The sequence below is a fragment of the Massilia sp. P2_C2 genome, from assembly GCF_056404615.1.
Map to the genome: position 1 here is coordinate 1 of NZ_JBFUDR010000009.1, position 47,331 is coordinate 47,331.

The following is a 47,331-nucleotide window of genomic DNA, read 5'->3' on the forward strand; positions in this document are numbered from 1 at the left end:
GTTCAGCTCGCCAGTATCAGGCACTACCCGTTCCCAAGTCTGATCCCTGCCGCGCAACACTACGCGTACATTGCCACTGGTACCACGAATCCAACGGACTGCGGGCCGATCGGATTGAACAACCGTGCCAGCCGGAAGTAGTAAGCGCCGCACGCTGCGCGGTGCAGGTAACTTCCGGTCGCCCCACGCGAACAACGTGCGTCCCGCAGCACCGCAGGCGACGACCTGAGCTGCTTCGCGGAGCGTGCGTCGCTCGTCCTTGGAGCACATGATAACCAGCGACGCTCCCGGCTCCAGTCGGATGATGTCACCGTCCTCAAGGCCGGCGCCTACCCGCAAGTCAAGATAGGCGTTGCCATTGACCGGCTTGATCAATGCCTTGCCGGATATCGAGATAACTAGTCCAGCCGCTGATGCTTCGCTCGCCAACGCCAAGCTCGCCATCGCGGCCAACAAGCATTGCCAGATCCTCATCGTGCCTCCTTCAACAGTTGTTCGCGGGCCTTCGCAATCCAACGCGGATCGCTTACCTCATCCTGGGCAGCTGGTTGCGTGCATGCGGCCCACTGGGCCTCCGTCGCAGGCTCCGCTAGGCTGTCCGCGGCAAGCGCCAGCAAACACGCTGCACTTGGGGCACTTTTCCAGCCTAGGCGCTTCGCTAGCGCCATTGCTGTAGATCCGTCAAAACGAGCTAGGTGAGGCAGCTTCAGCATGAGGAAGGCCGCACCGCGATTAATGAGCATACGGTAGCGCACTATGTCGTCTTGCTCATGATCCTGCAGAGCCGGTTCCAATAACATCAGGGCAGCACCTGCGTCGTACTTCTGTACAAGGTACAAACGCGCCAGATTGTTGACGACGAAGTCTGGGGCCTCTGGCACGGCGATGGCGAGCCTATACTGGGCAATGGCGCCTTCAATGTCGGCCTGCCGTTCCAACCCCGAGCCAAGCTGGTATCGGTATTCCCAAGGATCGGGATCAAGCGAAACGGCGCGGCGCCAGCTATCCAGTGCATTGGCCAGCCGCCCAGCGTCGAAGTGCGTCTGGCCCTGCTTTCCGTATAATTTTGCGATGGCCGGTAATGACCCGCGCACTGCCAGCACGGCAACCAGGACGGTGCAGGTACCCAGGATAGCCAGTTGCTGCCACCGACCAATCGGCTGACCAAGCAGCGCAGCCAAGCGCTGGAACGCGCTACGTCCTTGCTCGATGAACGCTGCACCGCCCAGCATGGCAACCAATGCCTGGATCACAATCGCGACGATACTTGTCCAGTCCGGCGCTCCGGCAAGCCAACGKCCGATGGTGTTCGATGTGATCGTCAAGGCGAGACCCCAGCATGTCAATATGCCGAACTTGAGCCATGTGTCATGTGATCGAGCCACCCATCGGGCTGGCGTCCACCACCACTGTCCAAAGCGGCCCCCTCGTGTATCTCGCAAGGCCTCGAATGCAGGCAGCATGCTGGCCGGAGTACGTGCCAACGCTAGGCGCGCACGCCGATCCATCAGTACTATCGATGCCAGTAATCCCTCTGGAGCGTGGTCGGCGTCAAGGACGGTATCTAAATCATCCCGGGCCGATGCGAGCGCCCACGCAGCATGCGCCGTGGGTATTTGCTCTACGGCTGCCACGGAGGCCGAGTAGCGCCTAATGGCGGCTTGGAACGGGTCGACAGAACGCCTCAAGGCGGCCCCACATAAGTGAACGCTGCCCAGTAGAACGGATGGGGATATCGTGCAATAGATGCTCGCATTGCTTTGTGCAAGGCCTGGGCAGGCGCCGCACCTTCTGCAACCGCGCGGTAGAGTTCTCCCATGAAAAATTCCGTGGACGCGTCATCGACGCGCCACAGGCTCGACACGACAGCGCCGGCGCCCGCTTCCAGAAAAGCACTTGAGAGATTGTGGACTGTTTCGTCGCTGCCCACCGTGCCGATGCTGGTCTCGCACCCGCTCAACACGACCAGAGGTTGCCGGCGAAGGTGCTGGCGACGAATGTCGGCGATAGATAGGTTGCCATCGCCACCGCTTTGGCGCATCAGCAGAATGCGAGACAACAGCGGATGGCTCGTGTCCGCTACCGCATGCGCCGAGAGATGCACAATCGCTGCATCAGCGACCCTGCCATGGTAATCAGCAACGCTAGCGTTCTTGATCACGGTTGCGTTGGGAAGGCGCTGCGCAGCGGCTTCGACCTCCGCATCGGCGTAAAGCAGGGGATCGGCGCCGACTGGTGCGGCGGACGACAACAGGACCGCAGGACCAGCCACGCTGCGGCGCTTTTCGCCCAACATTTGAAGTGCCTGGCCGATGCCAAGCGCGGTCGTGATGATCCTTTCCTGCCCCATATAGACATGACCGTTGTGCAAAGCGGCGAATGGCAACAAATTCAGCTCTGCCGATGGCACTATGATCAGGTCTCGCTTTCCAACCAGCTCGCGTACTGGCGTGATCAGTTGCTCATGCAACCAGCCCAGTTCGGGCGGCACCGCGCCATCATCCCAGGCAAACTCTCGGAAGGTGGAGATCTTTCGCGCCAGCTCTGCCGGTTGCACGGCGAGACGCAAGACCCGCCTCGTATGACTGGTGATCGCGAATAGGATCCAGTCGTCTTCCGTCTTGTGATAGAACAGCAAGGCCCTCTGATCACCCAAGGCCGCCTGCAGTGTTGATAGTAACGCAGAGAACGGGGTTTCCATACCGGCGCCTTGACCAGTAGCCAGCTCGAAACTTGTCATGGCAAGGTCAAGTTCATGCATGGCTACAGCAACTGCCTGTTCGTTTTTTACTGTGGGCTCTTGCTCGCGCGTTTGCAAAGCCCTGAACACCTTGTCTCGCGCAGTTGCGAGTGCGGACGTGTCGGCGTCGGCGGGCCTGCGCAAATTCGTGTCGGCACGCTCGCTGACGTCAAAGCGCACGCTGGCGGCGCGTAGTTGTTCGGCTACCGCCAGTGCCAAATCGTCTTCACCAGTCGCCAGATAGTTATTTATTAAAGCATGGTAGATCGGTCGTATCCGGTCGTTCTCTTTCTCGCCTAGTGTCTGCGACTGCCTTACTGCACGATAGCGCCACAGTATTCTGACCGCTTCTTTCAGCAGCTGACGGGCCTGCTGACGTTGCCCCACCGCTTGGCGCAGTACGCCCAGCGAGCCGAGCGTGCGCGCATAGACAAGTGGCTCCGGTGCGTCCTTCAGTATCGCTACTGCTTGCACGAGCAGAGCGATCGCCTTATCGGCATCGTCACGGCGCCACGCCAAGTTCGCCATGGCACTCAACGTGATACCTTCGCCAACGCGGTCGTTGATCACGCGCCGACCTTTCAGCGCGTCATTGAAGGCACGTTCGGCGTCAGCCGGGCGTCCCTGCGCCATCATCAAAACGCCCAAACTGTTCAGCGCTTGGGCGAGTTCGTTGACCATGCGCATTTCACCAAAGAACAAGGCGGCCCGCTGTAAGGCCTGCTTGGCGTCGTCGATCTGGCCCAGCCGGTAATAGGACTGGGCAACCGCCATGTCTGCGCTAGCCATAAGACTCGCATCGGGAGCACTTTGCTGCAGAGCTTGCAATTCCGGATAGAGTGCCAGCACTTGACGGTGCTGGTTGACCCCCTGAAATGCCATCAACAGTGAGTAAGTGATCCAGGCTTCAGCTTCAGGCATCTGGTGCTCATGCGCCCAGGTCCGCATTGGCATCAGCAGGCGAATCGCGGCAGCGTGATTGCCGCGAGTGATTTCGAGGGCTGCCAGGTTATGTGATGCTTCAACGTACACTTGCATGGCGGCACGGCGGATAGGCGCAGGCGCTTCTGCCGGCACCGCCCCGGCATATTCGCGTGCAGATTCGTATCGCCCCGCCGCGAGATCGAGTGTCCCGACGGCTTCGGCCAGCAGCCCCTGTTTGATCGCAATACTACCCAACGTGGCGCGGCGTTGCTCCGGGCTAGCGATACCCGCTGCGATCCGGCTCGCTGTGGCTAGTTCCCGCCGACTGTCGTCCAGGAAGCCCTTGCGAAAAAAGGCATTGGCCAAGTTGGCGTGCGCCGTGGCCGCCTCGCTGGCATGACGCACTGGATCGGCAAGTTCAATTGCTGTGTGGAATGCGGCTATTGCAGCGTCTAAGTTGCCATGACTTCGAAACAGGATGGTGCCAGCGTAGTTTGCCACCCGCCCAGCGACCAGGGATTCTCCTGGCAATTTCAGCATTCCGAATGCGGTACACAAGTTGCGCAGCGATGCTGCGTATTCCCCGTGCTGTTCCGACACTGTGGCTTCCCCAATCAGCATATCGACACTGGTCCCAGCTGGAGCCGCTACAATGCCAGATATGCACCAAGTCGGCTGTTCAACTTGCAGGTTATTCGCTGCAGATGCCATGCAGGCCAGCGCAAAATGCACGCCAACAATGCACTTTCGAGCGGCACGGCCATAACCCGACATTTTGCCTCCGATTGGCGTCGCTATGTACCTGCCATTATAAGTTAAGCCTGAATCGCCACGACAATTGCAGACACTCCAGACCATCGATTGACGATCGCTGCGGCTCGTCAATGCACCATTCTCATCCCTGACTAGATTGGCGTTTTATCCGAACGACGCCAACGAAGGGATGCCATGATCACCAGGTACCACATCACGGCCGGTGCCACTACCACGGCCGGCGGCAAAGTCATGTCGGGCAGCGCATCCAGGAATATCAACGGCGCCAGGATCGCCTGCGCGGGCGATCCGGTATCGTGCCCGGGTTGCCACGCCACCGGCGTGATCGAACTGGACGGGCCGCGTCTCAGCGATCGGTTCGACGGCAGGCAGATGGCACTCAGCGACGACCTGTGCCGCTGCAAATGCAATCCGCCGCCCCGCCTCGTTGCCAATCAGGTCCTGCTCAAGCAGATCATCGACGTGGACTGGGTCGCGGCTTGACAGGCCTGCTCTCCTACCCTACGCTGCGCGGCACCAGGCTTACGGCCGCTACAGACAGACGAAGGGAGATGCATGCGCGCAGCAAGTTTTTGCAGGGTTTGGCTGCGGCCCGTCGCTGTCGCCGGCCTGCTGGCAACGGCGCTGGCGCCGGCACAGGCCGGCCAACTGGACGACATCGCCGCGCGCGGCGTGCTGCGGGTGGGCAGCACCGGTGACTACAAGCCCTTCAGCTACCTGCCGGCAGGTGGCGAGTTCATCGGCATGGATGTGGAGCTGGCGGGCGAGCTGGCGCAGGCGCTCGGCGTGCGGCTGCAACTGGTGCCGACCAGCTGGCCGACGCTGATGGCCGACCTGGGTGCGGACAAGTTCGATCTCGCACTGGGCGGCGTGTCGGTGACGGCCGAGCGGCAACGGCAGGCGCTGTTTTCGGTGCCCTATCTACACGATGGCAAGACACCCATCACACGCTGCGACAACATCGCCCGCTTCCAGACGCTGGCGCAGATCAACCGGCCGGAGGTGCGGCTGATCGTCAATCCGGGTGGCACCAACGAACGCTTCGCCCGCGCCCGGGCGCCGCGCGCGCAGCTGACCGTGTACCCGGACAATGTGACCATCTTCGGCCAGATCGTCAGCGGCGCGGCCGATCTGATGATCACAGACGCCATCGAAACCCGTTTGCRGCAGCGCCTGCATCCGCAGCTGTGCGCGGTGCATCCGGAGGCGCCGTTCGACAGGGTGGACAAGGCGATCCTGCTGCCGCGCGATGCGGCGCTGAAGGCGTTTGTCGACCACTGGCTGCAGCAGCGCCTGGACAACGGCGCCGTGCAAAAGAACCTGGATCGCTGGCTGGCATTCCCATGGGGGCTGGAGCCGTTGCGCCAGGCCATCGACCAACGCCTGCTGCTGGCGCCGGACGTGGCGCGCGCCAAGTGGAATGTGAAGGCCGCCATCGAAGACCTGCCGCGCGAAGAACAAGTCATCGCCGCCGCAGTGCGCCAGGGGGCCGCGCTGGGCCTGCCGGAGGCATGGATACGCAGCGTCTTCCGGGCGCAGATCGAAGCCTCCAAGACAGTGCAGCGCGCGCTGTACCGTCGCTGGCAGGCTGAGGGCGTCGGCCGCTTCGACGACGCGCCCGACCTCGCCAAAACCATCCGGCCCCAGCTGGACCGCCTCACCACCCAACTGCTTCGCGCCATGGCCGACAATCAGGCCGTGCTGCACGACAGCGACCGCAAGGCCGACGTCGCCATCGCCATGGGTGCGCTGCAGGCACGCGCCCTCAACGCGACCGCGGCCGAACAGGCAGTGGCGCCGTTCCTGTCTCCACGCTGACTGCCTCCTCGCATTGAAGCATGGCGCAAGTCCGATACCGACAACGGTCGAACTTGCGCCAGCCTGCGCCACCTCAAGCCGTGCACTTCTCCGCTTCGTACCATCGCCCATACCACGGCTCGAATCGAGCCCAATGAAGTTGGTCAAGTTCTAGCAGGATCTTCCGCCAAGCCATTACTCGCACATCAACGTCCGTGTGGTGCCCCATGCGCAACCGTTTCCTGTCGTTCCTGCTCGCATCACGCTGGGCCAGCGTCATCCTGGCGCTGATGTACCACGTCCGCTTCCTGCTGTTCGTCGACTACGAGGACGTCCACGCGAAAACGGGCCTGGCTAAGCTTTTCTACTTCCTGACCGGGCTCGGCCATGAATCGTTCGCCGTCTTCTTCGTCCTCGACGGCATCCTGACGGGCCTGCTGCTGCCGCGCCACCGGCCCGACGCCCTGCCCGKGCAGGCCACCGTGCTGCGGCAAATGATGGCGCCGTACCGCATCCTCGTACCGGGCCTGGCGCTCGGCGTCGTCCTCGATGCGACGGGCGCGGCGTTCTTCGACGAGGCCGGCCTGTACACCGACTTTCCCGCATTCAGCACGCTGACCCTGGACGGCGCGGCGCTGCTGGGCAATTTGTTCATGCTGCAGCCATTCGTCGTGTCCACGTTCGGCAGCAACGGCATGCTGTACCTGCTGTCTTACCTGTTCTGGTCGTTCATGCTGCTCGTCCTATGGCTGCGCCTGGCACTGCCCGGGCGTCTGCTGCTGCCGGCGGCCGTGGTCGCGCTCGCGCCGCACGCATTCCCGCTGTGGGGCGCGACGTGGCTCGCGGGTGTCCTGGTCGTCCACCTGGGCGCGACGCGCGACGCGCGCCCATCCCTCCCCTTCGCCCTCGCCGGTTTTGCCGTCAGCGTGCTGCTGTCCAGGCTCCTCGGCGCCGATACGCATGCGCTGCCGCCGCCGTTCGGCGCCTGGCTCATCCAGTGCAAATACCTGCTCGTCGGGACGAGCTTCGCGGCCGTCGCCTGGGCCCTGTATCCGGCCCGCGCGCAGCACGAGCGCCTGCGCGCGCGGGTGCTCGTGACGGTGGACACGCCCGCCGCGCAGGCCGCCGCGTTCACCTTCTTCTGCCACTTTCCCGTCATGATGCTGCTCATCGGCATGGCATCGACACTGCTCGACCAGCCCCTGATGCGCCAGCCGGTGCCGGCACGCTACGGCGGATTCGTCGTCCTCGTCGCGGCCTGCCTGGGCACGACGGTCCTCGTCGCCCGTGCCGCCGCCAGCGCCATCGATGCCGTGACAGGGCGCCGGCGCGGCCTTCCCGCGTGAAACTGTCGCGCTAACAGCACAGCCTGAAATCAACTCATTTGCCGGACGGTGCCCGCAGCCGCACCGCCAGGGCGGCGAGGCTGGCCACGACGACCAGGGCCACGATGCCGTTCCAGCCCCATGCGGCCAGCGCCTGGGCGCCGAGCGCGCCGCCCGTGGCCATGCCGACGAACATTGTCGTCATCAGGACCGCGTTCAGGCGGCTGCGGGCTTCCGGGGCGATGCCGTAGACGATGGTCTGGTGGGCGATCATGCTCGCCTGCACGCCCAGGTCGAAGCCGACGGTGGCCAGGGCCAGCAGCACCAGTTGCGCCTGCGTCGACAGGTGCGGCATGGCGAACATGGCGGCGAACGAGACGACCGTCAACGTGGCGGCCACGCGGGTCACCCATTGCGGACCGCGGCGGTCGGCCAGGCGGCCGGCGAACGGTGCGGCCAGGGCGCCGACGGCACCGGCCAGGCCGAACGAGCCGGCGGCGGCCGAACCGAGGTGGAACGGAGCGCCGTGCAGCATCACGGCCAGCGTGGACCAGAACGCCGAGAAGCCGACCGACAACAGGCCCTGGGCCAGCGCGGCATAGCGCAGCGCGCGGTGCTGTTTCCACAGCGCGGCCAGCGACGCCAGCAGGGCCGGATAGGCGACGGTGCTGGTCGGCTTGAACCCCGGCAGGCCGCGGGCCAGAATCGCCGTCGTGAACAGGGCGATGACGGCTGCACCGCCGAACACGGCACGCCAGCCGAGTGCTTCGGCGACGATGCCGCCCACGACGCGCGACAGCAGGATGCCCAGCAACAGCCCAGTCATGACGGTCCCGACGATGCGACCGCGGTGCTCGGCCGGGGCCAGGGTGGCGGCGGCCGGGACGATGTCCTGGGCGACCGTGGCCAGCAAGCCGACGGCGAGGCTCGCGCCCAGCAGCACGCCGAGACTGGTCGCGGCGGCAATGCCCAGCAGCGCGACGGCCAGCAGCAGCGATTTCACGACAATGATGGTGCGGCGGTCGAACCGGTCGCCCAGCGGCGCCAGGAACAGCAGGCCGAGGGCATAGCCGAACTGCGTCAGCGTGGGGATCCAGCCGACCGCTTCGTTACTGGCGTGCAGGTCGGCGGCCAGCACGCCCAGGGTCGGCTGGCTGTAATACAGGGCGGCGACGGACAGGCCGGTGCTTGCGGCGAGCAGGAAAACGAGAGGCGGGGTCAGCCTCGTCCCGATCGGTATGACGGTCGCAGTGGTGTGTGCGATGCTCATGTTGGCTCCTGCGGTGGGTTATGTTGCAGCGCATTATGGAGAAGCGCGACACGGCCGTGTAGCAGCAGCGGACGTCGAACTGCTATACTCCCGGCGTATGAGCACGGACTTTTCAACAATTAATCCCTCTTCGGATCGTATGATGCTGGTGGAGACCTTCGTACGCATCGTCGATGCCGGCAGCCTGTCGGCGGCGGCGCGCGCGCTCGCGACGACGCAGCCCACGATCAGCCGCCGTTTGAAAGCCCTGGAGAAATCGCTGGGCGTGCGCCTGCTGCAGCGTTCCACGCATGCGATGAAGCTGACGGACGACGGCATGCGTTGTTATACGCGGGCCAAGGAATTGATCGCGGGATGGCAGGAATTCGAGAGCGAGATCCGGGGCGCCGTGGATGAGCCGGTCGGCATGCTGCGCGTCGTCGCGCCGCACGCGTTCGGCCAGCAGCAGCTGGTGACGCCGCTGGCGGAATACCTGGCGCGCTATCCGCGCATGACGGTGGACTGGACCCTGCACGACCGCACGCCGGACTTCATCGGCGAGGGCATCGATTGCGCGATCCGCGTGGGCGAGATTCCGGATCCGTCCGTGGTGGCGATCCGGCTGGGGGACGTGCCGCGCATCGTCGTCGGGTCGCCCGCCCTGCTCGACGGCCGCGCGCCGCCGGCGCATCCGGACGACCTGGCGCGCATGCCGTGGATCTCCGTCAGCCATTTCTACCGCGACGAGGTGACGCTGATCCACGCGGGCAGCGGCGAGACGGTGCGGATCGACATCCGGCCGCGCCTGTACACGGACAACCTGTACGCGATGCGCAATGCCGTCGTGCTTGGGGTGGGCGCGGCAATCGGGTCGCGCTGGGCGCTGCGCGAAGAGCTGGACGCGGGCCGGCTCGTGCAGCTCGTGCCGGAGTGGCAGGCGGCGCCGCTGCCCGTGTGGCTGATCTACCCGCCCGCGCGCTTCTATCCGGCGCGGCTGCGCCGGTTCATCGACATCATGCGCGTGGCGGTGCCGCAGGCCTTCGGCGTCGTCGCGCCGAAAGACCGCTGACGCGGTAGGGTGGGCCCCCCTGTGCCCACGCGTGACGTTCGCGTTATGTTGGCGTTATGTTGGCGTTACGCGTGGGCACGGGGTGCCCACCCTACGCTTCGGCCACCTGCGCCTCGGCCAGCAAGGAGCGGATCTCGGGGATGCAGGAACCGCAATTGCCGCCCGCCTTCGTGCACGCCGTGACGGCGGACGCGTCGCACAGCTTGTTCTCGCGGATCGCGATCTCGATCGTCTTGCGGCCCACGCCGAAGCACGAGCACACGGTCGGTCCCGCGTCGAAGCCCTGCTCCCGTGCGCGGCCCGACAGCAGGCCGATGCGGTCGGCCGGCTCCAGCTGCTCCTTGCCGAACATGCTCGCCAGCCAGGCGCGCGCCGGCAGGTCGGCGCGCTGGGCGACGAACAGGCAGGCCTCGATGCGGCCGTCGACGAGGTGCACGGCGCGGTACATGCCGCCGTTCTTGTCTTCCACCTCGATCCAGTCGGCGTCGTCGTCGTGCACGTCCAGCAGGCCGCGCGCCCAATCGTGTGYGTTGGCGAACGGTTTGCGRCCGGCCAGCTCGTAGCGCACGAAGTCCTTGCCCTGCACGCGCGTCCAGTTGACGGCCTCGCGCAGCGGCAGTTCCGTGCGCGACAGGATGAACCCGTACCAGTTGACGCCGAACGGTTCGATGCGCACGGGCGTGTGCTTGAATTCCGGCTCGCCCGAGATCGGGTCGACGGCCGGGTTGACGACGGCGCCCACGCGCGCGTCGGACGCCGTCTGGCCGCTCCAGTGGATCGGCATGAACACGCTGCCGCGCGCGATGCCGCCGCCGTGCTGCACGCGGGCCACCACGGCGCCCCAGTCGCTCGTCACGCGCGCCAGTTCGCCCGCCTTCACGCCGCACAGCAGCGCATCCTGCGGGTGCATGTCGATGTACGGTTCCGGGATGTGCTCGGCCAGTTTCTGCGAGCGGCCCGTGCGCGTCATCGTATGCCACTGGTCGCGCACGCGGCCCGTGTTCAGCACGAGCGGATACTCGCCGCCCGGCAGGTTCGCGGGGGCGCGCGGCACCGTCGGCACGAAACGCGCGCGGCCGTCGCCATGCGCGAAGCGGCCGTCGCCGAACAGACGCGTCGTCGTTTCGCCGCGCGTGCGCACCGGCCACTGGACGGGGTCGAGCGCATCGAATTCGGCCTGCGTCAGGCCGGCCAGGCCGCCGATGTCGAACACGCGGCGGCGCTGGCCCGCTTCCCAGTCTTCCTTGCCGTTCTTGAACGCCGACAATCGCGCGTGCTCGTCGAAGATCTCGTGCGCGGACGTGAAATCGAAACCTTCGAAACCCATGCGGCGCGCAACGTCGCACATGATGTCCCAGTCGGCACGGGCACTGCCCGGCGCGGCCAGGAAGGCGCGCTGGCGCGAGATGCAGCGCTCGGAATTGGTGACGGTGCCATCCTTCTCGCCCCAGCCGAGGGCCGGCAGCAGCACGTGCGCCGCTTCGTTCGTGTCCGTGCCGAGCACGATGTCGGAGGCCACGACCAGCTCGCATTTTTCCAGCGCGCGCCTTGCCTGGTCGGCATCCGGCAGGCTCACGAGCGGGTTCGTCGCCATGATCCACACGGCTTTCACTTTGCCATCCTCGATGGCGCGGAACAGGTCGACGGCCTTCAGGCCCGGCTTGCCGGCGACGTGCGGCGAGCCCCAGAATTCCTGCAATGCCGCGCGCTGGGCCGCGTCGTCGAGGTCCATGTGCGCGGCCAGCATGTTCGCGAGGCCGCCCACTTCGCGTCCGCCCATCGCGTTCGGCTGGCCCGTCAGCGAGAACGGTCCCATGCCGGGGCGGCCGATGCGGCCCGTGACCAGGTGGCAGTTGATGATGGCATTGACCTTGTCGGCGCCCGCCGTCGACTGGTTCACGCCCATCGTGAACCCCGTGATGACTTTCTCGGTGTTCGCGAACATCTCGTAGAAGCGTTCCAGGTCGCCCGCGTCGACGCGGCAGGCCTTGGCCACCTCGGCCAGCGTACCCGCCTTGCGCGCGGCGTCCAGCGCGTCGGCCACGCCGGTCGTGTGCGCCTCGATGAACGCCTCGTCGGCAGCGTGTTCGGCCAGGTAACCGAGCAGGCCGTCGAACAGCCAGACGTCCGTGCCCGGCTTGACGGGCAAATGCAGGTCGGCGATGTCGCACGTGGCCGTGCGGCGCGGGTCGACGACGACGACCTTCAGTTCCGGACGCTCCTGCTTCGCGCGCGCGATGCGCTGGTACAGCGTCGGGTGGCACCATGCGGCGTTCGAACCGACGAGCACGACCATGTCGGCCTGCTCGAAGTCCTCGTAGCAGCCCGGCACGACGTCCTCGCCGAACGCGCGCTTGTGGCCGGCCACGGCCGACGACATGCACAGGCGCGAGTTGGTGTCGATGTTCGCACTGCCGACATAGCCCTTCATGAACTTGTTGGCAACGTAGTAATCCTCGGTCAGCAGCTGGCCGGAGACGTACAGCGCCACGGCGTCCGGACCGTGTTCCGCGATGACGCGGGCAAAGCCCTGCGCAACCTTGTCCAGCGCTTCATCCCAGGACGCTTCGCGCAGCCCGCCCCGCAGTCCACCTTCGTCCCGCAGCATCGGGGACAACAGGCGGCCGCGGTTGCCGAGCGTCTCGCCCAGCGCGGAACCCTTCACGCACAGGCGGCCCTTGCTGGCCGGGTGTGCCGCGTCGCCCGCGATCGCGAGCTGGCCGTCCTGCCCGACCTGGGCGTTGACGCCGCAGCCGACGCCGCAATACGGGCAGGTGGTACGAACGGTGGTGGGGATGACAGACAACTTCATGAAAACTCCTCGTCAGGCCGCTTGCGCTGCGACGTCATCGGAGTGCGCGCGGCCGAACAGCAACTGGTCGCGGATGGACGAGATGTCCGTCCGCTTTTGAATCAGGTCAAAATACCACGGTCCGTCGGCGACGTCACCGTACAACACGGCGCCCGTCAGACGGTTGCCCGCGACGACGAGGCGTTTGTAGATGCCGCCGCGGCGATCGCGCAACACCAGGTCTTCGCTGCCCTCGCCGCCGACGATGTCGCCGGCCGAGTACAGGTCCACGCCCGTCACCTTCAGCTTCGTCGCGGTGGCCTGCTGCACGTAGCGGCGGTGGCCCGCGCCCGCGAGGTGGGCGGCGGCGACGCGCGCCTGGTCCCAGATCGGCGCGACGAGGCCGAACGTGGCGCGGCGGTGCTGCACGCATTCGCCGACGGCGTACACGCGCGGGTCGTAGGTCTGCAGCGTGTCGTCGACGACGATCGCGCGTTCGCAGTGCAGGCCGGCGGCTTTCGCCAGTTCGACGTTCGGGCGCACGCCGGCGGCCATCACGACGAGGTCGGCGTCGACGGTTTCGTCACCCTCGAAGCGTACCGAGCGCACGCGCTCCTCGCCCTCGATGGCGACGGTCTGGCGGTTCAGCAGGATGCGCAGGCCGCGCCGTTCCAGGCTCGCGCGCAGCAGCTCGGCGGCGGGCGGATCGAGCTGCTGGTTCATCAGGCTGCCCATCACGTGCACGACGGCGACTTCCATGCCCTGGCGCAGCAGGCCATTGGCCGCTTCCAGGCCGAGCAGGCCGCCACCGATGACGACGGCCTTCCCGCCCGCACGCGCGGCAGCGAGCATCGTGTCGACGTCGCTGATGTCGCGGAAGCCGATCACGCCCGGCAGCTGGTGACCCGGCACCGGCACGATGAACGGCTTCGAGCCCGTCGCGATCAGCAGGCGATCGTACGGCACGGCGAGGCCGGAGGCGGCGTGCACGACGCGCTTCTTGCGGTCGATGCGCACGACCGGATCGCCCGCGTGGAGGGTAATACCGTTGGCGTCGTACCACTCAGGCGTGTTGAGCATGATGTCGTCGACGGTCTTCTCACCCGCGAGCACGGGCGAGAGCAGGATGCGGTTGTAATTCCCGTGCGGCTCGGCGCCGAACACGGTGATGCGGTACATGTCAGGCGCGAGCTTCAGCAGCTCCTCGACCGTGCGCATGCCCGCCATGCCGTTGCCGATGACGACCAGCCGCGGATGCGCATGTCGGGCGTTCATTTACGCCCCCACCCAGACCTTGCCGTCTTCGACGCGCACCGGATAGCTCGTCACCGAGTGGTGCGGCGCTTCCAGGCATTCGCCGGTCTGCAGGTCGAAGTGCTGCTTGTAGATCGGCGACGCGACGACGATGCGCTCACCCAGGCTGCCGACGATGCCGCGCGACAGCACGGCGGCGTCCGAGTTCGGATCGTAGTTATCGATGGCGTACACGCGCGGCGACTCGGCGCCCACGCGGAACACGGCCACCTGGCGCCCGTTCAGCAGGGCGGCCACGCCGGTGTCGGGAACGATCTGGTCGAGCGAGCAGACTGCATTCCACTGATTCAGTTGAAGGTCACGGTGCATGGTGTTCTCCTTTTCCAGACGATGGGTTAAGCGGCAACGATCGGGATCGTGCGGCGGCGTTCTTCCGGCGTGGCCGGACGGATCTGGCCGCGCTCCGGCATGAACACGACGTTGTCGTCCGTGCTCTCGGTGTTGACGAAGCTGCGGAAACGCTGGCGCACGGCCGGGTCTTCGACGGCGTTCTTCCACTCGTCGGCATACGTGTCGACCACGCGCTGCATGTCGGCTTCCAGTTCGGCGGCGATGCCCAGCTTGTCGTCGATGACGACCTGCTTCAGGTAGTCCAGGCCACCTTCCAGGTTCTCGCGCCACGTGCTGGTGCGCTGCAGGCGGTCGGCGGTGCGCACGTAGAACATCAGGAAGCGGTCGACCAGTTTCACGACGGTCGCTTCGTCAAGGTCCGACGCGATCAGCTCGGCGTGACGGGGTTTCATGCCGCCGTTGCCGCACACGTACAGGTTCCAGCCCTTCTCGGTGGCGATCAGGCCCACGTCCTTGCCCTGCGCCTCGGCGCATTCGCGGGTGCAGCCGGAGACGCCGAACTTGATCTTGTGCGGTGCGCGCAGGCCCTTGTAGCGGTTTTCCAGCGCGATGGCGAAGCCGACGGAATCGCCCACGCCGTAGCGGCACCACGTCGAGCCGACGCACGATTTCACGGTGCGCAGCGACTTGCCGTAGGCGTGGCCGGACTCGAAGCCGGCGGCGATCAGCTCTTCCCAGATCGCCGGCAGCTGGTCCACGCGGGCGCCGAACAGGTCGACGCGCTGGCCGCCCGTGATCTTGGTGTACAGGCCATACTTCTTCGCGACCGCGCCCACGGCGATCAGGCCGTCCGGCGTCACTTCACCGCCCGGCATGCGCGGCACGACGGAGTAGGTGCCGTCCTTCTGGATGTTGCCGAGGAAGTAATCGTTCGAATCCTGCAGGCTGGCGTGCTGGGGCTTCAGCACGAAGTCGTTCCACGTCGACGCCAGGATGTTGGCGGCGACCGGCTTGCAGATGTCGCAGCCCAGGCCCTTGCCGTGCTTGTGCAGCAGCTCGCCGAAGCTCTTGATGCCGCTCACGCGGATCAGGTGGTGCAGTTCCTGGCGCGAGTACGCGAAGTGCTCGCACACGTGGTTGTTGACGGCCATGCCGGCCTTCGCCATCTCGGCCTTCATGATCTGCGTGACGAGCGGCACGCAGCCGCCGCACGACGTGCCGGCGTTGGTGCACGACTTGATCGCGGCGATGTCGCAGGCGCCACCCGCGACGGCGTCGGCGATGGTGCCCTTGCTGACGGCATTGCACGAGCRGACCTGCGCGGATGCCGGCAGCGCCTCGACGCCGAGCGCCGGGCGGGCACCGCCTTCGGCCTGCGGCAGGATCAGGAATTCCGGCGCTTCCGGCAGTTCCATATCGTTCAGCATCATCTGCAGCAGGCTGCCGTATTCGGCCGCGWCGCCGATCAGCACGGCGCCCAGCAGCTTCTTGCCGTCGTCGGAGACGACGATCTTCTTGTAAACCTGCTTGCGCTCGTCGGTGAATTGGAAGCTGCGCGCGCCCGGGGTGTTGCCGTGGGCGTCGCCGATCGACGCGACGTCCACGCCCATCAGCTTCAGCTTCGTGCTCATGTCGGCGCCGGCGAACGCGGCTTCCTGGCCGATCAGCGCGCGGGCGACGATGCGCGCCATTTCATAGCCCGGTGCCACGAGGCCGAACGTCTGGCCGCCCCACGCGGCGCATTCGCCGATCGCGTAGATGTGCGGGTCCGAGGCCAGGCAGGTGGCGTCGATGGCGACGCCGCCGCGCGGGCCCATTTCCAGGCCGCAGGCCTTGGCCAGTTCGTCGCGCGGGCGGATGCCGGCCGAGAACACGATCATGTCGGCTTCGAGGAAGCTGCCGTCCGCGAATTCCATGCGGTGCGTGGCCGACTCGCCGTCGACGATGCGCAGCGTGTTCTTCTGCGTGTGCACGTTGACGCCCAGTTCTTCGATCTTGGTGCGCAGCACGCGGCCGCCGAGGTCGTCGACCTGCACGGCCATCAGGCGCGGTGCGAATTCGACGACGTGCGTGTCGAGGCTCATGTCGCGCAGGGCCTTGGCGCATTCGAGACCCAGCAGGCCGCCGCCGACGACGACGCCGGACTTCGAACGGGCGCCGCATTCCGTCATCTTTTCCAGGTCTTCGATGGTGCGGTAGACAAAGATGTCGTTGCGCTCCTTGCCCGGAACCGGCGGCACGAACGGGTACGAACCCGTCGCGAACACCAGTTTGTCGTACGAGAGAACTGCGCCATCGGCCAGCGTGACGGTTTTCGCATCACGGTCGACCGCCACGGCCTTCGCGTTCAGCTTCAGGTCGACCTGGCCGGCGTGCTTCTCGAAGAAGCCCGGCGCGACCAGCGACAGCTGCTCGGCCGTCGTACCCGAGAAGTACGAGGACAGGTGCACGCGGTCGTATGCCGGACGCGGTTCCTCGCACAGCACGGTGACCTGGAAGTGCGCAGTCGCTGCGGCTTCCGCGAACAGGGTTTCGAGGAACTTGTGGCCCACCATGCCGTGGCCGATGACGATCAGTTTCATGTTACGACTCCTATGCTGCAGTACTTGTTTCAGGCGGCGGCCGGCGCCGGCGTTTCGGGAACGGTCAGGCTGAAGCGCACGCCGATGGCACAGATGGCCGAGACGAGGACGGCGCCGCCGAGGATCAGGAGGGTCTGGCGCACGTCGCCGGTACCCTTCATCAGGAAGCCCGCCAGCACTGCGCCGACGTTGCCGCCTGCGCCGACGATGCCGGCCACGCCGCCCAGTGCCTTGCGGCTCACGAACGGGACCAGGGCATAGGTCGAACCGCAGGCCATGTGGGTGCACAGGCCGAAGGCCAGCATCGCGACGATGGCCATGGTCACGTTGGTGGTCTGCGAGAACCACAGCAGGCCCAGGCCTTCGCCCACCATCAGGATGAACAGCAGGTTGACGCGGGAATTCAGGTCGCCGCGGGCGGCGGCCTTGTCCGAGATCCAGCCGCCCAGGGCGCGGGCGAACAGGGCCAGCAGGCCGAAGCTGCCGGCGGCCATGCCGGCCGCTTTCAGCGACAGGCCGAAGTGGTCGACGTAGTAGGTGGCGGCGACGTTGTGGATGAACAGTTCGATACCGAAGCAGGCGCCGTAGGTGATGAACAGCAGCCAGGCGCGGTAGTTGCGGCAGGCTTCGAAGAAGCTGGCCCAGCCACCCTTGTTGCCGCTTTCGAACGCCACGCCAGCGGCGCGCAGTTCGGTGAAGTTACCTTCCGGGCAATCTTGCGTGAATTTGTAGTAGACGACGGACATGATCAGCATCAGCACGCCCGGCACGACCAGGGCGACGCGCCAGCCCATCGTCTCGTTCACGCCCAGCATGATCACGGCGCCCATCAGCAGCGGCATCGTGGCTTGCGCGACGCCGCCACCGCTATTGCCCCAGCCGGCCGATGCCGCATTGGCGGTGCCGACGACCTTCGGGCCGAACATGACGGAGGTGTGATACTGGGTGATCACGAAGCTGGCGCCGACGGCGCCGATGCCGAGGCGGAACAGCAGGAAGCTTTCATAGCTCTGGGCCATGGCCACGCCCAGCACGGGGATCGCGCCCAGCGCCAGCAGGCCGGTGTAGGCCTTGCGGGGGCCGAAGCGGTCGCACAGCGGGCCGATGATCAGGCGCACGATGATCGTGATGGCGACGGCCGCGATGTTGATGTCCGCGATCTGGCTCATCGACAGATGGAACTCGCCCTTAATCACCGGCATCAGCGGTGCGCAGGCGAACCAGGCGAAGAAGCAGACAAAAAATGCCACCCAGGTCAGGTGGAACGCACGCATCTGCGGCGTGTCGAAGGAAAATAGCTTGATGCTGTTTGCTTTCCCGGCCATGTTCTTATTCCCTTAAAAACGAAAAGGCGCCCGCTGCGTACCACAAGCGCGACGAGAATCGCGAGAGCAGTGCAGCGGACGCCGTTGTCCTGTTTGCCAATCTCCTCCGTTGGAGTCGGCCCTTATATTGGGGATCGCCGTTGATCCCTACCCTAGTCTTTGCAAGACCCGTGCCAGATCGTTTTACGGGGGAGAAACGTATTTACCGCACCCCTTGCGCTTCATTGCAGTGCACCACGCACGGAATGACGCACGAAAATGAAGCACGCATACGGCGCGGGGCGCACCGGCTACGCACCAACCATGGCCTGGCGGCGGATGGGGAAGGAAGAGATATAGGTGTCTGGGACGCTGCCGTCCCAGACCTTGCCGTCCATGAGCACGGAACGGCGCATCAGCGAGGATGGGGCGGGCACGCCGGCCAGCACGGCCGCTTCGCGGTACAGGCCCACGCGGTTCACGCGCGCGGCGATGGCGGCGTAGTCGACGTCGTCGCGCAGCAGGCCCCAGCGCCGGTGCTGGGTCATGAACCACATGGCGTCCGACAGATACGGGAAGCTGGCCTCGCCCTCGTCGAAAAAGCGCACGGGGTCGGGGTCGAGCCAGCGCCGCCCCAGGCCATTCTCGTACTCGCCGTGCAGGCGCGCGGCGATGGCGTGGCGGTCGCCGTGCACGTAGGCCGGACTGGAGAGCACTTCGGCCGCCGCCTCGCGGTGCTCGGCCGACTCGTCGAGCCAGCGCCCCGCTTCCAGCACGGCCGCAATGAGCGAACGGCAGGCGTGCGGATTGGCGTCGACGAAAGCGGCCGTCGCCCCCAGCGCCTTGCCGGGATGGTCGGGCCAGATGTCCTGGCTCGTCGCCACGGTGAAGCCGCAGCCATCGAGTACCGTGCGGGTGCTCCACGGCTCGCCGGCGCAAAAGCCGTCCATGTGCCCGGCCGCCAGGTTCACGGCCATCTGGCTGGGCGGGACGGTGACCACCTGGGCGTCGCGCAGCGGATCGATGCCGCCGGCCGCCAGCCAGTAATAGAGGAACATCGCGTGGTTCCCGGTCGGGAAAGTGTGCGCGAACGTGTAGCGGCGCGTGCCCTTGCGCATGGCGGCGGCCAGCAGCGCGAGATTCGTCACGCCCTGGCGCGCCAGCGCGCGCGACAGCGTGATGGACTGGCCGTTGCGCGACAAATTCATCAGCACGGCCATGCGCGTGGCGGCGCCGCCGATGCCGTTCTCGACACCGTACAGCATCCCGTACAGCACGTGCGCCACGTCGATCTCGCCCTGCAGCAGGCGGTCGCGCATGCCCGACCACGAGTGCTGGCGCGTGAGCTCCAGCTTGATGCCGTATTTGTCGTCCAGTCCCAGCACGGACGCCATCACGAGCGAAGCGCAATCCGTCAGCGGCATGAAGCCGGCCTTGATCACGGCCTTTTCCGGCCGGTCCGAACCGGCCACGAAAGCGTGTGCCATTCGTATCCTTTTTATTAACCGAGTAAGTCCTCGACGTCGAGGATGCGCTGGGCGACTTCCGCCAGCCTGAGTTTCTTGTTCATCGCCATGCTGCGCAGCCGCTGGTAGGCCTCTTCCTCCGTCAGCTTGTTGCGCGCCATGAGCACGCCCTTGGCCCGTTCGATCAGCTTGCGGTCGGCCAGCTGGCGGCGCGTGTCGGACAACTCGTCCAGCAGCTTCTGTTCGCGCCGGAAGCGCTTCAGGGCCACGTCCAGCACGGGTTTCACGCGCTCCGCGTGCAGCCCGGCCACGATGTACGCGGACACGCCGGCCTCGATGGCCGCGTCCATGCTGGACGGCGTGCCGTCGTCGGTGAACAGGACGATGGGACGCGGCTCGTCGCGCGTGGCGATCACGATGTGTTCGAGGACGTCGCGCGCATCCGATTCGCTGTCGATGATGATCATGTCCGGCTGGATCTGGGCGATCCGCTCGGGCAGGAAGATATCGGCCGGGAGCGACGCGACGATGTCGTAGCCGGATTCCAGCAGGCCGATGCGCAGCGCCGTGTTGCGCCGCGCCTGGGCGGCGAGCACGGTTTCGTCCGTGACATCTCCAGGGACGGTGGTGACGACGACGATGCGCAGGGTGCGCTGGGCATTGGACGGCTGTTTCATGTCTTCAGAATATGCAATTTTCGGGCCAAAGTGTACCTCAGTCAAAAGATATTCATCAGAGCAATAACGAGGGTGTGGACAGATTAAGTTGTCGCGCATTAAATATTCACAAATCCAATGGGAAGCATCACAAACTAAAAGTTCATTTATGACGCGAGTCTTCTTATACTGCATCGCAACACGACAGCTTTATCGGAGATGACGATGAATACCGCAACGATCACCCAGGCGCACGACAAGGCTCTGCGCCACCACCTCGCCGATGCGTTCGGCAAGCTCCGCGATTTTGCGATCGAACTGTACACGGCGCACGGCGGCTGGTTCGTGCATGACGCCGCCCAGCCGGCCAGCGGCGCCCTCGCCCGCAACAAGCAGAGCCTCACCCACATGATGATCATGGGCACCGGCTGCAAGAACCACGCACCGGCCCGGGCTGTTGACGTGCTGCGCGCAAAGAACTGAATAACCGAACAAACCAAATCAAAGGAAAAACAATCATGACTCCTATCGAATACGTCACCGTCGCCATCTCGGCCGTCGCCATCGTCGCCCGCATCGTGATCTTCGTGCGTAACCCGTCCGTCACCGCACCCAGCGAACCGTGGCTGGCCCAGGCGCCGACCGAACTGTGGATGGGCGAATACGCCCGACCGAAGACGGCCGCGTAAAACAACCTTTGTTGTAAAAATCGTCTCCACACGCCCGGCATTGGCCGGGCGTTGTTTTTGTACTTACGCACGCGCGCCACTCTTCAAGGCGAACCCGACCAGCATCATTGACGGCTGAGCTAGAATGTTTTTTTGCAATTTCTCACCAAGAAAGCATTCTTGTTCTTCATTTATCGATCCGACTGATGATGCGACCCTCTGCCCTTACCGTTCTCGCCGCGCTGCTGGCGCTACCCGCCGCCGCCTCGACACAAGTGACCCTCGACCAGGCCATGGCCAACCCCGACTGGATCGGCACCCCCGTGGAAGCGGCGTGGTGGAACTGGGATGGCAAACAGGTGTTCTATCAGCAGAAGCGCACCGGCTCGCCGCTGCGCGACACGTGGAGCGTGAACCCGGCCAGGGCCGGCCACGCGACGCAGGTGAGCGACGCCGACCTCGCGCAGCTCGACAGTCCGGAAACGGTGTACAACCGCACCCGCGCCCGCGCCGTCGTCGTGCGCAACGGCGATCTGTTCGAGCGCGACCTGAAGACCGGCACCCTCGTGCAGATCACGCGCGGCACCGGAACGCCGGTCCAGGCCGTGCAGTATTCGGCCGACGAGCGCAGCGTGCAGTTCCGCATCGGCGACGACTGGTTCGCCTGGGACCGCAGCACGCGGGTACAGGGCCCCGTCGCCCTGCTGCGCGCGGCGAAGGATCCGAACGCGCCGGAGCCCGACGCCCTGCGTGACATGCAGCTGCGCCTGTCCACGATCCTGAAGCGCCAGAAGGACGAGCGCGACGCCACCCGCGCCCAGGCGGAAGCACTGCGCCACGCCGACCCGACCCGCGCCCCGGCCCCGATCTACCTGGGCGACAAGCTCGCCATCGTGAGCAGCGCGCTGTCGCCGGACGGCCGCTGGCTGCTCGTCGTCACGGGTCCCAAGGATGCGGACAAGGGCCGCGTCGGCAAGATGCCGCGCTACGTGACCGAAAGCGGCTACGAGGAGTTCTCGGACGAGCGCACGCGCGTGGGCCGCAACACGCCGCGCGGCCACGGCCTCAAGCTCGTCAACCTCGCCACGCGCGACGTAAAGGACATCGCGCTGGACACCCTGCCCGGCATCGCGGTCGACCCGCTGGCGCAACTGCGCGCGGAGCGCAAGCTCGATCCGCTGAAAGGCAACCGCCACGTGATGATCGGCTTCCAGGGCGAGGCGATCACGTGGAGCCAGGATGGCGCCAACGCGGCCGTCATGTTCCGCGCGGTCGACAACAAGGACCGCTGGATCGCCACCGTCGACCTGTCGCACGCGGCCTTGACGCCCGTGCACCGCCTGACGGACGCGGCCTGGATCAACTACGACAACAATGAATTCGGCTGGCTGCCGGACAACACGACGCTGTGGTACCTGTCCGAGGAAACCGGTTATTCGCACCTGTACGTGCGCGACGGCGCGGGCCGCACGCGCGCGCTCACGCAGGGACAATGGGAAGCGTCGGACGTGGCCTGGTCCGCGGACGGCCGCAAGGCCTGGGTGCTGTGTAACCGCAAGACGCCGGGCACGTACGAAGTCTGCGCCGTGGCCGCGCAGGACGGCGCCACGCGCGAAGTCAGCAGCCTGGCCGGCGTGGATGATTTCCGCCTGTCGCCGGACCAGAAGAAGCTCCTCGTGCATTATTCCGGCCCCTACCTGCCGGCGCAGATCGCCACCCTGCCGTCGGCCGGCGGCGAGGCGGTGAAGCTGACCGACACGCGCACGCCGGAATTCAGGGCGCACGAGTGGATCCAGCCGCAGTTCGTGACGGTGCCGTCGACGCACGGCGGCGCGCCGGTCTGGGCCAAGCTGTACCGCCCGGCGCAGCTGGAGCCGGGGAAAAAATATCCGGTCGTGATGTTCGTGCACGGCGCCGGCTATCTGCAGAACRTCACGCAGCGCTACACGCCCTACTATCGCGAGCAGATGTTCCACAACCTGCTGGTGCAGAATGGCTACGTCGTCCTCGACATGGACTACCGCGCGTCGAAAGGCTATGGCGTCAAGTGGCGCACGGCGATCTACCGCCAGATGGGCCATCCGGAACTGGATGACTACCTGGACGGCGTGAACTGGATGGTCGCCAACCAGCAGGGCGATCCGGCGCACGTCGGCATCTACGGCGGCAGCTACGGCGGCTTCATGACCCTGATGGGCATGCTGCGCGCGCCCGAGGTGTTCCAGTCCGGCGCGGCGCTGCGCCCGGTGACCGACTGGACCTCCTACAACCACGAGTACACGGCCAATATCCTGAACACGCCGGACCTCGATCCGGACGCCTATAAAACCTCGTCGCCGATCGAGTATGCGCAGAACCTGAAGGGCCATCTGCTGATCGCGCACGGCATGGTGGACGACAACGTGTTCTTCCAGGACTCCGTGCGCATGGCCCAGCGCCTGATCGAGCTGAAGAAGGACCACTGGGAGCTGGCGCCGTATCCGCTGGAGCGGCATTCGTTCGTGCAGCCGGAGAGCTGGTATGACGAGTATCGGCGCATTTATCAGCTGTTCGAACGCACGTTGAAATAACGACGCGTGCGGTCTGCGAATGTCCGCGTGGGCACGTTCGCATCTCAGGCCAGCGGCCTGAGATGCCCCACCCTACACAATCGGATCAGCTGTAGGGTGGGCATTTGAGGCCGGGGGCCTCAAATGAAACGTGCCCACGCGTGACGTTTGCGATACGTTGGCGTTACGCACCCACCGTTCGCGTCATCGGGTTTTCGCACCGCTTTCGTACCACGCCCCCAACTGCGCCCTCTCCTCATCGGTCATATTGGTCATGTTCGCCAGCGGCATCGCCTTCAGCTGCACGGCCTGCTGGTAGATGCGCGGCGCGTTGCGGACGATGCCTTGGGCGTCGTCCAGCATCACGCCGGCCGGCGCGCTGGCAAAGCCCGGCTGCGTCGGGTGCGGCGCGTGGCATGACACGCAGCGCACCCGGATAATCGTCTCCACCCGCGAAAAGTCGACCACACCCGCGCCCGCGGCCGGGCGCGGCGGCGCCAGCGCCACCGCGAGCCCCAGCAGCAGCGCCACCCCGACCGCCGGATAGATCCACTCCACGCGTCCCTTGTGGCGCAGGTTGAAGAAATGGCGGATGAACACGCCGGCCGCCATGATCACGGCCAGCACGGCCCAGGCATGCGGGTGGCGGTAGGTCATCGCGAAGTGGTTGCTGATCATGATGAACAGCACCGGCAACGTGAAGTAGTTGTTGTGGACGCTGCGCTGCTTGCCGCGGATGCCGTAGACCGGGTCCGGCTTGCCGCCCGCGCGCATCGCCTCGACCATCCTGCGCTGGCCGGGGATGATCACCATGGCCACGTTCGCGACCATGATCGTGCCGATCATCGCACCCACGTGGATATACGCCGCGCGGCCGCCGAGGACGTGCGTGAGCCCCCACGCCGCGCCCACCAGCAGCGCGAAGACCACAACGCCGAACGCCAGGTCGTGCCGGCCCAGCTTTGATCCGCACAGCAGGTCGTACACGACCCACCCCGCGACGAGGCTGCCGAGTCCGACGCCGACGGCCTGCCACCCCGACAGGTCGGCCACGCTGCGGTCGACCATCATGGCCTGCGCGTTCAGCCAGTACACGATGACCAGCAGCGCGAAGCCCGACAGCCACGTCGAATGCGCTTCCCACTTGAACCAGTGCAGCTCCGCGGGCAGCTCGGCAGGTGCCACCAGGTATTTCTGCGGATTGTAGAAGCCGCCGCCGTGCACGGCCCACAGCTCGCCCGCCACGCCCTTCCGCGCGAGGTCGGAGCCGGGCGCCGGCGGGCGCAGCGAATTGTCCAGCCAGACGAAATAGAACGACGCGCCGATCCAGGCGATGCCGGTGATGACGTGCAGCCAGCGCACCAGCATGTTCATCCAGTCGAGTGCATACGGGACCAGGTATCCAAAGGCTTCCATTCAAGCTCCTACAAGCGTGACAGACAGGGAACACCAACCCCGCTGTTTATCCGACATGAAAAATATCGTATATTGAAAATCAGCAAACATATATAACGAGACGCCCATGTCCGCCCTTCCCCTGCACCTCGACCTGCACCTGATCCGCATCCTGTACCTGCTCCTGGTCGAAAAGAACGTCTCGCGCGTCGCCCTGAAGCTGAACCAGCCGCAGCCGTCGATTTCGGCCTCGCTGCGCAAGCTGCGCGAGCTGACGGGCGACCCGCTGCTCGTGCGCGGCGCGCGTGGCATGGTGCCGACGCAGCACGGCGAAAGCCTGCTCAAGCCGGCCAAGCGCATCCTCGACGAAACGGAGAGCCTGTTCGTGCGCAAGACGCCGTTCGTGCCGGAGCAGGCCGACCGCACGTTCCACATCGCCGCGCCCGACTATCTCGACACGCAATTCCTGCCGGGCGTCGTCGCGGCTATCCGGCGCGGGGCACCGAACAGCCGGGTGACGATCCACCACCAGGGGCCGGGCACGGACTACTTGCGCATGCTGTCGGACGGCGAGATGGACCTCGTGATCGCCAACTGGGACGAACCGCCGTCGCACCTGCACATCTCCAAGCTGTTCGAAGACCCGATCATCTGCACGATGCGCGCCGACAGCGCCTATGCCAGGCGCACGGCGTCCGACGCGATGACGGTCGAGGACTACCTGACCTTGCCCCACATCGCGCCGACCGCGATGCTGCCCGGCTACCACGGCGTGATCGACGCCTTCCTCGAACGCCAGGGCTTGCACCGCAAGGTGGCCGTGGAATCGCCCTATTTCGGCCTGATCCCGTACATGCTCACGCAGACGGACCTCGTGCTGACGACGGGCCGCCAGTTCATCCGCTTCTACGAAAAGACGCTGCCGCTGAAAAACTTCACGGTGCCGATCAAGTTCCCGCCGATGCGTTTCTATCAACTGTGGCACCAGCGCGTGCACCAGTCGCCCGAGCACAAATGGCTGCGCGACCAGGTGACGGCGGCGGCCAAGGTCGTCGTCAACCGGTAGGGTGGGCGGCCCTCCGCCCACGCGTGACGCCAACGGACCGCTTACGTCACGCGTGGGCACGGGGTGCCCACCCTACCTGGCCTGCATCGCCTTCTGCATCTGCGCCGTCATCTGCTGGAACTGCGCGGTCAGTTTCTGGCATGCATCCTTCTTCGCTTCGCACAGCACTTTCATTTCGAGGAAGGTGCCCTTGTCGTTCTTGCGGACCAGGCGTCGGACGACGGCCGGATAGGCCTCGTGGCCCTCCGGCACGAACGACCACACGGCGATCTCGGGTTGCGGCACCGTGACGACGGTCCAGCCGTCCGGATGGGTGACCTTGGCGCCGGGCAGCTTGGGTACGGCCTCGCGCGCGTCGGCGACACGGGTATAGCCGAGCGAACGCGCTTCACGCCTGGCTTGTGCCTGCGGGGTGAACTGGGCGTAGGCGCTGCCGGCCAGGGCGAAGGCGATCAGGGAAATGGCGAATCGTTTCATGGGTTTGTATCTGATTGACATGGCTACATCGTGACATGACCAGATCATCCCGGCAACACGATTTGCACCGCCCCGCCGGCGCCGATCCGTGCAAGAATGGCATGCGGCAAAAAATGTATGCGGCGCATGAACCTTGGGGCGGCCAGAAGGTATTCACCGCAAAACAGCGGAGAACGCATGCGTGGATAGGAAGATCGAAGCACAGGCGGCGGCCGGAACGGCCGAGGGCGACGCCATCCTGGTCGGCCGTGTGGCGGCCGGGGACCGGCACGCCTTCGAGATGCTGTACCGCGCGTATTTCCCGCGCCTGGCGCGCTTCCTGCAACGGATGACGCGCAGCGTGCCACTGATCGAGGAGATCGTCAATGACACGCTGCTGGTCGTCTGGCAGAAGGCCGCCACGTTCGACGGCAGCTGCAAGGTGTCGACCTGGGTGTTCGCGATCGCCTACCGCAAGGCCTGCAAGGCGTTGCACGCCCTCGACGAGCCGATCGAAGCCTCGGCCGACGAGTGCGTGGGCGACGATGCCGGCCGGCCCGACTGGCGCCTCGAGCAGCAGCGCCTCGCGCAGGCCGTCGACGCCGCCGTCGCCACCTTGCCGCTGGCGCAGCGGGCCGCGTTCCAGCTGACCTTCTATCACGATATGGGCTACGCAGAAATCGCAGAAATCATGGAATGTCCCGTCAACACCGTCAAGACGCGCCTGTTTCACGCGCGCCGCCGCCTGGCAACGCTGCTGGAAGACCAGCTGGAGGTCCGGCCATGAACCCCTACGTCGATTCGGCCGCCGACGACACGCGCCACCGCGAGGCCCAGGACGCCCTGCCCTGGCTCGCCAACGGCACCCTGGGCGGCACCGAACTGGAACGCGTGCAGACCCACGTGGAAACCTGCGCACTGTGCCGCGCCGACCTCGCGGTGTTGCGCACGGTGCATGCGGTCGGGCCGGGGACTGACCTCGACTGGGATCCGGAGCGCGCACTCGGACGCCTGCTGCCGCACCTCGACGCGCCGCTGCCGGCGCAGGATGCTCCTGAAGTGCAGACAGTACAGACAGTACAGACAGTGCAGGCCGTGCCCGCGCAGCCGGCACCCAGCCTGCTGCAACGCTGGCGCACGCGCCTGGCCGCCAACGACGGCACCTGGCTGCGCGCCGCCGTGGCCCTGCAGTTCTGCGCGATCGCCGTGCTGGCGGTACTGCTCGCGCGCCTGTCCACCCAGCCGGACACGGCAAACGACTACCACGTACTCGGCGCGGCCGGCGCGAACGGCGCGGCGCGCGTCGTGGTGACCTTCCAGCCCGACACGCCGGAACGCGAACTGCGCCGCATCGTGCGCGCCAGCGGCGCCCACATCGTCGGCGGTCCCACCGTCACGGATGCCTGGCTGGTCGGCGCGGACGGCCGGCTCGCGCCCGTGCTGGCGCGGCTGCGCGCGGAGCCGGCCGTGACGCTGGCCGAGCCGCTCAGTGCGGACGAACGACCGTGAACACACTGCTCATCCGTCTCCTCGCTCTGTTTACGGCGTGTTGCGCGCTCGCGCTGCCGCCCGCGCACGCGGAAGGCTCGACGCCGCAGGACGCGCGCACGACGGCGGCGCCGGCCGCACGCCAGGTACTCGTCATGCTGCGCATGCCGTCGCCGCACTTCCGTCCCGACGGCACGTATGGCGGCGGCTACACGGACGACGGCACCCGCGCCGCGCGGCGGCGCGTCGCGCGCGACCTTGCCGCCACCTACGGCCTGCGCGTCGTCGACGACTGGCCGATGCCCGCCATCGGCATCGACTGCTTCGTGATGGAAGATGCGAAGGCCGGCAGCGGCGGGCCGCTCGACCGGCTGCTGGCCGCGCTGGCGCACGATCCGCGCGTCGCCTGGGCCCAGCCCATCCAGGAATACCACGGCCTGGCCGACGCCGATCCGTTGTTGCCCGTGCAGCCGGCCACGCGCGTCTGGCAACTGGCCACGCTGCACCGCGCCAGCACGGGACGCGGCGTGACGGTGGCCGTCATCGACAGCGGCGTCGACGCGGACCACCCCGACCTCGCGGGCCAGGTCAAGCTGCGCCGCAACTTCGTCGACACGGTGCCGGACGCCGCGGAGGCCCACGGGACGGCCGTCGCCGGCATCATCGCCGCGCACGAAGGCAACGGCCTGGGCATCGCGGGCATCGCGCCGGACGCCCAATTGCTGGCCCTGCGCGCCTGCTGGGAGCCGGCCGGGTCGACCGCGCGCTGCAATACCTTCACGCTCGGCAAGGCGATCAATTTCGCGCTGATGAACGATGCGCGCATCATCAACATGAGCCTGGGCGGACCGCAGGACCGGCTGCTGCAGGCCCTGCTCGACGCGGCCCTCGCGCGCGGCGTGACGCTCGTCGGGGCAGCCGATCCCGCGCTGCCCGACGGCGGCTTTCCCGCCTCGCACCCGGGCGTGATCGCGGTCGCGTCCGACACGCAGCGCGTGGCGCCGCCCGGATCGCTGCGCGCGCCGGGTACGGACGTGCCCACGTCGCTGCCGGGCGCACGCTGGGGCATGGTGTCGGGCTCGTCGTATGCGGCGGCCCACGTGGCCGGGCTGGCCGCGCTGGTGCTCGAACTGCGTCCCGGCACGGCGCCGGCCCGGCTGCGGGCCGATCTCGACGGTGGCGCGCGCATCCTCCCTGCCGCGTTAGCGTCGGCGTCCGGACAAGCTGGTAGCATAGACGCCTGCGCGGCCATTGCACGTGCCGCGGGAGCCTGCGTTTGCCCATGTCCGCCATCCACCGCCACGACCGCCAGCCTTCCTTCCCCGCGCCCGCGTTGACGGGCGCGCGCGCATTCCGCCTCGCCACCCTCGCCGCCCTCGTGCTCGCGCGTGCGGCGTGGGCGCAGACCAGTGCCGACATCACCCTCGTGTCCGAATACTCGGTGCGCGGCGTCTCGCTCGGCCCCCAACCCGCGCTGCAGCTGCGCGTCGACCATGACGCCGAGGGCGGCTGGTATACCGGCGCCTTCGCCTCGCCCGTCACCTTGTACGGCCACCGGCAGGGCCAGCTGATCGTCTACGGCGGGCGGGCGCTGCCGTTGACGTCGGGCCTGTCCTGGGATGCCGGCATCAGCCGCACGGCGTTCCTGCGCAACCGCCATGACGACTACTTCGAGTTCTACGCCGGCCTGGCGCTGGAGCGCGCCAGCGCGCGCCTGTCGTATGCACCGACCTATTACAACGCGGGCCGCACGGCCTACCTCGACCTGAACGGCAGCATCCCGCTGGGCGGCACCCCGCTGAACGACGGGGTGAGCCTCGCGTTGCACGCCGGCGTGCTGCGCACGTTCGGCCACTATTACCGGGAGTCACGTGACCGCGCCGATCTGCGCGCCACACTCGCGTTCGACACAGGCGACTGGCGCCTGCAGGCCGGCTGGCAGACGCTCGTGAATGCGTCCGACACCGAGATACCGCGCGCCCGCGCCCTCGTCGCCAGCATCAGCCGCCGCTTCTAAAAATTCGGGGTCAGAGCACATTTCCTCGACAATTCGGGGTCAGAGCACTTTTTGGTGCAGGATCTCTAAAGCAAGGAAGCCCAAATAGCTGATGCCGTCCCATCACGCGCCTATCGATGTCTTGGGTTTGCGTCGAGGACTCGTGTCCGCCGAGACATTGATCAGAAATGTGCTCTGACCCCGAATTTATGCTCTGACCCCGAATTTCCTGACCCCGAATTTCAAAAAAAACGCGCTCCGATTGAACCTTGCACGCAGACGGGGGCATACACGGCTCCTATCTCGCGCACTCCAAAAGGAGCCATCATGAACCTGCAATCGCAAGCGGCCGTTCGCATGCTCAAGGCCGGACTGTCCAGTATCGTCCTCGGCGCCTTCCTGGCGTCGTGCGGCGGCGGTGACGACGACCATCCGATGGGGAACGGCGGCATGACCAGCACCTTTGCCACCAAGACCCTCGTCGCGGACCAGGGCACGGATGCGGCGAACCTCGACACGCATCTCGTCAACGCCTGGGGCATCGCGTTCAACCCGACCGCCTTCGTCTGGGTCGCCAACAACGGCACCTCGACGTCGACCCTTTACGACGGCAATGGCGTGCCGCAATCGCTCGTCGTCGCGATTCCGTCCGGCACGGCCGGCGCGGCCGCCCCGACCGGCATCGTGTACAACGGCAGTACCGACTTCAAGGTCACGCAGAACGGCGTCACCGGCGCCAGCCCCTTCATCTTCGTGGGCGAGGCGGGCACCGTGTCGGGCTGGTCGCCCACCGTCAACCGCAACAATGCCGTGATCGCCGTCGACATGGGCGGCAACGCCGTCTACAAGGGCCTCGCGATCGGCGCATATAACGGCGCCAATTACCTGTACGCAGCCGACTTCCACAACAACCGCGTCGACGTCTACGACGCCAACTGGCAGAAGGCAACCCTGCCCGGCACCTTCACCGATCCGAACTTGCCGACTGGCTATGCCCCATTCGGCATCCAGACCATCGGCGACCGCATCTACGTGGCCTATGCCCAGCGCGAGACCGGCGGCAACGATGAGGTCAAGGGGGCGGGCCTCGGCATCGTCGATGCGTACGACACGGCCGGGAACATGGTCAAGCGGCTGGTCACCGGCGGTAATCTGAACGCACCGTGGGGCCTGGCGATGGCACCGTCCAACTTCGGCGACTTCAGCAACGCCCTGCTCGTGGGTAACTTTGGCGACGGCAAGATCAACGCCTACAACCCGACCACGGGCGCCTTCATCGGCACGCTGCAGAAGGCCGACCACACGCCCATCGTCATCGACGGCCTGTGGGGCATCGCGTTCGGCAACGGCGTCAACAACCAGCCGACGAACACCCTGTTCTACACGGCCGGGCCGGGCGACGAAGCACACGGCGCCTATGGACGCATCGACATGCAATAAAGGCGTTCAGGACAGGAACGAGGCGAACATCGACACGGTCGCCGCCGCCATCACGCCGGTGCACAGCCAGCCCAGTGCACGCAGGCGCGGCGCGATCGTGAGTTCGCCCATGATGCGCGGACTCGATGCGACGAGCATCATGATCGCCATCACGGGCACGGCGATGACGCCGTTCAGCACGGCGCTCCAGTACAAGGCCTTGATGGGGTCGAGCGGCATGAAGTTGATGCCGACGCCGGCCAGCGTGGCGACGATGATGATCGCGTAGAACTTGCGGGCCGCCGGGAACTCGGCGCCCAGGCTGCTCTTCCAGTGGAACGTGCCGGCCATCGCGTATGCGGCGGAACCGGCCAGCACGGGGATCGCGAGCAGGCCCGTGCCGACGATGCCCAGCGCGAACAGGATGAACGCGAGCTCGCCGGCAACGGGCCTGAGCGCCGATGCCGCCTGCGCCGACGATTGCAGGTCATGCACGCCCTGCGCGTGCAGGGTGGCGGCCGTCGTCAGCATGATGAAAAAGGCGACGGCGTTCGACACGGCCATGCCGACCAGCGTGTCGAACCGGATGCGGCTGAACTGCACCTCGACCTGCTCGGGCGCGCGGCGCAGCGGCTGCGCGTCGTCGTCCGCGCGCAGCTCCTCGACTTCCTGCGCGGCCTGCCAGAAGAACAGGTAGGGGCTGATCGTCGTGCCGAACACGGCGACGATCGTCGTCAGGTAGTCCTTGTGCCACGCCATGTGCGGCCATACGGTGGACTTCAGCACCGTGCCCCACGGCACATGGATGACGAACACGGTGGCTACGTAGGCGAGCAGCACGAGCGTGAGCCATTTCAGCAGGTTCACGTAGCGCTGGTACGGGATGAACACTTGCAGCAGCACGGACAGCACGCCGAAGCCGACGGCATACCACAACGGGCGTCCGGGCACGACGAGGGCCATCGCATCGCCCATCGCCGCCACGTCGGCCGCGATGTTGATGATGTTCGCGACGAGCAGCAGGCCGACGATGACCCACACCACCAGGCGCGGCGCAAAGCGCTGCAGGTTGGTGGCAAGGCCGCGTCCCGTCACGCGGCCGATGTGGGCGCTGATGACCTGGATGGCGGCCATCAGCGGATACGTCAGCAGCAGGGTCCACAGCAGGTTGAACCCGAACTGGGCGCCGGCCTGCGAATAGGTGGCGATGCCGCTCGGGTCGTCGTCGGCGGCGCCGGTGATCAGGCCCGGACCCAGCTTGGCCAGCCAGGTCGAGGCTTCCGGCGACGGCGGCGCTGTCGATCCGTCGGCATCCTTCGTGTCCTCGGCTTTCATGAGGACCATCATGCACGCATGAGCGCCGGCGATATGTACGCGTGCGCACACTGTGCCGAGGCCGTTGCGCCGACCGATCGCATTCGTGGGCGACAGGGCTCGGCCGAGACAATTTACGCATTTTTCCTCATGGCAACATGCTATGCTGGCAATGGTCCCTTATACGACGAGGAATATGAAGTACATATCGGTTTTGTTACTGCTGATTGCGGATGTCGCTCATGCGGCAGGCGCTCCACACCCAAAAGATGCCGCGGCCTATGCCGCCTGCTCGGAGGCGACGGCGACGTCGCGCGAAGCAAAACGGCTCGAGGACCTTGCAGGAAGAGATGCAGTCATCGAGCTCGTGACCAAGAAGTGCGGATACCGGCCAGTCGTGAAACGCGGCGATGGAGGGCTGGAGCTCTCGGATGAAGATTGCAAAGATCTTTTCGATTGGCATAAGGACGGGCTTTGCAAGGTTGAAGACACCGTCGCGCTGGATTTGCAGACCAGAGAGATGGACCCGCGAGTTTTTAATCGGGAAAAATTTTCGGATTACTGTACGCGCCATCGGACAGCCGGAGCGCTCAATAACTACGAAGCATTCAAGAAGAAGGTCTGTGTGGTTCCGGGAGCCGGGAAATAATCAATCCCTGACAACCTCCGACACTTTTTTGGGTGGCGATCATGCGTTGATTTGACGCGGGCGCCAATTGCATCATGGCGCCCGCGTCAAAGAGTGCGATTATTCCTGTTTATCGCCTCTCCGCCGCGATCCACTTCTCCACCTGCGCCTGCAGGATAGTCAACGGCAAGGTACCGTCGCCCAGCACTACCTCGTGGAAGCGCGCGTAGCTGAACTTCGGCCCCAGTTCGCGCTGCGCCCGCGCGCGCAGGTCGAGGATCTTCAGCGCGCCCACCTTGTACGCCAGCGCCTGCCCCGGCCACACCATGTAGCGCTCGACCTGGTTCGTTGCGCGCGCCTCGCTGTAGCCGAGGTTGTCCATCATGTACGCGACCGCCTTCTCGCGCGACCAGCCCTGGGCATGCATGCCGGTGTCGACGACGAGGCGCACGGCGCGCAGCAATTCGTCGTTCAGGTGGCCGTAGTATGCGGCCGGGTCGTCGTACAGGCCGAATTCGCGGCCCAGCGTCTCGCAGTACAGCGCCCAGCCCTCCGTGTACGCGGCGGCGCTCGGATGCTCCGTGAAAAACTTGCGGAAGTCCGGCAGCGGCAATTCCTTCAGCAGCGCCGCGTGCAGGTGGTGGCCCGGCACGCCCTCGTGCAGGAACAGGCTCGTCATGCCGACCGTGCTGTAATCCTTCGGGTCGTTGACGACGGCCCAGAACACGCCCGGATGCGAACCGTCGGCGGCGACGGGCGTGTAGTGGTCGGACGCCGTGGCGCGGGTCAGTTCCGGCTCCAGCTGGATGTCCAGCTTTGCCTTCGGCAGCAGGCTGAAATACTGCGGCAGCTTCGCCTCCACCGTGCCATAGATCGCGCGGTAGCGGTCCAGCACCTCGCGGTCGCTCGTGAACGGCTTGAAGCGCGGCTGGGCGGCGACCCATTGCGGGAACGTCTTGAACTGGCCGTCATAACCCAGCTTGGGCGCCAGGGTGGCCATCTGCTGCTGGATGCGCACCACTTCCTTCTCGCCCAATGCATGGATTTCCGCAGGCGCCAGGTCGAGGTTCGTGTTGTTGCGGATGCGCGCCTGGTACCACGCGGCGCCATCCGGCAGCGCGCCATAGCCGGCCGTCTCCCGGCCGGCAGGCAGGTAATCCTTCTCGAGGTAGGTGTTCAGGCGCGCGAGCGCGGCGTCGATCTGTTGCGCGGCCTGGCGATAACCGGCCGTCAGGCTCGTGCGATCCTGGTCGGAGAAGCCGGCCGGCAGGTTCCTGATGGGCGTATAGAAGATGCCTGCTTCCGGATTGCCCGCCGCCAGCTGGCGGAACTGCGGCAGCATCTTCGCGGTGATCGCCTTCGGCTGCACGACACCCTTTTTAACGCCCTCCTTCATGTTGGCGATGGCCTGGTCTATCCACGCCGGCAGCTGTTCCAGCCGGGCGAGATAGGCGCGGTACTGCGCGGGCGTCGCCAGCGGCTGCGAACCCGTGCCGCTCGCGTAATTGGCGAGCGTGCTCGGGATATTGTCGAAGTGGTTCAGCGGCAGCAGGTGCTCGGGGAAGCGTTCGAGGTCCAGCTGGCTGCGGATCTCGAATTCGAGGATGGCGTAGTTCAGCCGCGCCTTGTCGGACAGGCGCGCGCCGGCGAGCCGGTGCAACTCGTCCAGCAACTTGTGGTTCGCGGCGAAGTAACGGGCGCGTACCCTGGGCGAGATGGCCATGCCGATCTGGTCGTCGTAGCGGCTGTCGCCGTTGGCGGTGGCGTACAGCAGCGGGTCGAAGCGGGCGCGCGTATCGTAGAAGCGGGCGGCCAGGCGGTCGAGCTGGCGTTCGGCGGCGGAGGCGGATGGCGTGGGGGTTGCCGGGGGTGTGGCGGCCTGGGCGGACAGGATAGGTGCGCCGGCCGCCAACAGGGCCGCGAGGATGGCGGCGTTCAACGTGGAATTCATGGGTCTCCTTTGTGAGGTTGTTGCCCAAAAGGATACTACGAGTTGCCGGATCGACCATATCCCCATTTTGGCGCATTGCATGCACCTATACGGTGCTTCTGCACACTTGCGGGGCAATGCATGGCATATGTTCACTGGTAGTGCACGCTTTCACCAAATTGGAACGTTTATTGCTAAGAAGAAGTGCTTATCTGACCAACTTGCACTTTTTTGGAGTAGTAACGCATGGATGCATTCAAAAGCGGAGCCGACGCGCTCTTCATTCTGCTCGGCGGGATCATGATCCTGGCGATGCACGCCGGTTTCGCCTTTCTCGAATTGGGCACGGTCCGCCGCAAGAACCAGGTCAACGCCCTGGTCAAGATCCTGATCGACTTCGCGGTGTCGACGATTGCCTATTTCTTCGTCGGCTATGGCATCGCCTACGGCATCCACTTCCTGGGCGCCACCGACACGCTCGTCGCGAAGAACGGCTACGAGCTGGTGAAATTCTTCTTCCTGCTGACGTTCGCCGCCGCGATCCCCGCCATCATTTCGGGCGGCATCGCCGAGCGCGCCAAATTCCACCCGCAGATGGCCGCCACCGCCCTGCTCGTGGGCCTCGTCTACCCGTTGTTCGAAGGCATCGCCTGGAATAACCGTTTCGGTGTGCAGGACTGGCTCGCATCCGCCTTCGGCACGCCGTTCCACGACTTCGCCGGCTCCGTCGTCGTGCACGCCGTGGGCGGCTGGGCCGCGCTGCCGGCCGTCCTGCTGCTGGGCGCGCGCCGCGGCCGCTACACCAGGGATGGCCGCATCTCGGCGCATCCGCCGTCGAACATTCCGTTCCTCGCGCTGGGCGCCTGGATCCTGACGGTCGGCTGGTTCGGCTTCAACGTGATGAGCGCCCAGACGCTGGACAAGATGAACGGCCTCGTCGCCGTGAACTCCCTGATGGCCCTCGTGGGCGGCACGCTGACCGCGTTCGTGATGGGCAGGAACGACCCCGGCTTCGTCTACAACGGCCCGCTGGCCGGCCTCGTCGCCGTGTGCGCCGGCTCGGACCTGATGCATCCGCTCGGCGCCCTCGTCACGGGTGCAGTGGCCGGTGCCATCTTCGTCGTGATGTTCACGCTGGCGCAGAACCGCTGGAAGATCGACGACGTGCTGGGCGTGTGGCCCCTGCACGGCCTGTGCGGCGCCTGGGGCGGCATCGCGGCCGGCATCTTTGGCGACAAGGCGCTGGGTGGCCTGGGCGGCATCTCGCTCGCGTCGCAGCTGATCGGCACCCTGCTGGGCATCGCCATCGCCGGTATCGGCGGCGTCCTCGTCTACGGCCTGCTGAAGGCCACCGTCGGGCTGCGCCTGGACGCCGAGCAGGAATACGACGGCGCCGATCTGGCCATCCACCGGATCAGCGCCACGCCGGAACGCGAAACGACGTTCCAGTAATTACACCTCGTTACATCTCGCGCGCGGCCGGCTCCTTGTCACCGCGCGCCACCGCACGCCGGATGGCCGCCGCCAGCGCGGCCGGTTCGACCGGCTTGGCGAGATAATCCGTAAAGCCTGCCTGCAACGCCTTGATGCGGTCGTCCTGGCGCGTGAACGCCGTCAGGGCGATGGCCGGGATGGCGGCCGTCGCGGCGCCCAGGCGGATGCGCCGCATCAGCTCGAAGCCATCGACCTCGGGCATGCCCACGTCGCTGACGATCACGTCCGGCTTCTCGCGCTCCAGCAGGGCCAGCGCCGCGCCGGCGCCGGGCGCCGTCATCGTGGCGGCGCCGCTGACCGTGAGGATTTGTTCCAGCACGTCCAGCGTATCGGGCGCATCGTCGATCACCAGCACGCGCAGGCCGGACAGGTCGGCCAGATCGCTCGCCGGCGCAGCCGCGCGCTGACCCGGCGCCGGCACGACCGCCTCGCGGCGCGCCAGCGGCAGGCGCACGGTGAACGTCGTGCCCGTGTGGGTGCCGGCGCTGTCCACGGCGATGGTGCCGCCGTGCAGTTCGACGAGTTGCTTGGCGATCGACAGGCCCAGTCCCAGGCCGCCGTGCTGGCGCGAGATCGATGCGTCCTGCTGGCGGAAGCGGTCGAACACATACGGCAGGAAGTCGGGCGCGATGCCGATGCCGGAATCGATCACGCGGATCACGGCGTCGTTGCCGTCGCGGCCCAGCAGCACCTGCACGTTGCCGCCCGACGGCGTGAACTTGACGGCATTCGCCAGCAGATTCCACAACACCTGCTGCAACCGTCCCGGATCGGCGCGCACTTCGAGCGGCGGCGCGCCCGGCTCGCGTCCCAGCTCGGTGCGCAGCGCGATCAACTTGGCCGCCGCGGCCGGGTGCACGGTGCCGAGCGCGGCCTCGATCACGCGGGCCGGCTCGACCGTCTGCACGTCCAGGCGCACGGTACCGGAAATGATGCGGCTCATGTCGAGCAGGTCGTCGATCAGCTGGCCCTGGGCGCGCGCGTTGCGCTCGATCGTCTCGAGCGCCCGCTTCAGCGTCGCCTCGTCCTTCACGCCCCGCTGCAGCATGCCGGCCCAGCCGAGGATGGCGCTGAGCGGCGTGCGCAGCTCGTGCGACAGCGTGGCGAGGAATTCGTCCTTCAGCGCGGACAGTCGCTCGGCATGGTCGCGCGCGATGCGTTCGCGTTCGAGCAGTTGCTGGCGCTCCAGCGACGTTGCCTGCGATATCGCGAGGATGCGCGCGTTCGCCTCCAGCCGCGCGTCGAACACGGACGCGATGAGGGACAGGCCGAGCACGCAGAACGTGGCCAGCACGACGAGCGTCGCGAGGCTGTCGCGGTGCACGCCCACGTTCGCGGCCATGCATACGCTGTCGGCCGGGAAGCTCGCGGCCGCCATGCCCGTGTAATGCATGCCGACGATGGCGAAGCCCATCACGACGGCGGCGCCGATGCGCGGCACCCACACGTCCGGCGTGCTGCGGCGCAGCCGGAAGGCGATCCACAGCGCCAGCGCCGACGCGACGACCGCGATCAGCACCGACAATGCGAACAGCAGCGGGTCGTACACGATCGCCGGCTGCATGCGCATCGCGGCCATGCCCGTGTAATGCATCGCGTTGATGCCGACCCCCATCAACACGGCGCTGACGCCGAGTCGCACGTGACTGAGGTTGACGCGGCTCACCTGCCACAGCGCCAGGCCGGACGCGGCGATGGGCAGCACGAGCGAGACGAGCGTGATGGGAATGTCGAAGGCGATCGGAATCGGCAGGCGGAACGCCAGCATCCCGACGAAATGCATGGCCCAGATCCCGGACCCCATCGCGGCCGCGCCGCCGAGGGTCCAGGCGAACCGCGTGCGTCCCGTCGCTTCCGACACCCGGCCGGCCAGGCTGAGCGCGGAATAGGACGCGACGATGGCGACGAGGATCGAAGTGAGGACCAGCGGGGTCTCGTAATATCCTGTCAGCATCGTTGGCGCTCGCTGGCTGCAAAGTGTGAAATGGCTGGGGGCGCGTCGCCGGGTAGGGTGGGCACCCCGTGCCCACCAGATGTTCGCGGGCTGGCACGCGTCTGGTGGGCACAGGGGTGCCCACCAGACGAGGCTACTGGCGCATCGGGTCGGCGTCAGTCCACAGTATGCTACCGGCGCGCGAGTTCAGCGAGAATAGTAACAGGAAATTTCATTTTGTTACTGTTGTGAAACGTTTTTCCGCCACAGGCGCGGTGGCAGCGGCGATCCCGGCACGTTCCAGCATCGCGTGCAGCAGCACGTTGCAGCCGGCTTCCAGGTGTGCGGGCTGGGCGTCCTCGATCTCGTTGTGGCTGATGCCGTCCTTGCACGGCACGAAGATCATGCCGGCCGGCGCCAGCCGCGCGACATAGATGGCATCGTGGCCGGCGCCCGACACGACGTCCATCGTCGAATAGCCCAGCTGCGCCGTCGCGGCGCGCACGGCGTCCACGCAATCCGGGTGGAACGGGCATGGCGGGTAGTACGACACGCGCTGCAGGTCGATGGCGAGGCCCGTCTCGCGCCGCGTGCGCTCGACGAAGGCTTCCATCTCGGCGTGCATCGTGTTCAGCAGCTCGTCCGTCACGTTGCGCAGGTCGATGCTGAATTTCACCTGGCCCGGGATCACGTTGCGGCTGTTCGGGAACACCTGCACCATGCCCACCGTGCCGCGGCCATACGGCGGATAGCGGTTGGCGATCGCCACCGTTTCCTGCATGATCGTCGTCGCCACCTGCAGCGCGTCGCGGCGCAAATGCATCGGCGTGGGACCGGCGTGCGCCTCCATGCCGCTCACCGTGCAGTCATACCACGACAGGCCCATCACGGCCGGGACGACGCCGATCACCCTGTTCGCATCCTCCAGCACGGGCCCCTGCTCGATGTGGGCCTCGAAATAGGCGCCGATCGGGTGGTCGCCCGGCGTCTGGGATCCCCGGTAGCCGATCCGTTCCAGCTCCTCGCCCACGGACTTGCCGTCGACGTCGCGCGCCGCGTATGCCGTCTCCAGCGAGAACGCGCCGCAGAACACGCCGGAGCCCATCATCACGGGCACGAAGCGCGAGCCTTCCTCGTTGGTCCAGAACGCGACCTCGAGCGACGCTTCCGTCCGGATGCCCCGCTCGTTCAGGGTGCGCACGACTTCCAGGCCGGCCAGCACGCCGTAGTTGCCGTCGAACTTGCCGCCCGTCGGCTGGGTGTCGATGTGGCTGCCCGTGACGACCGGGGGAAGGTTCGGGTTCGCGCCCTCGCGGCGCATGAAGACGTTGCCGATCCGGTCGACGGTGACGGCCAGTCCTTCGGCCTGCGCCCACTGCACGACGAGGTCGCGGCCCTGCCGGTCGAGGTCCGTCAGCGCGAGGCGTTTCACGCCGCCCTTGTCGGTGGCGCCGATTTGCGCCAGTTCCATCAGGGAGTTCCACAGGCGGGTGCCGTTGATGCGCAGGTCGTTCATGGTGTGTCTCCGGTTGGATTCAGATGGGGGCGCCGAATGCCGGCCGCTCCACGTAGCGCCCGGCGCCACGCTCGGCGCGCAGGTCGCCGTCCGCATAGGCCAGCTTGCCGGCCGCCACCGTGTGCGTCGCCACGCCGCGCACCGTGCGGCCTTCGAACACGTTGAAGTCGCCCTTCGAATGCTGCGTGGCGGCCGACAGGGTGCGCGTGGCCTGCGGATCCCACACGACGATGTCGGCATCCGCGCCGACGGACACGGAACCCTTGCGCGGATAGATATTGAAGATCTGCGCCGCATTCGTCGACGTGACGCGCACGAATTCGGACGGCGTCAACCGGCCCGTGTTCACGCCCGCGTCCCACACCACGGCCATGCGTTCCTCGACGCCGCCGCAGCCGTTCGGGATGCGCGTGAAATCGTCCGCGCCCATCGCCTTCTGGCCGGCGCAGAACGTGCAGTGGTCCGTCGCCGTCGTGTGCAGATTGCCGCCCTGCAGGCCCTGCCACAGCGCCGTCTGGTGGTGACTGGAGCGGAACGGAGGGCTCATCACGTACGCGCGCGCGACTTCCGGGTCGGGATGGCGATAGACGCTGTCGTCGATGACGAGGTGGCCCGCCAGCGCCTCGCCGTACACGCGCTGCCCCCGCGCGCGGGCCCGTTGGATCGCCTCCAGCGACTCGGCGCACGACACGTGCACGATGTACACGGGCGTGCCCAGGACGCCCGCGATCGCGATCGCACGGTTGGCCGCCTCGGCCTCCACGGCGGGCGGCCGCGACAACGGATGCGCTTCCGGTCCGCGGATGCCCTTGGCCAGCAGTTCGCGCTGCAGCTGGTAGACCAGCTCGCCGTTCTCCGCGTGCACGGTCGGGATCGCGCCCAGTTCGAGCGCGCGCCGGAAGCTTTTCACCAGCGTCTCGTCGTCCGCCATGATGGCGTTCTTGTAGGCCATGAAGTGCTTGAAGCTGTTCACGCCGTGGCGCTGGACGAGCGTGCCCATGTCCTCGTGCACGCTGTCGTCCCACCATGTGACGGCCACGTGGAACGTGTAGTCGGCCGCGGCCTTCCCGGCCCAGCCGCGCCACGTCTGGAATGCATCCATCAGGCGCTGCTTCGGATCGGGGATCACGAAGTCGATGATCGTCGTCGTGCCGCCCGCGAGCGCAGCCGCCGTGCCGGTATAGAAATCGTCGGCGGTGACGGTGCCCATGAACGGCAGCTGCATGTGCGTGTGCGGGTCGATCCCGCCCGGCATCACGTACTGGCCGCCGGCATCGATCACCTCCGCGTGCGCGGGCGCGTCCAGGTTCTCGCCCACGGCGACGATCCTGTCGCCCTCGCACAGCACGTCGGCGCGGAACGCGCGGTCGGCGTTCACGACGGTACCGCCACGGATCAGGATGGTCATGTCTCCCCCTTATTTAACAATAGGGAACCTCGAAAAACCGTCGCGAGCGGCAGCAATGCCGTTCGAGAAGCGCAGCTGTACGAACAGTACAGCCGGTCCGCCGCCGCGGAGCATCGCAGGACGGCAGCCTGCGCGGCCCGGAGCAACGCGCAGCAGGTTTTTCGACGTTCCCGCACTTCAGTCGAGCGAACGGGCAGGATGCAGCGCCGGGGCCGCCCTGCCCTTCATCATGAGCCCGTAGACGAGCGCGGAAATCGCGATCCCGACGAACCAGGCATAGGTGTACAGGGTCTTGAAGCCGGCGCCCACGTCCGGGAACGAGGCAGGAAACGCCGCGTTCAGGAAGCCCGGGATATTCGGCAGCACGCCCGCGGCGAACGCCACGATGGCGACCGGGTTCCAGCCGCCGCGATACCCGTAGATGCCGTCGTCGCGGTACAGCTGGTCGACGGCCAGTTCCGTGCGGCGGATCAGGTAGTAGTCGATGATCAGCACGCCCGCGATGGGGCCCAGCAATGCCGAGTAGCCGATCAGCCACGTGAAGATATAGCCTTGCGTCGATTCCAGGATCTTCCACGGCATCATCACGAGCGCGATGCCGGCCGTGATGTAGCCGCCCGTGCGATACGAGATGTGGCGTGGCGCCAGCGCGGAAAAATCGTAGGCGGGACCGACGAGGTTCGCGGCCAGGTTGACGCTGACCGTGTCGACGAGCAGGACGATCAGCGCGATCAGCACGGCGGCGCCTGTCATGCGGCTCGCCAGGTCGACCGGGTCCCACAAGGCCTTGCCGTACAGGACGACGGTGGCAGACGTGACGATCACGGCAAGCGCCGCCAGCAGGCCCATCGGCACGGGCAGGCCGATCGACTGGCCCAGCACCTGGTCGCGCTGCGTGCGCGCGAAGCGGGTGAAGTCGGGGATGTTCAGCGCGAGCGTGGCCCAGAAGCCGACCATCGCCGTCAGCGACGGCCAGAACGTAGGCCAGAACTGGCCGGCTTTCTTGCCGCCGGCGACGAATTGCGACGGTGCGTCCAGCAGCGGACCGAAGCCGCCAGCCTTCTGGTACACCCAGCCCAGCAGCACGAAGCAGATCACGATCTTCAGCGGCGCGGTGTACGTCTCCAGCCTGCGGATCGCATTCATGCCGTGCACGATGAACCAGAACTGGATCGCCCAGAACGCCAGGAAGCACAGTAGCTGGGCGCCGTTGATGCCGAGGCCGTCGAGCTTCGCGCCGCCGATCTCGTGCCCGGCCAGCACGCCCAGCAAGGTATAGATCATGCTGCCGCCGAACCAGGTCTGGATACCGTACCAGCCGCACGCGACGATGGCGCGCATCAGCGCGGGCAGTCGCGCCCCACGCGTGCCGAACGCGGCGCGCGCCAGCACGGCGTACGGGATGCCGTACTTGGTGCCGGCGTGGCCAATCAGCAGCATCGGCAACAGGACGATGGCGTTCGCGAGGAACACGGTGAACACGGCCTGGTAGGCGGACATGCCGGCCTCGATCAGGCTGGCCGACAGCGTGTAGGCCGGGATGCACATCACCATGCCGACCCACAGGGCGGCGAAGTGATACCAGCGCCAGGTGCGCTGCGCGGCGCTGGTGGGTGCGAGGTCCTCGTTCCAGAGATCGTGGTTGGTTGCGGGGTCGGTGCTCATCGGGGCGGTCTCCATCGGTTGCCGGTCAATGCGACATTAGCAGCAAGAGCGATGCCAGGCAAACGTAGGGTGGGCACCCCTGTGCCCACGCGTAACGTTCGCGATGTGTCGGCGTCACTGTGCCCACGCGTATCGTTCGCGATGTGTCGGCGTCACGCGTGGGCACGGGGTGCCCACCCTACGCCCGCGGATTGCGTGGATCCTGCGTCCAGTTCATGTACGGCTTGCCCGTCTCCTGCGGCACCATGGTGATGCACCCCTCGACCGGACAGGTGATCTCGCACAGGTTGCACCCCACGCATTCCTGCTCGATCACCTCGTACTTGCGCGCATTCCCGTCGACGATCCGCGCGACCGCCTGGTGCGACGTATCCTCGCACGCCACGTGGCAGCGGCCGCACTGGATGCATTTGTCCTGGTCGATGTGCGCGATGACCTGGTAATTCATGTCCAGGTATTTCCAGTCCGTCGTATTGGGCACGGCCTTGCGCGCGAACGCGGCGATGTTCTCGTAGCCTTTCGAATCCATCCAGCGCGACAGGCCATCCTTCATCTCCTCGACGATACGGAAGCCGTGCAGCATCGCGGCGGTGCACACCTGCACCGATCCGGCGCCCAGCGCGATGAACTCGGCCGCGTCGCGCCAGTTGCCGATGCCGCCGATGCCGGAGATCGGCAGGTTCCGCGTGACCGGGTCGCGCGCGATTTCGGCCACCATGTTCAGCGCGATGGGCTTCACGGCCGTGCCGCAGTACCCTCCGTGCGTGCTGGCATTGCCGACCGCCGGGAACGCGACCATGCGGTCGAGGTCCAAATGCGTGATCGAATTGATCGTGTTGATCAGCGAGACGGCATCCGCCCCACCCGCCAGCGCCGCGCGGGCGGGCGCGCGCACGTCCGTGATGTTCGGCGTCAGCTTGACGATCACGGGCAGCCGCGTATGCATCTTGCACCAGCGCGTGACGAGTTCGATCAGGTCCGGCTGCTGGCCCACGGCCGAGCCCATGCCGCGCTCGGGCATGCCGTGCGGGCAGCCGAAATTCAGTTCGATGCCGTCCGCGCCTGTCGCCTCGACGAGCGGCAGCATCTCGCGCCACGGCGCTTCCTCGCACGGCAGCATCATCGACACGACCAGCGCCCGGTCCGGCCACGCCTTCTTGACCGCCGTGATCTCGCGCAGGTTGATCTCGAGACTCCTGTCCGTGATCAGCTCGATGTTGTTGAAGCCGATCACCTCGCGGTTCTTCCCGTGCAGCGCCGAATAGCGCGACGACACGTTGACGGCCGGCGGATCTTCGCCGAGCGTCTTCCACACGACGCCGCCCCAGCCCGCCTCGTAGGCGCGCACGACGTTATAAGCCTTGTCGGTCGGCGGTGCGGACGCCAGCCAGAAAGGGTTCGGCGACTTGATGCCGCAGAAATCGATGCTCAGGTCGACCATCATGCCTCCGCTTTGGAAAGGATGTCGTCATGGATCGCCAGCGCGGCCAGCTTGCCGTGCTGGACGGCCTGCACCGTCAGGTCCTGCCCCGGCGCCACGCAGTCGCCGCCCGCGTACACGCCCGKCAGCTTGGTCCGGAAACGGGCGTCGACGCGGATCCGCTGTTCTCCCCCCTTGCCTTCCCGTTCCAGTTCGCCAGCGAGCGGGTCGGACAAAGCGTCGTTGTCCATGTGCTGGCCGATCGCCTTGAGCACGGCATCGGCCGCGATGTCGACGAAGACACCCATGCCGGCGAGGCGGCCGTCTTCCAGCCGCGTCTCCTCGAAGCGCATGCCGCGCACGCGCCCGGCAGCGTCCAGCAACACCTCGTGCGGCGCGGCCCAGGTGCGGATGCGTACGCCGTTCATCTTCGCGATCTCGATCTCGTGGCCGGTGGCGCTCATCGCCTCGACGCCGCGGCGGTACACGAGCGTCACCTCGTCCGCGCCGAGGCGCCCGATCTGCACGGCCATGTCGACGGCCGTGTTGCCGGCGCCGATCACGATGGCGCGCTTCGGCACGGGCAGCGCCGCGAGGTCGGACGCCTGGCGCAAGGTGGCGATATAGTCGACGGCCGCGGCGAAGCCCGGCGCATCCTCGCCCGTCAGCCCGAGGCGGCGGCTGGCGCCCAGGCCCAGGCCGAGGAACACGGCGTCGTAGCGCGTGTGCAGGTCCTGCAGGTGCAGGTTTCTGCCTAAGATGCGGCCATACTGGATCTCGATTCCGCCGATGGACAACAGGAACTCCACCTCGCGCTGGGCGAAGTCGCCCGGCAGCTTGTACTTGGCGATGCCGTATTCGTTCRGGCCGCCGGCCTTGTCGCGCGCCTCGAACACGACGACGTCATGGCCCAGCATCGCGAGCCGGTGCGCGCATGACAGGCCGGCCGGGCCGGCGCCGACGACGGCGATGGTCTTGCCGGTGGCGGGCGCGCGCTGGAACGGATGGCCGGCGAAATGCGCGTTGTCGATGGCGTGGCGCTGCAGCAGGCCGATTTTTACCGGCTGGCCCTCGGCGTCGTTGTTGCGCACGCAGGCGTCCTCGCACAGGATCTCCGTCGGGCACACGCGCGCACAGCTGCCGCCGAAGATGTTCTGCTTCAGGATGCCGACGGCGGCGCCCTCCACGTTGCCGTCGTGGATGTTGCGGATGAAGCTCGCCACGTCGATGCCCGTGGGGCAGACGCGCGTGCAGGGCGCGTCATAGCAGTACAGGCAGCGGGCGCTTTCGATGGCGGCCTGGCGCGCGGTCAGCGGGGGCGCGAGGTCGGTGAACCGCTCGGACAGGGCGGCGTGCGTGCCGGTGGCCGGCGGCAGGTGGTGGAGTGACTCGATCATGGCATCCCTTTTAGTTCATGGTGATACGAGGTCGGGTGGGCACCCCGTGCCCACGCGAACGCCAGCATGATGCATACGTCACGCGTGGGCACAGGGGTGCCCACCCTACGGCGTGACGCGCCGTGTTTATTTCATCTGCGGAAACGCGAACTCGGCCCCGCTGCTGGCGGTATTCGGCCACCGCTGCATGACGGCCTTGTGCCGCGTATAAAACCGCACGCCCTCAGGCCCGTACGCGTGATGGTCGCCGAACAGGCTACGCTTCCATCCACCGAAGCTGTTGAACGCCATCGGCACCGGCAACGGCACGTTCACGCCGACCATGCCCACCTGGACCTGGCGCACGAATTCGCGCGCCACGCCGCCGTCGCGGGTGAACACGGCGACGCCGTTGCCGTACTCGTTCGCGTTGATCAGCTCCAGCGCGCTGCCCACGTCCGGCAGGCGCACGACGCACAGCACGGGGCCGAAAATCTCTTCCCGGTAGATCGACATCGACGGCTCGACGTGGTCGAACAGCGTGCCCCCGACAAAGAAGCCGTTGTCACGGTCCGGCACCCGGTAGCCGCGGCCGTCCACGACGAGCGTCGCGCCCTGCTCCACGCCTTCGCCGATCAGCTTTTCGATGCGCTGCTTCGCGGCGAGCGTGACGACCGGGCCCATCTCGGCGCCATCCGCCATGCCGTCCGCGACCTTCAGGGCGCGCGTGCGCTCGGCCAGCCGGGCCACGAGGGCATCGCCCGCGTCGCCGACGGCGACCGCCACCGAGATCGCCATGCAGCGCTCGCCGGCCGACCCGTAGGCGGCGCCGATGAGGGCGTCGACGGCCATGTCCATGTCGGCATCCGGCATCACGACCATGTGATTCTTGGCGCCACCCAGTGCCTGCACGCGCTTGCCGGCCGCCGAGCCGCGCGCATAGATGTATTCCGCGATCGGCGTCGAGCCGACGAAGCTGACGGCCTGGATGTCCGGGTGGTCCAGCAGCGCGTCCACGGCCGCCTTGTCGCCCTGGACGACGTTGAACACGCCGTCCGGCAGCCCCGCTTCCTTCAGCAGCCGCGCATGCAGCAGCGACGGCGACGGATCGCGCTCGGACGGTTTCAGGATGAACGTATTGCCGCATGCGATGGCGACGGGGAACATCCACATCGGCACCATCACGGGGAAGTTGAACGGCGTGATGCCGGCGACGAMACCCAGCGGCTGGCGCATCGACCACGCATCGATGCCGCGCGCGATCTGGTCCGTGAATTCGCCCTTCAGCATCTGCGGGATRCCGACGGCGAATTCCACGACCTCAATGC

37 protein-coding genes and 1 pseudogene are annotated in these 47,331 nt (G+C 66.5%); 16 read left to right on the plus strand and 22 right to left on the minus strand.

The window, feature by feature from the left end:
- The 3 genes from AC1DYX_RS02050 to AC1DYX_RS02060 all read right to left on the minus strand — a co-directional run.
- Positions 1–474 (minus strand): hypothetical protein (locus tag AC1DYX_RS02050; protein WP_477255789.1); only part of this gene is annotated, 474 nt, incomplete at its 3' end.
- On the minus strand, positions 471–1,325 hold the full coding sequence (locus AC1DYX_RS02055; protein WP_477255791.1) for a hypothetical protein: 855 nt from the start codon (positions 1,323–1,325) through the stop codon (positions 471–473). The genes AC1DYX_RS02050 and AC1DYX_RS02055, both read right to left, overlap by 4 nt.
- A 359-nt stretch (positions 1,326–1,684) precedes the next feature.
- The gene (locus AC1DYX_RS02060; protein WP_477255793.1) at positions 1,685–4,438 is read right to left on the minus strand and encodes a CHAT domain-containing protein; all 2,754 of its coding nucleotides are present in this window, start codon (positions 4,436–4,438) and stop codon (positions 1,685–1,687) included.
- 174 nt (positions 4,439–4,612) lie between these two features.
- On the opposite strand from AC1DYX_RS02060, the gene AC1DYX_RS02065 reads away from it, so the two are divergent.
- The 4 genes and pseudogenes from AC1DYX_RS02065 to AC1DYX_RS02080 all read left to right on the plus strand — a co-directional run bounded on the left by AC1DYX_RS02065 (position 4,613) and on the right by AC1DYX_RS02080 (position 7,581).
- A complete protein-coding gene (locus tag AC1DYX_RS02065) occupies positions 4,613–4,921 on the plus strand; it encodes a PAAR domain-containing protein (protein WP_477255795.1) in 309 nt (102 codons plus the stop codon).
- A gap of 72 nt (positions 4,922–4,993) precedes the next feature.
- Positions 4,994–5,785: pseudogene (locus AC1DYX_RS02070) on the plus strand (transporter substrate-binding domain-containing protein); the annotation flags it as partial.
- Between the two features lie 12 nt (positions 5,786–5,797).
- Positions 5,798–6,256: a gamma subclass chorismate mutase AroQ gene (gene aroQ, locus AC1DYX_RS02075; RefSeq protein WP_477255857.1), complete on the plus strand. Its 459-nt coding sequence runs from the start codon at positions 5,798–5,800 to the stop codon at positions 6,254–6,256.
- Positions 6,257–6,462: 206 nt separating this feature from the next.
- Positions 6,463–7,581, plus strand: a complete 1,119-nt coding sequence (locus tag AC1DYX_RS02080; RefSeq protein WP_477255797.1) for a hypothetical protein — start codon at positions 6,463–6,465, stop codon at positions 7,579–7,581.
- Between the two features lie 34 nt (positions 7,582–7,615).
- Here AC1DYX_RS02080 and AC1DYX_RS02085 read toward each other — a convergent pair whose 3' ends face one another.
- Positions 7,616–8,830, minus strand: a complete 1,215-nt coding sequence (locus AC1DYX_RS02085) for an MFS transporter (RefSeq protein WP_477255799.1) — start codon at positions 8,828–8,830, stop codon at positions 7,616–7,618.
- A gap of 139 nt (positions 8,831–8,969) precedes the next feature.
- Between AC1DYX_RS02085 and AC1DYX_RS02090 the strand changes: the two genes are divergently transcribed.
- Entirely contained in the window at positions 8,970–9,878 is a 909-nt protein-coding gene (locus tag AC1DYX_RS02090) for a LysR family transcriptional regulator (RefSeq protein ID WP_477255801.1), read from the plus strand.
- Positions 9,879–9,969: 91 nt separating this feature from the next.
- Here AC1DYX_RS02090 and AC1DYX_RS02095 read toward each other — a convergent pair whose 3' ends face one another.
- The 7 genes from AC1DYX_RS02095 to AC1DYX_RS02125 all read right to left on the minus strand — a co-directional run bounded on the left by AC1DYX_RS02095 (position 9,970) and on the right by AC1DYX_RS02125 (position 20,303).
- A complete protein-coding gene (locus tag AC1DYX_RS02095; RefSeq protein WP_477255803.1) occupies positions 9,970–12,690 on the minus strand; it encodes a molybdopterin-dependent oxidoreductase in 2,721 nt (906 codons plus the stop codon).
- Positions 12,691–12,702: 12 nt separating this feature from the next.
- Entirely contained in the window at positions 12,703–13,944 is a 1,242-nt protein-coding gene (locus AC1DYX_RS02100; RefSeq protein ID WP_477255805.1) for an NAD(P)/FAD-dependent oxidoreductase, read from the minus strand.
- Complete coding sequence (gene nirD / locus AC1DYX_RS02105) at positions 13,945–14,292, minus strand: nitrite reductase small subunit NirD (RefSeq protein ID WP_477255807.1); 348 nt, start codon at positions 14,290–14,292, stop codon at positions 13,945–13,947. It abuts the gene before it with no gap.
- Positions 14,293–14,318: 26 nt separating this feature from the next.
- On the minus strand, positions 14,319–16,856 hold the full coding sequence (gene nirB / locus AC1DYX_RS02110) for a nitrite reductase large subunit NirB (RefSeq protein WP_477255809.1): 2,538 nt from the start codon (positions 16,854–16,856) through the stop codon (positions 14,319–14,321).
- A 29-nt stretch (positions 16,857–16,885) separates the two neighbouring features.
- Positions 16,886–18,181 carry an MFS transporter gene (locus tag AC1DYX_RS02115; RefSeq protein WP_477255811.1) on the minus strand — a complete coding sequence of 432 codons (1,296 nt, stop codon included), beginning with the start codon at positions 18,179–18,181 and terminating at the stop codon, positions 16,886–16,888.
- 290 nt (positions 18,182–18,471) lie between these two features.
- Positions 18,472–19,647: a CmpA/NrtA family ABC transporter substrate-binding protein gene (locus tag AC1DYX_RS02120; RefSeq protein ID WP_477255813.1), complete on the minus strand. Its 1,176-nt coding sequence runs from the start codon at positions 19,645–19,647 to the stop codon at positions 18,472–18,474.
- 14 nt (positions 19,648–19,661) lie between these two features.
- On the minus strand, positions 19,662–20,303 hold the full coding sequence (locus AC1DYX_RS02125) for an ANTAR domain-containing response regulator (protein WP_477255815.1): 642 nt from the start codon (positions 20,301–20,303) through the stop codon (positions 19,662–19,664).
- 204 nt (positions 20,304–20,507) lie between these two features.
- On the opposite strand from AC1DYX_RS02125, the gene AC1DYX_RS02130 reads away from it, so the two are divergent.
- From AC1DYX_RS02130 to AC1DYX_RS02140, 3 genes are all read left to right on the plus strand, one after another.
- A complete protein-coding gene (locus AC1DYX_RS02130; RefSeq protein WP_477255817.1) occupies positions 20,508–20,765 on the plus strand; it encodes a hypothetical protein in 258 nt (85 codons plus the stop codon).
- Positions 20,766–20,800: 35 nt separating this feature from the next.
- On the plus strand, positions 20,801–20,971 hold the full coding sequence (locus tag AC1DYX_RS02135; protein WP_477255819.1) for a hypothetical protein: 171 nt from the start codon (positions 20,801–20,803) through the stop codon (positions 20,969–20,971).
- A gap of 188 nt (positions 20,972–21,159) precedes the next feature.
- On the plus strand, positions 21,160–23,520 hold the full coding sequence (locus AC1DYX_RS02140) for a S9 family peptidase (RefSeq protein ID WP_477255859.1): 2,361 nt from the start codon (positions 21,160–21,162) through the stop codon (positions 23,518–23,520).
- Between the two features lie 183 nt (positions 23,521–23,703).
- Here AC1DYX_RS02140 and AC1DYX_RS02145 read toward each other — a convergent pair whose 3' ends face one another.
- Positions 23,704–24,915 carry a urate hydroxylase PuuD gene (locus AC1DYX_RS02145; RefSeq protein ID WP_477255821.1) on the minus strand — a complete coding sequence of 404 codons (1,212 nt, stop codon included), beginning with the start codon at positions 24,913–24,915 and terminating at the stop codon, positions 23,704–23,706.
- Between the two features lie 106 nt (positions 24,916–25,021).
- On the opposite strand from AC1DYX_RS02145, the gene AC1DYX_RS02150 reads away from it, so the two are divergent.
- The gene (locus AC1DYX_RS02150; RefSeq protein WP_477255823.1) at positions 25,022–25,960 is read left to right on the plus strand and encodes a LysR substrate-binding domain-containing protein; all 939 of its coding nucleotides are present in this window, start codon (positions 25,022–25,024) and stop codon (positions 25,958–25,960) included.
- A 72-nt stretch (positions 25,961–26,032) separates the two neighbouring features.
- On the opposite strand, the gene AC1DYX_RS02155 is transcribed toward AC1DYX_RS02150, so the two are convergent.
- Positions 26,033–26,437, minus strand: a complete 405-nt coding sequence (locus AC1DYX_RS02155) for a hypothetical protein (RefSeq protein WP_477255825.1) — start codon at positions 26,435–26,437, stop codon at positions 26,033–26,035.
- A 181-nt stretch (positions 26,438–26,618) separates the two neighbouring features.
- Here AC1DYX_RS02155 and AC1DYX_RS02160 point away from each other — a divergent pair, with 181 nt between their 5' ends.
- From AC1DYX_RS02160 to AC1DYX_RS02180, 5 genes are all read left to right on the plus strand, one after another.
- Positions 26,619–27,203: an RNA polymerase sigma factor gene (locus AC1DYX_RS02160; RefSeq protein ID WP_477255827.1), complete on the plus strand. Its 585-nt coding sequence runs from the start codon at positions 26,619–26,621 to the stop codon at positions 27,201–27,203.
- Complete coding sequence (locus AC1DYX_RS02165; RefSeq protein WP_477255829.1) at positions 27,200–27,925, plus strand: zf-HC2 domain-containing protein; 726 nt, start codon at positions 27,200–27,202, stop codon at positions 27,923–27,925. Before AC1DYX_RS02160 ends, AC1DYX_RS02165 begins: the two co-directional genes overlap by 4 nt.
- On the plus strand, positions 27,922–29,241 hold the full coding sequence (locus AC1DYX_RS02170) for a S8 family peptidase (RefSeq protein ID WP_477255831.1): 1,320 nt from the start codon (positions 27,922–27,924) through the stop codon (positions 29,239–29,241). Before AC1DYX_RS02165 ends, AC1DYX_RS02170 begins: the two co-directional genes overlap by 4 nt.
- Positions 29,187–29,921: a TorF family putative porin gene (locus tag AC1DYX_RS02175; protein ID WP_477255833.1), complete on the plus strand. Its 735-nt coding sequence runs from the start codon at positions 29,187–29,189 to the stop codon at positions 29,919–29,921. The genes AC1DYX_RS02170 and AC1DYX_RS02175 overlap by 55 nt, the downstream gene beginning before the upstream one ends.
- A 306-nt stretch (positions 29,922–30,227) precedes the next feature.
- Positions 30,228–31,340, plus strand: a complete 1,113-nt coding sequence (locus AC1DYX_RS02180) for a TIGR03118 family protein (protein ID WP_477255835.1) — start codon at positions 30,228–30,230, stop codon at positions 31,338–31,340.
- Positions 31,341–31,346: 6 nt separating this feature from the next.
- Here AC1DYX_RS02180 and AC1DYX_RS02185 read toward each other — a convergent pair whose 3' ends face one another.
- Positions 31,347–32,654 (minus strand): NRAMP family divalent metal transporter, encoded by a 1,308-nt coding sequence (locus AC1DYX_RS02185; RefSeq protein WP_477255837.1) that lies wholly within the window; start codon positions 32,652–32,654, stop codon positions 31,347–31,349.
- Positions 32,655–32,829: 175 nt separating this feature from the next.
- On the opposite strand from AC1DYX_RS02185, the gene AC1DYX_RS02190 reads away from it, so the two are divergent.
- Positions 32,830–33,282, plus strand: coding sequence for a hypothetical protein (locus AC1DYX_RS02190; RefSeq protein ID WP_477255839.1), 453 nt, complete (start codon positions 32,830–32,832; stop codon positions 33,280–33,282).
- A gap of 109 nt (positions 33,283–33,391) precedes the next feature.
- Here the strand turns inward: AC1DYX_RS02190 and AC1DYX_RS02195 are convergent, their stop codons facing one another.
- Positions 33,392–35,212 carry a DUF885 domain-containing protein gene (locus AC1DYX_RS02195; protein ID WP_477255841.1) on the minus strand — a complete coding sequence of 607 codons (1,821 nt, stop codon included), beginning with the start codon at positions 35,210–35,212 and terminating at the stop codon, positions 33,392–33,394.
- Between the two features lie 225 nt (positions 35,213–35,437).
- Between AC1DYX_RS02195 and AC1DYX_RS02200 the strand changes: the two genes are divergently transcribed.
- The gene (locus tag AC1DYX_RS02200; RefSeq protein ID WP_477255843.1) at positions 35,438–36,643 is read left to right on the plus strand and encodes an ammonium transporter; all 1,206 of its coding nucleotides are present in this window, start codon (positions 35,438–35,440) and stop codon (positions 36,641–36,643) included.
- A gap of 10 nt (positions 36,644–36,653) precedes the next feature.
- Here AC1DYX_RS02200 and AC1DYX_RS02205 read toward each other — a convergent pair whose 3' ends face one another.
- From AC1DYX_RS02205 to AC1DYX_RS02235, 7 genes are all read right to left on the minus strand, one after another.
- Positions 36,654–38,639, minus strand: coding sequence for an MHYT domain-containing protein (locus AC1DYX_RS02205; RefSeq protein ID WP_477255845.1), 1,986 nt, complete (start codon positions 38,637–38,639; stop codon positions 36,654–36,656).
- Positions 38,640–38,850: 211 nt separating this feature from the next.
- Positions 38,851–40,134: a Zn-dependent hydrolase gene (locus tag AC1DYX_RS02210; RefSeq protein ID WP_477255847.1), complete on the minus strand. Its 1,284-nt coding sequence runs from the start codon at positions 40,132–40,134 to the stop codon at positions 38,851–38,853.
- A gap of 19 nt (positions 40,135–40,153) precedes the next feature.
- Complete coding sequence (gene hydA / locus AC1DYX_RS02215; protein ID WP_477255849.1) at positions 40,154–41,542, minus strand: dihydropyrimidinase; 1,389 nt, start codon at positions 41,540–41,542, stop codon at positions 40,154–40,156.
- Positions 41,543–41,719: 177 nt separating this feature from the next.
- The gene (locus AC1DYX_RS02220; RefSeq protein WP_477255851.1) at positions 41,720–43,207 is read right to left on the minus strand and encodes an NCS1 family nucleobase:cation symporter-1; all 1,488 of its coding nucleotides are present in this window, start codon (positions 43,205–43,207) and stop codon (positions 41,720–41,722) included.
- Between the two features lie 178 nt (positions 43,208–43,385).
- Complete coding sequence (preA, locus tag AC1DYX_RS02225) at positions 43,386–44,648, minus strand: NAD-dependent dihydropyrimidine dehydrogenase subunit PreA (RefSeq protein WP_477255861.1); 1,263 nt, start codon at positions 44,646–44,648, stop codon at positions 43,386–43,388.
- The gene (locus AC1DYX_RS02230) at positions 44,648–46,024 is read right to left on the minus strand and encodes an NAD(P)-dependent oxidoreductase (protein WP_477255853.1); all 1,377 of its coding nucleotides are present in this window, start codon (positions 46,022–46,024) and stop codon (positions 44,648–44,650) included. The genes preA and AC1DYX_RS02230 overlap by 1 nt, the downstream gene beginning before the upstream one ends.
- A gap of 126 nt (positions 46,025–46,150) precedes the next feature.
- On the minus strand, positions 46,151–47,331 hold a 1,181-nt coding region (locus AC1DYX_RS02235), incomplete at its 5' end, for a CoA-acylating methylmalonate-semialdehyde dehydrogenase (RefSeq protein WP_477255855.1).

Excerpts from the sequence above, each read along its gene's own strand:
- hydA (WP_477255849.1), bottom strand. The coding sequence starts at position 41,542 with ATGACCATCCTGATCCGTGGCGGTACCGTCGTGAACGCCGACCGCGCG.
- AC1DYX_RS02090 (WP_477255801.1), top strand. The coding sequence starts at position 8,970 with ATGATGCTGGTGGAGACCTTCGTACGCATCGTCGATGCCGGCAGCCTG.
- preA (WP_477255861.1), bottom strand. The coding sequence starts at position 44,648 with ATGGTCGACCTGAGCATCGATTTCTGCGGCATCAAGTCGCCGAACCCT.
- AC1DYX_RS02210 (WP_477255847.1), bottom strand. The coding sequence starts at position 40,134 with ATGAACGACCTGCGCATCAACGGCACCCGCCTGTGGAACTCCCTGATG.
- nirD (WP_477255807.1), bottom strand. The coding sequence starts at position 14,292 with ATGCACCGTGACCTTCAACTGAATCAGTGGAATGCAGTCTGCTCGCTC.
- AC1DYX_RS02065 (WP_477255795.1), top strand. The coding sequence starts at position 4,613 with ATGATCACCAGGTACCACATCACGGCCGGTGCCACTACCACGGCCGGC.
- AC1DYX_RS02175 (WP_477255833.1), top strand. The coding sequence starts at position 29,187 with ATGTCCGCCATCCACCGCCACGACCGCCAGCCTTCCTTCCCCGCGCCC.
- AC1DYX_RS02085 (WP_477255799.1), bottom strand. The coding sequence starts at position 8,830 with ATGAGCATCGCACACACCACTGCGACCGTCATACCGATCGGGACGAGG.
- AC1DYX_RS02120 (WP_477255813.1), bottom strand. The coding sequence starts at position 19,647 with ATGGCACACGCTTTCGTGGCCGGTTCGGACCGGCCGGAAAAGGCCGTG.
- AC1DYX_RS02200 (WP_477255843.1), top strand. The coding sequence starts at position 35,438 with ATGGATGCATTCAAAAGCGGAGCCGACGCGCTCTTCATTCTGCTCGGC.
- AC1DYX_RS02135 (WP_477255819.1), top strand. The coding sequence starts at position 20,801 with ATGACTCCTATCGAATACGTCACCGTCGCCATCTCGGCCGTCGCCATC.
- AC1DYX_RS02165 (WP_477255829.1), top strand. The coding sequence starts at position 27,200 with ATGAACCCCTACGTCGATTCGGCCGCCGACGACACGCGCCACCGCGAG.
- AC1DYX_RS02195 (WP_477255841.1), bottom strand. The coding sequence starts at position 35,212 with ATGAATTCCACGTTGAACGCCGCCATCCTCGCGGCCCTGTTGGCGGCC.
- AC1DYX_RS02125 (WP_477255815.1), bottom strand. The coding sequence starts at position 20,303 with ATGAAACAGCCGTCCAATGCCCAGCGCACCCTGCGCATCGTCGTCGTC.
- AC1DYX_RS02205 (WP_477255845.1), bottom strand. The coding sequence starts at position 38,639 with ATGCTGACAGGATATTACGAGACCCCGCTGGTCCTCACTTCGATCCTC.
- AC1DYX_RS02180 (WP_477255835.1), top strand. The coding sequence starts at position 30,228 with ATGAACCTGCAATCGCAAGCGGCCGTTCGCATGCTCAAGGCCGGACTG.
- AC1DYX_RS02145 (WP_477255821.1), bottom strand. The coding sequence starts at position 24,915 with ATGGAAGCCTTTGGATACCTGGTCCCGTATGCACTCGACTGGATGAAC.
- AC1DYX_RS02130 (WP_477255817.1), top strand. The coding sequence starts at position 20,508 with ATGAATACCGCAACGATCACCCAGGCGCACGACAAGGCTCTGCGCCAC.
- AC1DYX_RS02150 (WP_477255823.1), top strand. The coding sequence starts at position 25,022 with ATGTCCGCCCTTCCCCTGCACCTCGACCTGCACCTGATCCGCATCCTG.
- AC1DYX_RS02115 (WP_477255811.1), bottom strand. The coding sequence starts at position 18,181 with ATGGCCGGGAAAGCAAACAGCATCAAGCTATTTTCCTTCGACACGCCG.
- AC1DYX_RS02220 (WP_477255851.1), bottom strand. The coding sequence starts at position 43,207 with ATGAGCACCGACCCCGCAACCAACCACGATCTCTGGAACGAGGACCTC.
- AC1DYX_RS02185 (WP_477255837.1), bottom strand. The coding sequence starts at position 32,654 with ATGAAAGCCGAGGACACGAAGGATGCCGACGGATCGACAGCGCCGCCG.
- AC1DYX_RS02100 (WP_477255805.1), bottom strand. The coding sequence starts at position 13,944 with ATGAACGCCCGACATGCGCATCCGCGGCTGGTCGTCATCGGCAACGGC.
- AC1DYX_RS02190 (WP_477255839.1), top strand. The coding sequence starts at position 32,830 with ATGAAGTACATATCGGTTTTGTTACTGCTGATTGCGGATGTCGCTCAT.
- AC1DYX_RS02155 (WP_477255825.1), bottom strand. The coding sequence starts at position 26,437 with ATGAAACGATTCGCCATTTCCCTGATCGCCTTCGCCCTGGCCGGCAGC.
- AC1DYX_RS02060 (WP_477255793.1), bottom strand. The coding sequence starts at position 4,438 with ATGTCGGGTTATGGCCGTGCCGCTCGAAAGTGCATTGTTGGCGTGCAT.